General features: G+C 66.0%; 53 protein-coding genes and 1 pseudogene (2 of these 54 only partly in view). 24 read left to right on the top strand and 30 right to left on the bottom strand.

Features of this window, described 5'->3' with window-relative positions:
* The 3 genes from cysM to ASD94_RS05230 all read left to right on the top strand — a co-directional run.
* Positions 1-817, top strand: the 3' portion of a protein-coding gene (gene cysM / locus ASD94_RS05240; protein WP_056639524.1) for a cysteine synthase CysM. It extends 86 nt beyond the left edge of the window; only the last 817 of its 903 coding nucleotides appear in the window; its start codon lies beyond the left edge, outside the window; it ends in the stop codon at positions 815-817.
* Between the two features lie 124 nt (positions 818-941).
* Positions 942-1526, top strand: coding sequence for an NUDIX domain-containing protein (locus ASD94_RS05235; protein WP_056639522.1), 585 nt, complete (start codon positions 942-944; stop codon positions 1524-1526).
* A gap of 5 nt (positions 1527-1531) precedes the next feature.
* On the top strand, positions 1532-1759 hold the full coding sequence (locus ASD94_RS05230) for a sulfurtransferase TusA family protein (RefSeq protein ID WP_056639714.1): 228 nt from the start codon (positions 1532-1534) through the stop codon (positions 1757-1759).
* An 85-nt stretch (positions 1760-1844) separates the two neighbouring features.
* Here ASD94_RS05230 and galU read toward each other — a convergent pair whose 3' ends face one another.
* Both galU and ASD94_RS05220 read right to left on the bottom strand, forming a co-directional pair.
* Entirely contained in the window at positions 1845-2732 is an 888-nt protein-coding gene (galU, locus tag ASD94_RS05225; RefSeq protein ID WP_056639520.1) for a UTP--glucose-1-phosphate uridylyltransferase GalU, read from the bottom strand.
* A 133-nt stretch (positions 2733-2865) separates the two neighbouring features.
* The gene (locus ASD94_RS05220; RefSeq protein ID WP_056639519.1) at positions 2866-5763 is read right to left on the bottom strand and encodes a valine--tRNA ligase; all 2898 of its coding nucleotides are present in this window, start codon (positions 5761-5763) and stop codon (positions 2866-2868) included.
* 466 nt (positions 5764-6229) lie between these two features.
* Here ASD94_RS05220 and ASD94_RS05215 point away from each other — a divergent pair, with 466 nt between their 5' ends.
* Positions 6230-8089, top strand: a complete 1860-nt coding sequence (locus ASD94_RS05215; RefSeq protein WP_056639518.1) for a M48 family metallopeptidase — start codon at positions 6230-6232, stop codon at positions 8087-8089.
* 223 nt (positions 8090-8312) lie between these two features.
* On the opposite strand, the gene ASD94_RS05210 is transcribed toward ASD94_RS05215, so the two are convergent.
* The 8 genes from ASD94_RS05210 to hemC all read right to left on the bottom strand — a co-directional run bounded on the left by ASD94_RS05210 (position 8313) and on the right by hemC (position 15597).
* Positions 8313-8936, bottom strand: a complete 624-nt coding sequence (locus ASD94_RS05210; protein ID WP_056639516.1) for a VOC family protein — start codon at positions 8934-8936, stop codon at positions 8313-8315.
* Positions 8937-9135: 199 nt separating this feature from the next.
* Positions 9136-9711: a YceI family protein gene (locus tag ASD94_RS05205; RefSeq protein ID WP_056639514.1), complete on the bottom strand. Its 576-nt coding sequence runs from the start codon at positions 9709-9711 to the stop codon at positions 9136-9138.
* Positions 9712-9833: 122 nt separating this feature from the next.
* Positions 9834-10409: a YceI family protein gene (locus tag ASD94_RS05200; protein WP_056639512.1), complete on the bottom strand. Its 576-nt coding sequence runs from the start codon at positions 10407-10409 to the stop codon at positions 9834-9836.
* 81 nt (positions 10410-10490) lie between these two features.
* Positions 10491-11063, bottom strand: a complete 573-nt coding sequence (locus tag ASD94_RS05195) for a cytochrome b (RefSeq protein WP_056639508.1) — start codon at positions 11061-11063, stop codon at positions 10491-10493.
* A gap of 360 nt (positions 11064-11423) precedes the next feature.
* A complete protein-coding gene (locus tag ASD94_RS05190; protein ID WP_056639506.1) occupies positions 11424-12701 on the bottom strand; it encodes a heme biosynthesis protein HemY in 1278 nt (425 codons plus the stop codon).
* A 4-nt stretch (positions 12702-12705) separates the two neighbouring features.
* A complete protein-coding gene (locus tag ASD94_RS05185; RefSeq protein WP_199226300.1) occupies positions 12706-13839 on the bottom strand; it encodes a uroporphyrinogen-III C-methyltransferase in 1134 nt (377 codons plus the stop codon).
* Positions 13836-14663, bottom strand: coding sequence for a uroporphyrinogen-III synthase (locus tag ASD94_RS05180; RefSeq protein ID WP_056639708.1), 828 nt, complete (start codon positions 14661-14663; stop codon positions 13836-13838). The genes ASD94_RS05185 and ASD94_RS05180 overlap by 4 nt, the downstream gene beginning before the upstream one ends.
* 1 nt (position 14664) lies before the next feature.
* On the bottom strand, positions 14665-15597 hold the full coding sequence (gene hemC, locus ASD94_RS05175) for a hydroxymethylbilane synthase (protein WP_056639504.1): 933 nt from the start codon (positions 15595-15597) through the stop codon (positions 14665-14667).
* Between the two features lie 128 nt (positions 15598-15725).
* Between hemC and ppc the strand changes: the two genes are divergently transcribed.
* Complete coding sequence (gene ppc, locus ASD94_RS05170) at positions 15726-18515, top strand: phosphoenolpyruvate carboxylase (protein ID WP_056639502.1); 2790 nt, start codon at positions 15726-15728, stop codon at positions 18513-18515.
* 195 nt (positions 18516-18710) lie between these two features.
* Here the strand turns inward: ppc and ASD94_RS05165 are convergent, their stop codons facing one another.
* Together ASD94_RS05165 and ASD94_RS05160 are read right to left on the bottom strand one after the other, a co-directional pair.
* On the bottom strand, positions 18711-19004 hold the full coding sequence (locus tag ASD94_RS05165; protein ID WP_056639501.1) for a hypothetical protein: 294 nt from the start codon (positions 19002-19004) through the stop codon (positions 18711-18713).
* A gap of 316 nt (positions 19005-19320) precedes the next feature.
* The gene (locus tag ASD94_RS05160) at positions 19321-20640 is read right to left on the bottom strand and encodes an AI-2E family transporter (protein WP_056639500.1); all 1320 of its coding nucleotides are present in this window, start codon (positions 20638-20640) and stop codon (positions 19321-19323) included.
* A 176-nt stretch (positions 20641-20816) separates the two neighbouring features.
* Between ASD94_RS05160 and ASD94_RS05155 the strand changes: the two genes are divergently transcribed.
* Positions 20817-21551, top strand: a complete 735-nt coding sequence (locus tag ASD94_RS05155; RefSeq protein ID WP_056639498.1) for a hypothetical protein — start codon at positions 20817-20819, stop codon at positions 21549-21551.
* Complete coding sequence (locus ASD94_RS05150; RefSeq protein ID WP_056639496.1) at positions 21548-22129, top strand: FlgO family outer membrane protein; 582 nt, start codon at positions 21548-21550, stop codon at positions 22127-22129. Before ASD94_RS05155 ends, ASD94_RS05150 begins: the two co-directional genes overlap by 4 nt.
* Positions 22130-22303: 174 nt before the next feature.
* Here the strand turns inward: ASD94_RS05150 and flhC are convergent, their stop codons facing one another.
* The 5 genes from flhC to ASD94_RS05125 all read right to left on the bottom strand — a co-directional run bounded on the left by flhC (position 22304) and on the right by ASD94_RS05125 (position 26777).
* On the bottom strand, positions 22304-22864 hold the full coding sequence (gene flhC / locus ASD94_RS05145) for a flagellar transcriptional regulator FlhC (RefSeq protein ID WP_056639495.1): 561 nt from the start codon (positions 22862-22864) through the stop codon (positions 22304-22306).
* A 45-nt stretch (positions 22865-22909) separates the two neighbouring features.
* Positions 22910-23236 (bottom strand): flagellar transcriptional regulator FlhD, encoded by a 327-nt coding sequence (gene flhD, locus ASD94_RS05140; protein ID WP_015015270.1) that lies wholly within the window; start codon positions 23234-23236, stop codon positions 22910-22912.
* Between the two features lie 327 nt (positions 23237-23563).
* On the bottom strand, positions 23564-24469 hold the full coding sequence (locus ASD94_RS05135) for a sulfurtransferase (protein WP_056639494.1): 906 nt from the start codon (positions 24467-24469) through the stop codon (positions 23564-23566).
* Between the two features lie 101 nt (positions 24470-24570).
* On the bottom strand, positions 24571-25482 hold the full coding sequence (locus ASD94_RS05130; protein WP_056639492.1) for a DMT family transporter: 912 nt from the start codon (positions 25480-25482) through the stop codon (positions 24571-24573).
* Positions 25483-25622: 140 nt separating this feature from the next.
* The gene (locus ASD94_RS05125) at positions 25623-26777 is read right to left on the bottom strand and encodes an aromatic ring-hydroxylating dioxygenase subunit alpha (RefSeq protein WP_056639488.1); all 1155 of its coding nucleotides are present in this window, start codon (positions 26775-26777) and stop codon (positions 25623-25625) included.
* Positions 26778-27052: 275 nt separating this feature from the next.
* Between ASD94_RS05125 and xseB the strand changes: the two genes are divergently transcribed.
* From xseB to ASD94_RS05105, 4 genes are all read left to right on the top strand, one after another.
* The gene (gene xseB, locus ASD94_RS05120; RefSeq protein WP_056639486.1) at positions 27053-27295 is read left to right on the top strand and encodes an exodeoxyribonuclease VII small subunit; all 243 of its coding nucleotides are present in this window, start codon (positions 27053-27055) and stop codon (positions 27293-27295) included.
* Positions 27292-28266 (top strand): polyprenyl synthetase family protein, encoded by a 975-nt coding sequence (locus ASD94_RS05115; RefSeq protein WP_056639484.1) that lies wholly within the window; start codon positions 27292-27294, stop codon positions 28264-28266. The genes xseB and ASD94_RS05115 overlap by 4 nt, the downstream gene beginning before the upstream one ends.
* Before the next feature lie 91 nt (positions 28267-28357).
* Positions 28358-30253, top strand: coding sequence for a 1-deoxy-D-xylulose-5-phosphate synthase (gene dxs, locus ASD94_RS05110; protein WP_056639481.1), 1896 nt, complete (start codon positions 28358-28360; stop codon positions 30251-30253).
* A gap of 247 nt (positions 30254-30500) precedes the next feature.
* Positions 30501-31583, top strand: coding sequence for a TRAP transporter substrate-binding protein (locus ASD94_RS05105; RefSeq protein WP_056639479.1), 1083 nt, complete (start codon positions 30501-30503; stop codon positions 31581-31583).
* Between the two features lie 564 nt (positions 31584-32147).
* On the opposite strand, the gene ASD94_RS05100 is transcribed toward ASD94_RS05105, so the two are convergent.
* The 3 genes from ASD94_RS05100 to ASD94_RS05090 form a co-directional block, all read right to left on the bottom strand.
* Positions 32148-33935, bottom strand: coding sequence for a TRAP transporter large permease subunit (locus tag ASD94_RS05100; RefSeq protein WP_056639477.1), 1788 nt, complete (start codon positions 33933-33935; stop codon positions 32148-32150).
* A 14-nt stretch (positions 33936-33949) separates the two neighbouring features.
* Positions 33950-34570: a TRAP transporter small permease subunit gene (locus tag ASD94_RS05095; protein ID WP_056639475.1), complete on the bottom strand. Its 621-nt coding sequence runs from the start codon at positions 34568-34570 to the stop codon at positions 33950-33952.
* Positions 34571-34752: 182 nt separating this feature from the next.
* Entirely contained in the window at positions 34753-35880 is a 1128-nt protein-coding gene (locus ASD94_RS05090) for a substrate-binding domain-containing protein (protein WP_056639473.1), read from the bottom strand.
* 63 nt (positions 35881-35943) lie between these two features.
* Between ASD94_RS05090 and ASD94_RS05085 the strand changes: the two genes are divergently transcribed.
* From ASD94_RS05085 to ASD94_RS05070, 4 genes are read left to right on the top strand one after another with little or no spacing between them, the layout of a single operon-like run.
* Positions 35944-36681 (top strand): ABC transporter permease, encoded by a 738-nt coding sequence (locus ASD94_RS05085; protein WP_056639471.1) that lies wholly within the window; start codon positions 35944-35946, stop codon positions 36679-36681.
* An 8-nt stretch (positions 36682-36689) separates the two neighbouring features.
* Positions 36690-37406, top strand: a complete 717-nt coding sequence (locus tag ASD94_RS05080; RefSeq protein ID WP_369818030.1) for a phosphate ABC transporter ATP-binding protein — start codon at positions 36690-36692, stop codon at positions 37404-37406.
* Positions 37403-38230, top strand: a complete 828-nt coding sequence (locus ASD94_RS05075; RefSeq protein WP_056639467.1) for a substrate-binding domain-containing protein — start codon at positions 37403-37405, stop codon at positions 38228-38230. Before ASD94_RS05080 ends, ASD94_RS05075 begins: the two co-directional genes overlap by 4 nt.
* Positions 38231-38239: 9 nt before the next feature.
* The gene (locus tag ASD94_RS05070; RefSeq protein ID WP_056639464.1) at positions 38240-39073 is read left to right on the top strand and encodes a molybdate ABC transporter substrate-binding protein; all 834 of its coding nucleotides are present in this window, start codon (positions 38240-38242) and stop codon (positions 39071-39073) included.
* 93 nt (positions 39074-39166) lie between these two features.
* On the opposite strand, the gene ASD94_RS05065 is transcribed toward ASD94_RS05070, so the two are convergent.
* From ASD94_RS05065 to ASD94_RS05040, 6 genes are all read right to left on the bottom strand, one after another.
* Complete coding sequence (locus ASD94_RS05065; protein ID WP_056639461.1) at positions 39167-40864, bottom strand: AarF/ABC1/UbiB kinase family protein; 1698 nt, start codon at positions 40862-40864, stop codon at positions 39167-39169.
* A 15-nt stretch (positions 40865-40879) separates the two neighbouring features.
* Positions 40880-41374, bottom strand: a complete 495-nt coding sequence (locus ASD94_RS05060) for a DUF2269 domain-containing protein (protein ID WP_056639459.1) — start codon at positions 41372-41374, stop codon at positions 40880-40882.
* Between the two features lie 20 nt (positions 41375-41394).
* Positions 41395-41769: a DoxX-like family protein gene (locus tag ASD94_RS05055; protein ID WP_056639456.1), complete on the bottom strand. Its 375-nt coding sequence runs from the start codon at positions 41767-41769 to the stop codon at positions 41395-41397.
* A gap of 113 nt (positions 41770-41882) precedes the next feature.
* Complete coding sequence (locus ASD94_RS05050) at positions 41883-42290, bottom strand: hypothetical protein (RefSeq protein ID WP_056639454.1); 408 nt, start codon at positions 42288-42290, stop codon at positions 41883-41885.
* Between the two features lie 4 nt (positions 42291-42294).
* Complete coding sequence (locus ASD94_RS05045) at positions 42295-43419, bottom strand: saccharopine dehydrogenase family protein (protein ID WP_082576770.1); 1125 nt, start codon at positions 43417-43419, stop codon at positions 42295-42297.
* A gap of 5 nt (positions 43420-43424) precedes the next feature.
* On the bottom strand, positions 43425-45122 hold the full coding sequence (locus tag ASD94_RS05040; RefSeq protein ID WP_056639450.1) for an EAL domain-containing protein: 1698 nt from the start codon (positions 45120-45122) through the stop codon (positions 43425-43427).
* Positions 45123-45312: 190 nt separating this feature from the next.
* Between ASD94_RS05040 and ASD94_RS05035 the strand changes: the two genes are divergently transcribed.
* Genes ASD94_RS05035 through arsB form a run of 4 tightly spaced genes read left to right on the top strand, consistent with a single transcriptional unit; the run spans position 45313 to position 47759 of the window.
* Entirely contained in the window at positions 45313-45639 is a 327-nt protein-coding gene (locus tag ASD94_RS05035; RefSeq protein ID WP_015015249.1) for a helix-turn-helix transcriptional regulator, read from the top strand.
* 42 nt (positions 45640-45681) lie between these two features.
* A complete protein-coding gene (locus tag ASD94_RS05030) occupies positions 45682-46182 on the top strand; it encodes an ArsI/CadI family heavy metal resistance metalloenzyme (RefSeq protein WP_056639448.1) in 501 nt (166 codons plus the stop codon).
* A 9-nt stretch (positions 46183-46191) separates the two neighbouring features.
* Positions 46192-46698: an arsenate reductase ArsC gene (locus ASD94_RS05025; RefSeq protein ID WP_056639446.1), complete on the top strand. Its 507-nt coding sequence runs from the start codon at positions 46192-46194 to the stop codon at positions 46696-46698.
* Positions 46695-47759, top strand: a complete 1065-nt coding sequence (gene arsB, locus ASD94_RS05020) for an ACR3 family arsenite efflux transporter (protein WP_056639444.1) — start codon at positions 46695-46697, stop codon at positions 47757-47759. Before ASD94_RS05025 ends, arsB begins: the two co-directional genes overlap by 4 nt.
* A 27-nt stretch (positions 47760-47786) precedes the next feature.
* Here the strand turns inward: arsB and ASD94_RS05015 are convergent, their stop codons facing one another.
* The 3 genes and pseudogenes from ASD94_RS05015 to ASD94_RS05005 all read right to left on the bottom strand — a co-directional run bounded on the left by ASD94_RS05015 (position 47787) and on the right by ASD94_RS05005 (position 49132).
* Complete coding sequence (locus ASD94_RS05015; RefSeq protein ID WP_056639442.1) at positions 47787-48014, bottom strand: DUF2798 domain-containing protein; 228 nt, start codon at positions 48012-48014, stop codon at positions 47787-47789.
* Positions 48011-48637: pseudogene (locus tag ASD94_RS05010) on the bottom strand (flavodoxin family protein); the annotation flags it as partial. The pseudogene ASD94_RS05010 and the gene ASD94_RS05015, both read right to left, overlap by 4 nt.
* 30 nt (positions 48638-48667) lie before the next feature.
* Positions 48668-49132 carry a DUF2938 domain-containing protein gene (locus tag ASD94_RS05005; protein WP_082565140.1) on the bottom strand — a complete coding sequence of 155 codons (465 nt, stop codon included), beginning with the start codon at positions 49130-49132 and terminating at the stop codon, positions 48668-48670.
* 116 nt (positions 49133-49248) lie between these two features.
* Between ASD94_RS05005 and ASD94_RS05000 the strand changes: the two genes are divergently transcribed.
* Positions 49249-49695, top strand: a complete 447-nt coding sequence (locus ASD94_RS05000; RefSeq protein WP_015015242.1) for a helix-turn-helix domain-containing protein — start codon at positions 49249-49251, stop codon at positions 49693-49695.
* Between the two features lie 149 nt (positions 49696-49844).
* On the opposite strand, the gene ASD94_RS04995 is transcribed toward ASD94_RS05000, so the two are convergent.
* Entirely contained in the window at positions 49845-50993 is a 1149-nt protein-coding gene (locus tag ASD94_RS04995) for a helix-turn-helix domain-containing protein (RefSeq protein ID WP_056639437.1), read from the bottom strand.
* A 489-nt stretch (positions 50994-51482) separates the two neighbouring features.
* On the opposite strand from ASD94_RS04995, the gene ASD94_RS04990 reads away from it, so the two are divergent.
* From ASD94_RS04990 to ASD94_RS04975, 4 genes are all read left to right on the top strand, one after another.
* Entirely contained in the window at positions 51483-51953 is a 471-nt protein-coding gene (locus tag ASD94_RS04990; protein WP_056639435.1) for a (2Fe-2S)-binding protein, read from the top strand.
* Between the two features lie 46 nt (positions 51954-51999).
* Positions 52000-54387 (top strand): xanthine dehydrogenase family protein molybdopterin-binding subunit, encoded by a 2388-nt coding sequence (locus ASD94_RS04985; protein WP_056639432.1) that lies wholly within the window; start codon positions 52000-52002, stop codon positions 54385-54387.
* A gap of 11 nt (positions 54388-54398) precedes the next feature.
* Positions 54399-55190 carry a xanthine dehydrogenase family protein subunit M gene (locus ASD94_RS04980; protein WP_056639430.1) on the top strand — a complete coding sequence of 264 codons (792 nt, stop codon included), beginning with the start codon at positions 54399-54401 and terminating at the stop codon, positions 55188-55190.
* Between the two features lie 109 nt (positions 55191-55299).
* A protein-coding gene (locus ASD94_RS04975; protein ID WP_056639429.1) for a MoxR family ATPase crosses the window boundary here: on the top strand, positions 55300-55500 show its 5' portion. 726 nt of this gene lie beyond the right edge of the window; the window shows 201 of its 927 coding nt (coding positions 1-201); the start codon lies at positions 55300-55302; its stop codon lies beyond the right edge, outside the window.

Below are 55500 nucleotides of genomic sequence, written 5' to 3'. Positions count from 1 at the left end.
TGGCAATGTGGTGCTGGGCAAGCTGGAAGGCAACAACCCCGCAGGCTCCGTCAAGGACCGGCCTGCACTGTCGATGATCCGCCGCGCTGAAGAGCGGGGCGACATCCGCCCCGGCGACACGCTGATCGAGGCCACCTCGGGCAATACCGGCATTGCGCTGGCCATGGCGGCCGCCATCAAGGGCTACCGCATGGTGCTGGTGATGCCGGAAGACCTGTCCATCGAGCGCGCGCAGACCATGAAGGCCTTTGGCGCCGAGTTGGTACTCACCCCCAAGAGCGGCGGCATGGAGCATGCGCGTGACTTGGCAGAGGCCATGCAAAAGCGCGGCGAAGGCACGGTACTGGACCAGTTTGGCAACCCCGACAACCCGCGCATCCACTACGAAACCACGGGCCCCGAGATCTGGGAGCAGACGGGCGGGCGGATCACGCACTTTGTGAGCGCCATGGGCACCACGGGCACCATCACCGGCGTGTCTCGGTTCCTCAAGGAGAAAAATCCCGCCATTCGGATCATCGGCGCGCAGCCTGAAGAAGGCTCGCGCATCCCGGGCATCCGCAAGTGGCCGCAGGAGTATCTGCCCAAGATCTACGACGCCAGCACGGTGGACGAGCTGGTGTCGGTGAGCCAGGACAATGCCGAAGACATGTGCCGCCGCCTGGCGCGCGAGGAGGGCATTTTTGCGGGCATCTCGGCCGCCGGCGCATGCTGGGTGGCGCAGCAGATCGCCGCGCGCGACAGCAATGCCACCATCGTCTTCATCGTATGCGACCGGGGCGACCGGTATTTGTCGACCGGGGTGTTTCCTGCATGACCGGTGGTGCGGGGTGCAGGATGGGCTCCTCGGGCGTCGCCAGGTGCCTTTGCACAGGTTTTTGAATCAAAATGGCTGCTAGCGCTATTTGAATATGCCTCAGTAGCTACATAAAAGATAGCATATGCACTACGAAGTCCGTTTTTGCCCCCACTGCGCGACCGAGCTGCAGCCCATCACACTGGCCGAAGATGGCGGCGACAAGGAGCGCCTGCGCTGCCCCGCCTGTGGCTGGACACACTGGAACAACCCCACGCCCGTGCTGGCCGCCATCGTGGAGATCGACGGCAAGGTGCTGCTGGCGCGCAATGCGGCCTGGCCGGGCAAGATGTTTGCACTGATCACCGGCTTCATGGAGGCAGGCGAGTCGCCCCAGGAAGGCATTGCGCGCGAGGTCAAGGAGGAGACCAACCTCGATGTGCAGTCCACCACCCTGGTGGGGGCCTACGAGTTCTTGCGCATGAACCAGATCATCATTGCCTACCATGTGGTGGCCACGGGGCAGGTGCAACTATCGCCCGAGCTGGTGGACTACCGGCTGTACGATCTGCCTGACCTCAAATGCTGGCCCGCGGGCACGGGCTACGCGCTGGCCGACTGGCTGCGCACACGGGGCCACGAGCCCGTGTTTTTCACGGCCGAAGAAAATGCAGAGCGCCGCCGGGGTCTGGACGAACAAGCCCCGGCTGCGACGCCGCCTAAGGATTGATGACCATGGACATTCACAAAGAAATCGACACCCGGGGCCTGAACTGCCCCTTGCCCATCCTCAAGGCCAAGAAGGCGCTGTCGGACATGGCCAGCGGCCAGCTGCTCAAGGTGGTGGCCACCGACAACGGATCGCTGCGCGATTTTCAGGCGTTTGCCAAGCAGACCGGCAACGAGTTGGTGGAGCAGCGGACAGTGGGCGAAGAGTACATCCACGTTCTGCGTCGCCGTTGAAAGTAAAAAAGCTGCCAGTGCCTGTCAAACAAGCGCTGGCAGCTATTGATTTTGTAGTTTGGCAGGGGCTTGGGCGGGCTGTGGATTACAGCGCCAGGCCCTTCAGGTAGTCCCGGAACTGCGCCCCTACCTGCGGGTGTTGCAAAGCCAGTTCCACCGTCGCTTCCAGGAAACCCTCCTTGCTGCCGCAGTCGTAGCGCTTGCCTTCGTACTGAAACGCATACACCGCCTCGCTGTGCATCAGGCGGGCGATGCCGTCGGTGAGCTGGATCTCGCCGCCCACGCCGCGTGGCTGGTTGCGGATCTCGTCAAACACGCCGGGCGTGAGGATATAGCGGCCTGCCACGCCCATGCGCGAGGGGGCATCGGCCGCCTTGGGCTTCTCCACAATGCGCTGGATGCGAATCAGCGGGCCTCCGGCGGGCTCGCCGGCCACGATGCCGTATCTGTGCACCTGGTCCTCGGGCACCTCTTGCACCGCGATCACCGAGCGGCCCTGCTGGCGGAAGGCGGAGGCCATCTGTGCCAGCACGGGCTCGCCGCCCTGGGGGCCCACCATCAGGTCGTCGGCCAGCAGTACGGCGAAAGGCTCCTTGCCCACCAGCGGCTCGGCGCACAACACGGCGTGGCCCAGGCCCAGCGAGCGGGGCTGCCGCACAAAGGCGCAGTCCATGTCGTCAGGCTGGATGGAGCGCACCAGCTCCAGCAGTTCCTTCTTGCCGGCCGCTTCCAGCTCGGCTTCCAGTTCGTAGGCGGTGTCGAAGTGGTCTTCAATCGCGCGCTTGCTGCGGCCGGTCACAAAAATCATGTGGCGGATGCCGGCCGCGTAGGCCTCTTCGACCGCGTACTGGATCAGTGGCTTGTCCACCACGGGCAGCATCTCTTTGGGGCTGGCTTTGGTGGCGGGCAGAAAGCGTGTGCCCAGTCCGGCAACGGGGAAAACGGCTTTGCGAACGGTGGTGGCAACGGTCATGGGGCTCCTCTGTACGGATGGGTGCCGGTGCGCCCAGGCCGCACCGCAGCCCGCAACCCACACCGGCAGAACATGAAAACGAGGCAGGCGGCCCGTGCGAAACGGGCTGCCATGGCGCAGTATGGCCCTGGTTTTAGCCCAGCCGTGTCAGCTGATCGCGCAATCTGCCCAGCGTGGTGCCGAAGTCGGCAATGCGCTTTTTCTCCTGCTCGATCACCGCCGCAGGGGCCTTGGCCACGAAGGCTTCGTTGGACAACTTGTTGTTGGCCTTGGTGATCTCGCCGTCGATGCGGGCGATTTCCTTGGACAGGCGGGCCTTCTCGGCCGCCACGTCGATCTCCATGTACAGGCACATGCGGGCGTCGCCCACCACGGCCACAGGCGCGGCCTGTGCGGCGGCAGCCCAGGCGGCCTCGTCGTCAAACACCTTGACCTCGCTGAGCTTGGCCAGCGCCTGCAGCACCGGGCCTACGCCGCGCATGAACTCGGTGTCGCCCACCACGTACAGGGGCAGGCGGGTGGAGGGGGACACGTTCATCTCGCCGCGCAGGGCGCGGCACGCGTCCACCAGGCCCTTCACGCGGCCCATGCGGGCGATGGCGGCCTCGTCGATCTTGGCCGGTTGGGCTTCGGGATAGCGCGCGATGCTGACCGACTCGCCGGGGATGCCGGCGACGGGCGCCACCACCTGCCACAGGGCTTCGGTGATGAACGGGATGATGGGGTGGGCCAGGCGCAGGATGGCTTCGAGCGTGCGAATCAGCGTGCGACGCGTGGCACGCTGCTGCGCTTCGGTGCCGTTCTGGATCTGCACCTTGGCGATTTCCAGGTACCAGTCGCAGTACTCGTTCCAGACAAAGTCATAGATCGTGTTGGCCACGTTGTCGAGGCGGTACTCCTCAAAGCCCTTGGCGACTTCAGCCTCGGTCTTTTGCAGCAGCGAGCTGATCCAGCGATCCGCCTGGCTGAACTCCATGTAGCCATGCATCGCGCCGCCGGGCTGGCACTCTTCCTTGGTGTGTTCCTTCAGGCCGCAGTCCTGGCCTTCGCAGTTCATCAGCACAAAGCGGCTGGCGTTCCAGAGCTTGTTGCAGAAGTTGCGGTAGCCCTCGCAGCGCTTGCTGTCGAAGTTGATGCTGCGGCCCAGCGATGCCAGCGCGGCAAACGTGAAGCGCAGTGCATCGGCGCCATAGGCCGGGATGCCTTCGGGGAATTCCTTTTGCGTGTTCTTGCGCACGGTGGGTGCGGTCTCGGGCTTGCGCAGGCCGGTGGTGCGCTTGTCGAGCAGCGGCTCCAGCGCAATGCCGTCGATCAGGTCCACGGGGTCGAGCACATTGCCCTCGGACTTGGACATCTTCTTGCCCTGCGCATCGCGCACCAGGCCGTGGATGTACACATGCTTGAACGGCACGCGGCCGGTGAAGTGCGTGGTCATCATGATCATCCGGGCGACCCAGAAGAAGATGATGTCGTAGCCCGTGACCAGCACGGTGCTGGGGAGGTACAGGTTGAAGTCGTCGGTGGGTGCGTCGCCTTGTTCAGGCCAGCCCATGGTGCTGAAGGGCACGAGCGCGGACGAGTACCAGGTGTCGAGCACGTCCTCGTCGCGGCGCAGCTGCTTGCCCGGGGCCTTGGCCTGCGCTTCGGCTTCGGTGCGGGCCACGATCACGTTGCCGTCTTCGTCGTACCAGGCCGGGATCTGGTGGCCCCACCACAGCTGGCGGCTGATGCACCAATCCTGGATGTTGTTCATCCACTGGTTGTAGGTGTTCACCCAGTTCTCGGGCACAAAGGTCACCTCGCCGCTGGCCACGGCGTCGATGGCCTTTTGCGCAATGCTCTTGCCGGTGGGGTCCTGGTCGCTGACCTTGCTCATGGCCACGAACCACTGGTCGGTCAGCATGGGCTCGATGACTTGGCCGGTGCGGGTGCAGATCGGCACCATGAGCTTGTGCTTCTTCACCTCGACCAGCGCGCCGATGGCTTCGAGATCAGCCACCACGGCCTTGCGGGCCACGAAGCGGTCCATGCCCTGGTACTTGGCGGGCGCGTTCTCGTTGATGGTGGCTTGCAGCGTCAGCACCACGATCATCGGCAGCTTGTGGCGCTGGCCCACGGCGTAGTCGTTCTGATCGTGCGCAGGCGTGACCTTGACCACGCCCGTGCCGAATTCCTTGTCCACGTACTCGTCGGCGATCACCGGGATCTGGCGGTCGCACAGCGGCAGGTTGACCATCTTGCCGATGAGGTGCGTGTAGCGCGCGTCCTCGGGGTGCACCATCAGCGCCACGTCGCCCAGCATGGTCTCAGGCCGGGTCGTGGCCACCGTCAGGCTGCCCGAGCCATCGGCCAGCGGGTAGGCGATGTGCCACAGCGAGCCGTCTTTTTCTTCGCTCTCGACTTCCAGGTCAGACACGGCGGACTGCAGCTTCGGGTCCCAGTTCACCAGGCGCTTGCCGCGGTAGATCAGGCCCTGCTCGTACAGCTTCACGAAGGTATCGGTGACGACTGCGCTCAGCTTGTCGTCCATGGTGAAGTATTCGCGGCCCCAGTCCACGCTATCGCCCATGCGGCGCATCTGGGTGGTGATGGTGTTGCCGGACTTTTCCTTCCACTCCCACACCTTGCTCACGAAGTTTTTGCGCGCCTCGGGCGGGGTGGGGCCCATGTCGTAGCGGCTGATGCCTTGCTCTTGCAGCTGGCGCTCCACCACGATCTGTGTGGCGATGCCTGCGTGGTCGGTGCCCGGGACCCACACGGTGTTGAAGCCACGCATGCGGTGGTAGCGCGTGAGGCTGTCCATGATCGTCTGGTTAAACGCATGGCCCATGTGCAGCGTGCCCGTTACGTTGGGCGGCGGCAGCTGGATGGAAAAGGCGGGCTCGCCCGCCTGGGGCTGACCCGTGCCACGGTGGCCTGCGGTGCCATAGCCGCGCTTTTCCCATTCGGGGCCCCAGTGGGCTTCCAGTGCAGCAGGTTCAAACGACTTGGACAGGCTTTCGAGGCCGGGTTGTGGTTGGGGCGTGCTCATGGGGTGTCGCAGTGGAGGCAGTGGGGCGGAGCAGCCGCAGGGAGCGCTCCGACGAACAAGAGGGTGAACCGCACATTTTAAGGGACCGCCACCCCGGCGCTGGCCCTGCAGGGCCTTCGCCCGTTCGGGGGCGGCGCACCGTCTGTCGGCCGATTCTTTCCAATGGTTACCTTGTGACTGGGTGCGCGGGTGAATGCGTCCTGATAATTCCGCCCCACAGAGCGAGGAGGGCGCGGCAACGCGGACCAGGCTCTGAGAGCGGCTAACAAAACTCCCCTGGCGTCGTTGTCTCGCCTTGTCGTAGTACTTGTACTGCCTGCGGCGAAACGCCTAGCCAGGGCCGCTTCGCTGAGTTTTGTTAGCCGCTCTAAGGATCACGATTTAGAACAAGGACTGGTGCGGTGGCCTGCGGGGGTGTTCAGCCCTCCGGCGCCACGGAGCCAGGCCGTCACAACCATCCGAACCTATGACGTTTCAATCTGCCTGGCGCCTGGGCCTGGTCAAGGTCTTTGCCTATGCGCTGCTTGCGCTGTTTCTGGTGCCTGCGGTGACCTACGTGTTCACCCGCCATGCCCAGACCGACCAGGACGCCCGTTTTGTGGCCGGCATCAGCCAGCGCATCGATGCCGAAAAGGGCCTGCCCGCCGACGAGAAGCAGGCGCGCAAGGACTATTACCGCAGCAACCCGCCGTCCACCATTTGCAGCAATGCAGACCCCGACGCCCGCGAATACCGCGAGGCGCTCTGCGACACCTTCTCCGATGTCTGGCAGTTTCACATCGCGCGCAAGCTGTCGCTGTGGACGCTGGTGGCCAGCGCGGCGCTGCTATTGGCGGTGCTTGGGCTGGGGGCGCTGGCGTTTGCCGACCGCAAGCTGCAGTACGCGAGCTTTGTGGCGGGCTGGCGGCTGACGTCCTGGGCCAGCGCCACGGCGCTGGTGGTGCAAGGGACGATGGCGGTGTGGCTGTCGTTCTGGGTCACCGCGTTTTTCTTCCACAAGTACTCGCCCAAGCTGGTGCTGTTTGTAGGCTTTGCCGTGGGGGCCGGGGTGCTGGTGGCGGTGGCGGGCATCTTCAAGCGGGTGCAGTCCAGCAACCAGGTGGTGGGCGAGCTGGTGGCCGAGGCCGATGCGCCGCTGCTGTGGCAGCGCATTCGCCACCTGGCGCAGCGCCTGAAGACCGAGCCACCCCGGCACATCGTGGCTGGCATCGATGCCAACTTCTTTGTGACCGAGGCCCCGATCACCGTGGGCCAGCAAACCCTTACGGGCCGCACGCTGTTTGTGAGCCTGCCGCTGCTGCGCATCCTGGACCAGACCGAGGCCGACGCCGTGCTGGGCCATGAACTGGCCCACCTGCGCGGGGGCGACACGCGGCGCAGCGCGCAGCTGGGGCCCAAGCTGGTGCAGTTTGACCACTACCGCCATGCCATCCGCACCGGCGGGCTGTCGGCCATGGCGTCGCCGCTGCTGGACCTGTACCGCACCATCTTCGAGATCGCCCTGGCCAGCGACAGCCGCGAGCGCGAGTTCAAGGCCGACCGCTTGGCGGCCAAGCTGGTGAGCCCGGCGGCAATCGCACAGTCGCTGGTCAAGATTGCCGCCTACGCTCAGTACCGCTACCGCATCGAGGACGAACTGTTCGGCCGCAACGAGCGGCACGACAACAGCACGCTGGGCATTGCCAGCTTCGTGGCCCAGGGCCTGGCGCCGTACGCGGCGTCGCCCGACTTTGTGGATGCGATGAAGACGGCCAATGTGCCGCACCCCTTCGACTCACACCCCGCCATGCCCGAGCGCCTGCGCAACGTGGGCATGGCCCTGAAAGAGCGCGACTACGGCGCGATTGCCGTGCGTGCGCCTGCCACCACCTGGGTGCAGGAGATATTGACCGCCGACGCGATTGAGCAGCGGCTGTGGAGCGCCTACGAACAGCAGTTTGCGCAAGACCACGAACGCAGCCTGGCCTATCGCTACGAGCCCGCCAACGACCAGGAGCGGGCCCTGGTGCTGCAGTACTTTCCGCCTGTGGTGTTTGCCCTCAAGGGCGATGCGACGGTGGAGGTGAGCATTGAAGGCATCCGCACTTCGGCGGATGAGACCACGGTGTTCTGGGATGCCGTCAAGGGTCTGGAATTCAAGGAAAGCAGCTTTGGCAACGCGCTCATCGTGACCCACCCCGAGAAGAACGCCCTGGGCCTGGGCGCCAAGACCAGCAAGATCAAGCTGCCCGGCCTCAAGAAGGACAAGGACCAGTTCAACGCTGTGGTCAGCCACTACTGGCAGCGCCACCAGATCATGCGGGCGCAGCAACAGGCAGCGGGATAATTGCTATATTTTGTATAGCTGCAGAGGTAATAGGATGTAGCGCTTCAGCGCTGTAGGGCCAAAAAATTCCATGCAAGGCGGTCGGATGGCCGTGTGACGGGGCCGCGCGCCCCATCCAGCGCAGCCAACCCCGTGGACCGTGGGGTGCTGCACCGCCAGAGGCTTGGCAAGCACCCCAGGCCCCCACAACCCCTGGCCAGTTGGGCGTCTGGGTCAGATCGGCTTACTTGCGCACAAACTCCGGCCGGTCGTTCTGCTGGGGTTTGAGCGGCGCTGCCACCTTGCCTTCGGCGCGTTCCTTGCGCCATTGCTCCTTGCGCGCCGTCCACTCACGCAGACGGGTGTGGGCCACGGTGCTGTCTTTTTCCATTTGCTCGTCGTTGGCCAGCTGGGCCGACAGCTCCAGGCGGATGCCGTTGGGGTCGAAGAAATAGATGCTCTTGAAGATGTGGTGGTCCGTCACGCCCAGCACTTCCACGCCGTGCGCTTCCAGGCGGCGCTTGGTGTTCTCCAGCTCCTGCACGGTGTTCACGCGGAACGCGATGTGGTTGACCCACAGGGGGGTGTTGGGCGAGGGCTCGGCCTTCACGTCGTCGCCCAGGTCGAAAAAGGCGATGAAAGAGCCGTCCTGCAGGCGAAAGAAGAAGTGGGTGTAGGGGCAGTACTCGCCGGTGCTGGGCACGTAGTCGCTCTGGATGATGTGGTACAGCGGCAGGCCCAGGACGTCTTCATAGAACTGGCGCGTTTCCTCGGCATCGCGGGCCTTGTAGGCGTAGTGGTGCAACTGCTGGATGGCGGCGGGTGCGGGCAGGCTGGCCAGGTCGGTCGGGTTCAGAACGGCGTTCATGCAGAGTCTCCTCAAATCGGTGATTGCAATTCTACTATTCGTAATTGATTTACGTTAAGTTAATTTTAATTGCCCGGTAAAGTGACGGAAACACGCAGGGCCAAAGAAAAAGCCACCCGGCGCATGGCGCACGGGTGGCTGGTCGCAAAGAGCGGGTGGCAGGGCGGCGCAAGGCGGCGCCGCTGCCCCGTGGCCTGCTTTACTGCTTCACGGCTTCGATCTGCACCACCAGGCGCACGTTCTTGGGGAAGCCCCATTCCACGCCATAGTTCATGCCCCATTGGGTGCGGTCGATGGTGGCTTCAAAGTCGCCGCCGCACACTTCGCGCTTGAGCATGGGGCTTTCGTAGCAGTTGAACTGGTTGGCCTTCAGGGTCAGGGGGCCGGTCTTGCCCAGCAGCGTGAGCTGGCCTTCCACGCTGGCCACCTTGTCGCCGTTGAACACGAACTTGCTGGACACGAACTTCATCGTGGGGTGCTTGGATGCGTCGAACAGGTCGGCGCTTTGCAGGTGCTTGTCAAACGCGGGGGTGCCCGTGTTCACCGAGGTCACGTCGAACGTGATCTCGGCCTTGCCCGACTTGCCGGCCTTGTCGAGCTGAACGGTACCTTCCTTCTTGTCGAAGCGGCCACGGTTCACGGCTGCCCCAAAGTGGCTGATCTCGAACGCAGCAAAGGTGTGCGTCGGATCGATGGCGTAGTTGGCCGATTGGGCCTGGGCGGCGCCAGCGAACAGGGTGGCGGCGGCAGCCAGGGCGAAGAGGGACTTGCGCATGGGAACTCCTGAAGGATCAAAAAGGAAAGGACAAGGGAAAAGGGGGGCGCGGCACCGGGAGTCACGCCCGCGTGCCGCGAAAGCTGGTCGAGGGCTCCGGGTGGGATGCGGTCCAGCGGGGCTCAGAGCTTGCCGACGCCGGTCAGCGCGAGCTTGAACTTGACCTGCACGTCGTCGGCCACCATCGAGGTGTCAGCCCACTCGTTTTCGCCGATCTTGAAGGCCAGCCGCTTGATGGGCAGTGCACCCGTGGCCGTGGTGGTGGGGCCGGCCTGGGTGAGCGTCACGGGCACCACGACGTTCTGGCTGTTGCCCTTGATGGTGAGCGCGCCCGCCACTTCAAACTTGCCGCCGCCCAGCGCCTTGATGCTGGACGACACGAACTGGGCCTGCGGGAACTTGGGCACGTTGAACCATGCGGGCTTGGGCAGCTCGGCATCCGTCTCGCGCGAGCCCAGCGTGGCACTGCCGGTGTCCACCGTGAAAGCGATCTTGCTGGTGGCCAGCTTGGCCGGGTCAAACGCCACCTGGGCGCTGAACTTCTTGAAGTGGCCTTCCAGCGGCACGCCCATCTGGCGGGCGGTGAACTGCACCTCGCTCTGGGCGGGCACCAACTGCTGCTGGGCCAGTGCGGCCTGCGCGCCCATCGCAAGGGCGGCGCCCAGCACGATGTGGGAGAAGGTAGAAGACACGTTCATGCAGAAACTCCGTTCAAACTCAGAAGGTAAAGGCTGTAGCAGCGGTTCGGATGAACGCGTCGCAGGCGACAAGGACGCGTTTTATTTCCAGGGCAGCATGCGCGAGAGCAGGCCGTCGCGGTCTATCCACTGGTGCTTGAGTGCTGCTGCGATGTGCAGCACCGCCAGCGCTGCCAGCGCAAATGCCGTGTACTGGTGCCAGGGCTTGATGGCTTCGGCCAGGTCCTTGCTGACGGGCACGAAGTCGGGCAGTTGCCACAGGCCCAGGAACACGATGGGGAACCCCGCCGCCGAGCTGTAGGCCCAGCCAATCAGTGGCACGGCAAAGAACAACCCATACAGCAGATGGTGGGTGCCGTGGTGCGCCAGCTTTTGCCAGGCAGGCATGGACTTCTCGACCGCGCCCGGCAGCGCCGGGGGGCGGTGTGTAGCGCGCCACAACAGGCGCAGCGCCGAGAGCACCAGGATCGTCACGCCGGCCCATTTGTGCCAGTTGTAGAGCTTCAGGCGTTGGGGCGAAAAGGGCAAGTCGGCCATGTACACGCCGACGCCAAACAGAGCGATCAGCGCCAGGCCCAGCACCCAGTGCAACAGCATGGCGGTGCGCGTGTAGCGGCGTGGGGCGGCGAGGGTCGTGGTGGCAGTGGCTGTCATCAGCGAATCTGGAGGTCAGTGCAAAAAAGGAAGGTGATCAAAGGCTGCAACGGCCGCCGGACTCGGCGGCACAACGGCGGGGTCATGGGGCAGTGTAGAAAGCGCTGCCCACGGTCTGCTTCAGGCAGATTGATGCCTCAATTCAAATTTATTGAATCGATAGGTCTTGAGCGCTCAAAGTTCCCCAATGCTGTGCAATTTCTGCCGCGCCGGTGGGTCCGGGCACTGGCAAGGCACGGCTGGGTGCATCGATGCCCCCCCGTGGCAAAAAGGGATATGACTGCATGACATGCCGTGATCGCCATGCAGCATGGGCGGTGCCGTGGGCACCGGCGCCACCGCGCCCTCGCCCAGCCCGGGTTAGCGGGCCTGTGCGGCCTGTTTCCAGGCACTGGCGGCGGCGCTGTCGTCGCCCCGCTGCTCGGCCAGTTCAGCCAGATGGCGCCAGGCGCTGGCGCGCAGCTGGGGATCGGTCAGCTGCTGGGCGGCCTGGGTCAGCAACTGCTGGGCCTTGCCCCACAGCTGGCGTTTGAGGCAGGCCATGCCGGCCAGGTACTGCAGGCGGGCGTCGCGCGGATTGGCTTGCTGGGCCGACTCGATGCGGGCCAGCCAGGGGCCGTCGAGCGCGTCCAGCCCCGCCTCCAGCGCACGCACCAGCTTGAGGGCGTGTTGCTCGGCCAGGGCGTCGGGCAGGTCCACCATGCGTTCCCACACGGGCAGCAGCCACGCACGCACCTGGGTGGCATCGCCGCCCAGCCTGGCCAGCCGCTCGGCGGCGTGGATGGCCAGCTCGGGCATGTTGCGCTCGCTGGCTTCCAGCAACAGCCAGGTCTGCTGCAACTGGGCGGTGTCGTGGGCGCTGTTGATGAGTTCGGTGGCCAGGCCGCGCACGATGCTCTGCGCCGCATTGGGCGAGAACGCGCGGTGCTTGCCCAGCAGGCGCGCGGTGTCCAGCGCCTCTTGCGTCTGGCGGGCCAGCCGGGTGGCCTTGAGCTTGATGCGCAGCGCCAACGTACGGCGCGCCGCGCCCTGGGGCAGCGCCGCCAACCGGTCGAGGGCGGCGCTGGCGTCACGGTCGTCCAGCGACCAGCGGGCAGCGCGCATCTGGGCGCCTTCGTGCATTTCCTGCTCGTTGATGGAGCCGCGCATGGGGGCTTCCTGCAGCGCGTCCTGCAGGTGGCTTTCGCGCGTGGCGCGGTCCTGCAGGGCGTGCGAGGCCTCCGCGGCAATCATGTGGGCCAGGGCCCGCAGCTGCTTGCCGTGGGGCACTGCTTCGCCGCTGGCCTCCAGGGCGTGTTCTTGTGACAGGGCTGCCACGGCGGACTTGCGCGAGCGGATGAACCGGCCGCCCAGCATATGGGTCAACGCATCGAGCAGCGCGCCGTGCATGGCACGCTCTTTTTGCTGCACACGCCAGCGGCGGGCCTGGTGCGGCAGCTCCAGCAAAGCGGCCAGCGCGCGCAGCGCCGCATAAACGGTGACAAAGCCACCCACCAGCAGCAGCACCACCATGTTGAGCGACAGGTCGATGCGGTACGGCGGCCAGTACAGGGTGACGGTGCCCTGATTGTTGCCCGCAAACAGTGCGGCAGCCACAGCCACACCAAACAGCGCCAAAAGCCAAAGTGCAGCACGCATATCGTCAACGCCCGGCGGCTGCAGTGGCCAGTGCAGCCAGGGTTTCGTCCAGGCGCGGCAGCTCGGCCGCCTTCATGCTGGCCTGTGCCTGCTGCAGGATGGAGGCCACGTTCTGCGTGCGGCGCGAAGCGGGGTCGAAATACTTGTTGAGCGCGGCGGTGGCTGCTGCCAAATCGGCGCGGGCCGACTCGAACTGGCGGGCCAGGATGCCCAGGCGCGCATTGAGTAGCTTGAACTTGAGGTTCTCACGCAGGAAGAAGGTCTGCTCGGGGGCCAGCAAGATGGCCTCGGGCTGGTCGATGCGGCTCACGCGCACCAGGCTGCGGGCTTCGTCGCGCACCACCTCCCAACTGCGCTGCAGGGCCGCCTGCCACCAGGCCAGGCCGTCGGTGGGGGCGGGGGCACTGCCAGGCGCTGCGGGGCCGGTGGACAAGCGCTTGGTCGAGGCGGCCTGGGCCACGGCATTGAGCACGGGCAGGTCGTCCACCTGGCGCACCAGGTCGTCCAGGCGGGCCAGCAGGCCAGCGGTGTCCGTCACGGTGGCACGGGTCAGGCGGTCCAGGTCGCGGCCGATGGCACGCTGCACCGGGGCCAAGCGGGGTTGGGCGGAGCGCTCGATGCGCTGGTTGGCGCTCTTGAGCGCGGCCACCAGGGGCTCCAGGCTGCCTGTGAGCTGGGCCTGCTGTTGCGCCAGCCGGATGGCCGATTCAATGTCCACCACCAGGTTTTCGTCGCGCGAGCGCGACAGGCTTTGCATGAGTTCTTCGAGCTGGCTGCGCTGCAAGGCCACCTCGCTCACGCGAGCTTCGGCCACCGACAGGCGAGCGGCCGTGTCGCGCACCTGCTCTTCGGCCTGGCGGGCCATGGTGCGGGCCTCGATGGCCAAGGCCCCTGAGTCGGCCGATTGCCGGGCCAGCTGCTCCTGGATGGCGCTGAGCTTTTGCCACAGCAGGCCGCTGCTGACCAGCGCGGCCACCGCCACGGCACCCACCAGCAAGGTCGTGGCGCCACCTCTGCCAGTGGCGGCAGCGGGCGCGGCAGGAGAGGGGGCGGGGCTCACGGCTGGCGCGCTCACGGCGGCGGCCACAGGGGCTGCTGGGGGTGTGGGCGGTAGATCGTGAGGGGACGCAGAACTCATGCGCCCGATTCTATCGAGGCCACCACGTCTTCTAGCGCTGGACGGCATTCCCTCACCGTCCCAAAGCCCGCTGCACGGGCCGCTTCGGCGATGCGCGGGTGGGTGGCCAGAGCCTGCGCAGCGCCCCAGTGCTGGCCCGGCAGGGTCTGGGCCAGGTGGGCTACCGCCTCGGAGCTGCTCAGCAGCCAGATGGAGCCGTCTTGCGTCGCCTGTTGCGCCAACGCCACCTCGTGCGCCGCAAAGTGGGGCGCGCCACGTTGGTAGGCCACCACAAACTCCACCTGGCCACCCCGTGCCTCGATCTGTTGGGCCAGCCAGTCACGGCCATTGCCCTGGGGGGATTCGTGCGCACCTTGCGGCGTGGCCGAGCGCCCCCGCACGATCAGCACGCAGTCGCCGGGCCGCACCTGGGGGGCCACCTGTTGCCACAGGGCTTCGGAGTCGAACTGCGGGGCATCTGGCGCGGGCCCATCGATGGCGCTGCGCGGAACGCCCACCTGCTCCAGCGCGCGGGCCGTGCCGGGGCCGGGTGCCCATGCTCTTGTTTTTGTAGCTACAAAGGCATGAAAATCCGGCGCATCAGGGCGATTTTGATCAAAAAAGTGCACCACGGCGTTGCCACTGACAAACATCAGGGCGCGGTAGGCACTGGGGTTGGCGCGGGCGGCGTCCAGGGCCCGCAACGCGGCAGCGTCGGTGCAGGGGCCTATCGCAATCAGGGGCAGCGCCACCGCCTGAATGCCGTGGGCGCCCAGCTGCTCCACCCAGTGGGCGGCTTCGCGGTCGGGCCGCGTGACGATCACCCGGGGGGCTGCTGCGGCCATGTCAGGCCGGTGCCACGCCTCGGGCACCGCCTGCGCGCAGGCGCTGGGCAATTGCGTCGCCCAGTGCTTCGGCTTGCGCCAGCGTGGTGACAGGCGCGCTGGCCTGTGCGCGCACCAAGGGGGTCTTGTCTTCGGGCTCGCCCCAGGCGGCGTCCAGCTGCAGCACGTCCTGGGTGAACGTGCCGTGTGCGGCCAGCGGCATCGAGCAGCTGCCGCCCATGGCGCGGCTCACGGCCCGTTCGGCGGCCACGGTGAGCCAGGTGGCTTGGTGGGCCAACGGCGCCAGCGCGTCGATCAGATCCTGCCGGTCACTGCGCACCTCGATGCCCAATGCGCCCTGGCCTGCGGCAGGCAGCATGGCGCTGGGGGCAAACGTGGCGCGGATGCGGGCCTCAAGCCCCAGGCGCTTGAGGCCTGCGGCGGCCAGCACGATGGCGTCGTACTGGCCTTCGTCCAGCTTGCGCAGGCGGGTGTCGAGGTTGCCCCGCAAGGGTTCAATCTTCAGGTCGGGCCGCAGCGCTTGCAGCAGCACCTGCCGGCGCAGGCTCGATGTGCCCACCACGGCGCCCTGCGGCAGGGCGTCCAGGCTCTCGTAGTGGGGCGAGACAAAAGCGTCGCGCGGGTCTTCGCGCTCCATGACGCAGGCCAGGGCAAAGCCCTCGGGCAGCTCCATGGGAACGTCCTTGAGCGAATGCACGGCGATGTGGGCACGGCCTTCTTCGAGTGCCACTTCCAGCTCTTTCACAAACAGGCCCTTGCCGCCGACCTTGCTGAGGGACTTGTCCAGGATCTGGTCGCCCTTGGTGGTCATGCCCAGCAGTTGCACGCTGTGGCCACGGGCTTCGAGCAGTGCTTTCACGTGTTCGGCCTGCCACAGCGCCAGGCGGCTTTCGCGGGTGGCGATGACGATAGTGGGCGTTTGGGAGGGGCTCAAGTTCGTAACCTGTTTGTAATTATTCAGGGGCCCAGGATGCTAGCATGCGCCCGCACTGGGGCTGGTGCGGCCTGCGGCCCTGCGGGCTTTCGGCGCCAGGCCATCCCACCCATCCCGGAGACTCCTGCATGAAACGATCCGACAAGGACCAGCCCCTGATTGACGATATCCGCCTGCTGGGCCGCATTTTGGGCGATGTGATCCGTGAACAGGAGGGCGTGGACGCCTACGAGCTGGTGGAGCAGGTGCGCAAGCTCTCGGTGGCCTTCCGCCGCGACGCCGACCAAGAGGCCGACCGCGCGCTCAAGAAGCTGCTCAAGTCCCTGTCGGGTGACCAGACGGTGAGCGTGATCCGCGCCTTCACCTATTTCAGCCACCTGGCCAACCTGGCCGAAGACCGCCACCACATCCGCCGCCGCGCCGTGCACGAGCGTGCGGGCGACACGCAAGAGGGCAGCATCGAAGTCGCCCTGTCGCGCCTGCGCTGGGCCGGCATCGCGCCCAAGACCATATCGCAGACGCTGGCGGGCAGCTACGTGGCCCCCGTGCTCACCGCCCACCCCACCGAAGTGCAGCGCAAGAGCATTCTGGACGCCGAGCGCGACATCGCCCAGCTGCTGGCCACGCGCGACGACATACAAGTGCGCGCCCAGCTCTACAACAGCGCCAAGGACGCGCTGACCCCGCGCGAACTGGCGGCCAACGAAGCCCTGCTGCGCGCCCGCGTGGCCCAGCTGTGGCAAACGCGCTTGCTGCGCTACAGCAAGCTCACCGTGGCCGATGAGATCGAGAACGCGCTCTCTTATTACGAAGCCACCTTCCTGCGCGAGATCCCCAAGATCTATGCCGACCTGGAGAACGAACTGGGCCAGTACCCCGTGCACAGCTTCTTGCGCATGGGCCAATGGATTGGCGGCGACCGCGACGGCAACCCCAACGTCACCGCACAGACCCTGCAATACGCCCTGGGCCGCCAGGCCGAGGTGGCCCTGCGCCACTACCTGACCGAGGTGCACTACCTGGGGGGCGAGTTGTCGCTGTCGGCGCGCCTGGTGCAGGTGTCGGCCGAGATGGAAGCCCTGGCCCTGCGCTCGCCCGACACCAATGAACACCGGGTGGACGAACCCTACCGCCGCGCGCTCACGGGTATCTATGCGCGCTTGGCTGCCTCGCTGAAGGATCTGACCGGAGGCGAGGCCGCGCGCCACGCCGTGGTGCCCCAAAACGCCTACGCCAGCGCCGAAGAGTTCCTGGCCGACCTGCGCGTGATCGAGGCTTCGCTCCAGTCGCACCATGGCCAGGCCCTGGCCGCCGAGCGCCTGCACCCGCTGATCCGCGCCGTGCAGGTGTTTGGCTTTCACCTGGCGACGGTGGATTTGCGCCAGAGCTCCGACAAACACGAAGAAGTGGTGGCCGAGCTGCTGGCCAAGGCGCGCATCGAACCCAACTACGCCAGCCTGCAAGAAGCCGCCAAGCGCGCCCTGCTTGTCAAGTTGCTGAACGACGCGCGTCCGCTGCGTGTGGTGGGTGCCGAGTATTCCGCCCACGCCCTGGGCGAGCTGGCCATCTTTGAAACCGCCCGCGTGATGCGCGAGCGCTTCGGTCACGAGGCCATCCGCCACTACATCATCAGCCACACCGAAACGGTGAGCGACCTGCTGGAAGTGCTGCTGCTGCAGAAGGAAGTGGGCCTGATGAACGGCACGCTCGATGCCGAATCGAAGAACCACCTCATCGTGGTGCCGCTGTTCGAGACCATCGAAGACCTGCGCAACGCTGCGCCCATCATGCGCGAGTTCTACAGCCTGCCCGGCGTGGCCGCGCTGGTGCAGCGCAGCGGGGGCGAGCAGGACATCATGCTCGGCTACAGCGACAGCAACAAGGACGGCGGCATCTTCACCAGCAACTGGGAGCTGTACCGCGCCGAGATCGCTCTCGTCGAACTCTTCGACGAACTCGCCACCAGCCACGGCATCCAGCTGCGCATGTTCCACGGCCGGGGCGGCACCGTGGGCCGGGGCGGTGGCCCGAGCTACCAGGCCATCCTGGCCCAGCCCCCCGGTACCGTGCGTGGGCAGATCCGCCTGACGGAGCAGGGCGAGGTCATTGCCTCGAAATACGCCAACCCTGAAATCGGCCGGCGCAACCTGGAGACGTTGGTCGCCGCCACGCTCGAAGCCACCCTGCTGCAGCCCACCAAGCCTGCGACCAAGGCCTTCCTGGACGCCGCCGCGCAGCTCTCGCTGGCCAGCATGGGCAGCTACCGTGCGCTGGTGTACGAGACGCCTGGCTTCACCGACTACTTCTTCAACTCCACGCCCATCCGCGAGATCGCAGAACTCAACATCGGCTCGCGCCCTGCTTCGCGCAAGGCCAGCCAGAAGATCGAAGACCTGCGTGCCATTCCCTGGGGCTTCAGCTGGGGCCAATGCCGTCTCACGCTGCCCGGCTGGTTCGGCTTTGGCTCGGCGGTGGAAGCCTTCATCAACACCGAAGGCAAGGACCCCAAGGCCCAACTGGCGCTGCTGCAGAAGATGTACCGCCAGTGGCCGTTCTTCCGCACCCTGCTGTCCAACATGGACATGGTGCTGGCCAAGAGCGACCTGGCCCTGGCCTCGCGCTACAGCGAACTCGTCACCGACGCCCGCCTGCGCAAAAAGGTGTTCACCAGCATCGAGGCCGAGTGGCACCGCACGGCCGATGCGCTCACCCGCATCACGGGCGACAAGCAGCGCCTGACGCACAACACGGCGCTGGCGCGGTCCATCAAGCACCGTTTCCCCTACATCGATCCGCTGCACCACTTGCAGGTCGAGCTGGTGCGCCGCTGGCGCGCAGGGCAGGGCGACGATCGGGTGCAGACCGGGATTCACATCTCCATCAACGGGATTGCGGCGGGGCTGCGCAATACGGGCTGATCGGACCGCAAAGCAGTTCGATCCTTCGCACCCTGACCGCTGCCTGAGCGACGCGCACCCATAACAAAAAGGGCTCCCAATGGGAGCCCCGTTTGTTTGGCCAGTGCGGGAGCGTGTGTCTAAAACACCTCCCATGGCAGCAGCACCCGCAAATGCAAAGTGCCGCCACCATGGGAAGTCCCGCAACTGCGTCAATTACATGGCGCTGAATTCACCCGAAGGGATCTGGCCGGTGCGCACAGCTTCGGCAGCCTGGGCACGCACGGCAGCGCGGTCAGCGGTGGACTTGTAGGTCACCACGCGCGAGCCTGCGGGTTCCATGTTGTGGGTGCGGGCTTCGACAACAGCTTCTGCAGCCACTTCAGCGCGGGTGCGGTTCGTGTCGAACTTCAGGGCAAATTGCGAGCCATCGGCTTCATCAGCATGGGCGCCAAAGGCTGCGAAAGCGGCAACAGCGGCGACGGAGAGGAAACGAGCGGTCTTGTTCATGATGAAAATCCTTAAAAGCTAAAAAAGCGTCTCAAAAAAGCCGGGTCAAAAACCATTCCTGAACCGGGTTCGGTGAGTCGCCTTGCGGGTTCGGCTCATCGATGGGATGAACTGTACGCCGATGGTGTTCAGGGAAAAACCACACAGTCGCAAACTAACTGTTCCAGTATTGAGAACAATAGATGAGTCGACCTGGGTCACGACAGAGCGCCTTGATGTGGGGCTGACACGGTACTGGGCGGGGACGAGAACTGATCGCCCGGCGGCGTGGCGACGCGTTCCTCAGGCCGCGTTGGCGGCCTTGCTGCGTCGTCTCTCAATCCCCCAGCAACTCGCCCACCGCCTTGAGATCCTCCACCCGGTCGCACACGGCCTTCACGGCCATCATCACCGGGATGCCCAGCAGCAGTCCCCACAGGCCCCACAGCCAGCCCCATGCCAACACGCTGACGAACACGGCCACGGGGCTCATGCTGCTGGTGCGGCTGGTGAGCCATGGCGTGAGCAGGTTGCCGACCAGGGTGTGGATGACCAGCGACGCGCCACCGATGGCCATGGCCATGTCCAGCGTGCCGAACTGCAGGAACGCCACCAGGACCGATGCGCCCGTGACCAGCGCCGAGCCGATGTAGGGTGCGAGGTTCAGCACGGCGGCCACCACGCCCCACACGGCTGCGTTCTCCAGGCCCAAGGCCCAATAGGCCACGCCAGTGGCCAGGCCGACCAGCACGCTGGTGAACACCTGCAGCAGCAGATAACGCTGTATCTGCTGCGTGATGTCCTGCAGCACGTGGATGGTGACCTTGCGCCGCTCCAGGCTGGTGCCTGCAATGCGCAGCAGCTTGTCGCGAAACAGGTTGCCTGAGGCGAGGGCAAAGTAGGTCAGAAACACCACCACCATCAGCTGCCCCAGGGCCGACATCAGGCCCATGGTGCCGCTCCACAGGTAGTCGCGGATGTTGAAAGGTGGGCGCTCCACGATCACCCGCTGCACGCCCCGGCGGGGCGCTGTGCTGGCGGCGCTGTTTTCGTTGGCGGCCTGCTCGATCTGAGTGGCCGCCTTCTGCACGGTGTCCAGCGGGCTGCTGCCGCCCGCGCGCGCCTTGAGGTTGTCACGCACCTTTTTGGCGGCGACGGGCACCGAGTCCACCAGTTGCGCGGCCCCGTCACTGAGCGACCAGGCCGTGCTGGCCAGCGCGGCAACGATGGCCACCAGCAATACTCCCGCCCCCAGCGCCCGCGGCACATGCCACCGGGCCATCATCTCCACGGCAGGCCGCAGCGCAATGGTCAGCAGCAGGCTCAGCATGATCGGGATGAAAACTGCACTGGCCCAGTGCAGCAGCGCGACGCTGGCGAACAATGCCAATAGGGCGAGCGAGAGGTTGCGCACGTCCACGGGCATGTGGAGCATGAGGGGGGCCGCCATGGCCGGTTGGTGCGGCGCTGCGATGGGGGCGGTCGCCGTATCCACGTCGATCAATGGGGGCATGGCAGCGGCTCCGTCGGCACGTGGCGTGCCCGTCGCTTCTTGCGCAGCCGTGCTGCTCAACGATTCATCGGAGGCTTGGGGAGCGTCGCCAGCCGTTGCCGATGGAGGCTGGGGTGTGTGGATGTCGGCAGAGGGCGCGGTCATGGGCGGATTGTGCGGCAGCCCAGTGGCTGGCTTTGTAGGTGGCCATCCCATCGCCGGCGGCGTTGGCAAAGTGCGACGGAAAACGGGCTTTGTTCCCGCGATGGTGCTTTGCCGAGGCCATTAGGATGATGCGATGCAATTGGACGGCATCACAACATGACAAGGGGCGTGTGCGCATGAATCCTCAACACTCCCTCCGTGGGCGCATGTTCGCGACGGCAGCACTGGCGGTGTTGCTGGGCGGATGCTCGTCGCTGGATGTCCCGCGAGCCGACAACTATCCGGCCACCGACCAGAAGAAAGCGCGCGCCGTGCACCACTGGGATGTGCTGGCCGACGACGTAGCGGGCCGCATTGCCGGCAAGATCAGTGCCTGGCCAGCCGGCGAGTACCCCATCTATCTCGCTCCGAGCCCCGGCGACACCAGCTTCAACAACGGCTTTCGCAAGCTGCTGATCACGCGCCTGCTGGATCGCGGGGTGGTGCTGTCCACGCAACCCACGGCGGTCACTCTCGCTTTTGAAACCCAGGTAGTCCAGCACAATGCCCGTGTGCACAGCCTGGGGCCGATGCCTTGGACGCGTCTGGCACTGGGCGTGGGCGTGGCGCGGGACTGGTATCTGTTTCACCAGGGCGTCGGGTCCATGCTGGCGGGGGTTGCCACTCTTGGCGCTGTGACGGACCTCACGCAATACGCCATCGACGGATCTGCCGCAGGCGGGCCGACGCGCACAGAGGTGCTCATCACAACCTCCCTCGAAAGCGGCGACCGCTATCTGGCGAGCACAGCAGACGTTTACTACGTCGAACCCGATGATTCGCCGTTGTACAAGACGCAGCTGCCACCACCTCCGTCACCACCGCCTCCTCCACCCACCCCGGTCAAAACCTGGCGGGTGGTTGCACCATGATGCGCCGTTTCCAACCCGGCAAGCTCAGGTCTGTGTGGTGCCTGGGCATGATCGCGATGTCGGCCCTGGCATTGCAGGGCTGCTCAACCAATCCAGTCCACAGCTACTACTACGGTGATCGTGCGGGCGGCATATCGCGCACCGACCTGATCGAGGTGAACGAACGGGCGACGGATGCCCTGCTGCTCAGCGCGCCGTTGGATGCGAGCCAGCCGTTGCTGGTGGCCACCTTGGTGAATGTGGACCGGCTCAATGAATCGTCGCGGCTGGGGCGCATCTTTTCGGAACAGATCGCGGGGCGCATGGTGCAGCGCGGGCTGCGCGTGACGGAGGTGAAGCTGCGTGACAACCTGGTGCTGCATCGCGAGCAGGGCGAGTTGCTGCTCTCGCGTGAGGTGCGGGAGGTCAGCCAGGCCCAGAACGCGCAGGCCGTGGTGGTGGGCACGTACGCGGTGTCGGCCTCGGTGGTGTACATCAGCCTCAAGCTGGTGAACCCGGTGGGCAACCAGGTGATTGCGGCACACAACTACGCGGTGCCTGCGGACGAGAATGTACGGACCTTGCTGGCCGGGCGTTGATGGGACCCGGTTCGGTGTTCTGCCTTGCATCCCATTCCATCGGCAGACAGCAGAAAGCGGAAAGCAAAAAGACCCCGATGGGGTCTTTTTTGTTCGCTATCTAATTGATAGCTATCTCGGCAATACGCACTAGCGCATTGAGCGCTTTTTGGCTCAAAAGATCACGCCAAGGCATCAATGCAGCATCAGCGCGCCGGCGGTCTTGCTCTTGCCTGCGCGGGCGGGTGGGTTGCACAGGCCGCAGGTGAAATGGCGGTTTTCGTACAGCTCGGTCACGAACTGGCCGCTGCACTGGCTGCACTTGGTGCGGGTCAGCATGCCGGCGTCCACAAATTTCACCAGGCGCCAGGCGCGGGTGAAGGACAGCAGGGGCTCGATTTCGGCTGTGGCGACTTGTTCGTTGTACAGGCGGTAGGCCTTGGTCAGCAGCTCCACCGAGTCCAGGTCCACACCCTTGGACAGGTATTCGTAGATGTTCAAAAACAGCGAGCTGTGGATGTTCTCTTGCCAGGTCAGAAACCAGTCGGTGGAGAAGGGCAACTGGCCTTTGGAGGGCGACTTGCCAGCGATCTCCTTGTACAGGCGGATCAGGCGTTCATACGACAGCGTGGTCTCGGACTCCAGCACCTGCATGCGGGCGCCCATCTGGATCAGCATGGCTGCGCGTTCGATCTGCTTGGATTCGTTCAGAACGCTTTTGACGGGGGCTTTGGCGGCAGTGGTCGTGGAGGACATGGCGGGCTTTCGGTGAAAACTGGAACGAGGCGGCAGACGAATGCTTCAGAGCACTTCCGACACGCGGCTGGCCATCAGGATGTTGGCGTGCAGGGTGTTGGTGGCGTCGTTGCCCACCTTCTTGGCCGAGTGGTTGGTCAGCAAGCTCCACACCAGGTTGTCGTCCACGCGGAAGCTGCAAAGTAGCGTGTTGCGGGAGGCCAGTTTCATCACTTGCGCTGCCGACAGCGAAGCGAGAATATCGGCAGACTCTTCGTTCATGCCCAGACGGAAAACCGCTTCGGCCTTGTCCTGGCGGATCAGGGTTTGGGCCAGCATCAGGTAGGTGAGGTTGGCTTCGCGGATTTCAGCGAGGATTTGTTCGTTGGTCATGGCGGCTTCCTTTTTTCCAGTACCGGGTCTTGCGTTGCCTGCTGACTGCAGGTTTTGCGTGATCCGTTGAAATGGATTGTGAAACCGCCCCAATCAGAAATTAAGTCGGGGTTTGGCTGTGCCGCGCGTCTGGTTTTGCGGTGGGCTGTGTAGGAATTTGCCCTACACGCAGATCAGGCGTTGGCTGGCTTTTCAGGGGGCCGCGTCTGCTGCATTGGCAGGCACTGGCCCCTGAATTCTGCTCATGGTTTTGATAGCGCCTGCAAAACCATCTTTTTTGCGCTTTTGCAACTCGCGGCGTCCGTTACGCCCCGCGGTCAGCGCTGTTCAACCCTTTTCGACCGGGCGCGCGGGGTCTGAACACCATTCGCTCCAGCTGCCTGCAAACAGGGCGGTGTGCCCCAGCCCCGCAATCTCCATGGCCAGCAGATTGGGCACGGCACTCACGCCGCTGCCGCACTGGTGGACCACGGTCGCGGGGTCACGACCCGCCAGCAAGGCGTCGAACTCTGCGCGCAGCACGGTGGCAGGCTTGAAACGACCGTCGGCGCCGATGTTCTCGGCAAAGGGGCGGTTGAGCGCGCCGGGAATGTGGCCGGCCACCGGGTCCAGCGGCTCCACCTCCCCCCGGTAGCGGGCACCTGCGCGGGCGTCGATCACGGTCTGGTCTGCGGGGCGCTGCAGGCGGGCCAGCACATCACCGGCCGTGGCCAGCTGGCGCAAGGGTTCGTTCAGTGCAAAGTGGGACTGGAAGTGCGAGGGTTCTTCGCCGCTGTGGACCGCACCGCCGGCGGCCTGCCAGGCCTGCAGCCCACCGTCGAGCACGGTCACCGCGTCGTGGCCCGCCCACTTGAGCATCCACCACAGGCGGCCGCAGTAGTTGGCGCCTTGGCGGTCGTACACCACGGCCTGCATGTTGTTGGCAAAACCCACGCTGGACAGCCACATGGCAAAACGCTCGCGGCTGGGCAGCGGGTGGCGGCCGCCCGATGCGGGTTGATCGGCCTCTTGGGCCGTCAAGGTGCCGGCGGCTCCGGGCGCGCCATGTTTGGCGCTCAGGTCGTTGTCGAGGTTGGCGTACACCGCACCGGGGATGTGGGCCTGCGCGTATTGCTGCGCGCCGGCCGTCGGTTGCATGAGTTCGAAGCTGCAGTCGAACACCATCAGCGGTGCACCGCTGGCGATGAGGGCTTGCAGGTCGGGGGCGGAGATGAGCGTGGTGTAGGTGGTCATCGGCAGATCAGGTGCAAAGCAACTGGCAGGACGGAGAGGCCCCCATTGTGGCTATCCCGATGGCGTATGTCCTGGCCAGTGCGCATGGGTTTTTGTATCGGTCAGTGTTCTTCGGCGGGGGCCCCCGGCGCAGCCCGCGCGCGCAGGATGGTGGCCACAATGCCGCTGCCCACGATGAGGGCCATGCCGATCCAGCCGATGGGTGGAATCTTGTCGCCAAACAGGGCCACGCTGTAGATGCCGGCAAACACGATGCCTGAATACTGCAGGTTGGCCACCACCAGCGTGCCGCGCTGGGTCTTGGCGCTGGCGTAGGCGCGCGTCATGCACAGCTGGCCGCCAGCCGCCAGCACTCCAATGGGCAACAGCCATAGCGCTTGCCAGCCCGGCCAGTCTGACATGCCGGTGAACAGCATGGCCACGCCACCCGCCACTGCGGAGCCCACTGCAAAGTAGAAGACGGTGCGCGACTCGGGCTCACCCAGGCGCGACAGCGCTACCACCTGCATGTAGGCAAAGGCGGCCGACAGGCCGGACATGAGTCCGATCATCCCGGCGAAGGCCTGGTTTTGGTCCAGGCTGGGGCGCAGCATCAGCACTACGCCCACAAACCCGGCGAGCACGGTGAGCACCAGCGGCCCCTGCAGGGCCGGCCGGGGCGTGGCCGCGGAGGGCCGCCAGGCCAGCAGCGTGCCGCCCACCAGAAAGGCGGCAATCCACACACTGCTCATGTAGTTGAGGGTCATGGCGGTGGCCAGCGGCAGGTGTGCAATGGCATAAAACCAGGCGCCCAGCGACGCCACCCCCACCAGGCTGCGCCATGCGTGCATGCCTGGGTATTGCGTAGCCAGCGTCACCTTCTGCGAGCGTGCCAGCAGCCACAGGATGAACATGCCGATCAGTCCCCGGTAGCACACCAACTCGGCCGAATTGAAAAAGTCCGAGGCGATCTTGACGCACACCCCCATGCTGGCAAACAGGAACGCGGCCAACACCATCCAAAGGGCTTGCATCGGGTTGTGATCTTTATGGTTTGCACCAGCGGTGCAGAAATGAAAATAGCTGCCAGCGCTTATTTTTTAAGCACTGGCAGCTATTGTAATGAGAGCAGGCCATGGTGGGCCTGCAGATTGGCGGGGTTTTGCCGCCGTATTCAGCGTTTTGCTGCGGCAGGGTCGAGGGTGCCGCTGCCCATGGTCTGCCGGTACCACTCGTGGAAGTGCTGCATGCCGTCTTCCATGGGGCTCTGGTAGGGCCCCACCTCGTTGTCGCCGCGTGCCAGCAGGGCCTTGCGGCCGGCGTCCATGCGCTCGCCGATTTCATCGTCCTCGATGCAGGTCTCCATGTAGGCGGCCTTCTGTGCTTCGACGAACTCGCGCTCGAACGCGGCGATTTCTTCGGGGTAGAAGAACTCCACCATGTTCAGCGTCTTGGTCGGGCTGATGGGGTGCAGCGTGGACACCGTGAGCACATGCGGGTACCACTCGATCATGATGTGCGGGTACAGCGTGAGCCAGATGGCGCCATGCTTGGGCGGCTTGCCCTCGCGGTAGGCCAGCAGGGCTTCGTGCCAGCGCTCGTACACGGGGCTGCCCGCCTTGCCCAGGCGGTTGGCCACGCCTACGGTCTGCACGGAGTAGTTCGTTCCGAACTCCCAGCGCAGGTCGTCGCAGGTGACGAAGCTGCCCAGGCCTGGGTGGAAGGGGCCGACGTGGTAGTCCTCCAGATAGACCTCGATGAAGGTCTTCCAGTTGTAGTTGCACTCGTGCAGCTCCACGTGGTCGAGCACGTAGCCGTCAAAGTCCAGGTCGGCGCGCGGGCCCATCTGGGCCAGGTCGGCGGCCACGTCGTAGCCGTTGTCTTCAAACAGCAGGCCGTTCCACTCGCGCAGCTTGTAGTTGTTCAGGTTCAGGCACGGGTCGTGCGCGAAATGGGGGGCACCCAGCAGTTCACCCTTGGGGCTGTATGTCCAGCGGTGCAGCGGGCACACGATGTTGCCGCCCGCGCTGCCCTTTTGCTGGGTGTTCAGCGAACCTTTGCCCTTGAGCATGACCGCCTGCCGGTGGCGGCACACGTTGGACACCAGCTCGATGGCTCCCTCGGCGTTGCGCACCAAGGCGCGGCCCTCGCCCTCCTGGGGCAGTGCGTAAAAGTCGCCCGCGTTGGGCACAGCCAATTGATGCCCCACATAACGGGGCCCGCGCTGGAAGATGGTCTCCAGCTCGCGCTGGAACAGCGCATCGTCAAAGTAGCTCGAAACTGGTAGTTGGCTTGCGGCCTGCTGCAGTTGAAGACTTAAATCAGACATGGGTGACCTGACCTAAAGACTCCCCACAGAGAGAGTGCGGGAGGTGCGCCCGGGAAGACGCATCGGGAAAAAGAAAACCGGCTAGGGTGGTAGCCGGCTCGACGGGAATGGGATTATAGGCGGTGGGGTTATTCCCGCACCCCCGCTACGTGAATACAAAACACTGGTTCCATCAAAAATAGAGGCCCCCCACGGATCGGCCCCTGTCTGACACGGGGGCCACAGCGCTGCGCCTAAAATCATCGGTTTTTCATCCGCGCACTGCCGCCCCCTCCATGCCCAAGGCCCCTGCAACACCCGCTCTTCCCGCCGAACCTGCCAGCTACGAGGCAGCCCTGGAGGAGCTGGAGCAACTTGTGGCCCGCATCGAATCGGGCCAGCTGCCGCTGGACCAGATGCTGGCAGGCTACCAGCGCGGCGCCACCTTGTTGGCGTTTTGCCGCCACCGGCTCGATGCCGTGCAGGACCAGATCAAGGTGCTGGACGACGGCCAGCTGCAACCATGGAACCAGGAATGAGCGCGTTGCCAATGACCCCATCGACGGTGGCGAGTCAGCCCCTGGATACGAATCTCTGGAGTCAGAACCACCTGGCCCGCGTGGAGCAGGCCCTGTCCCGGTGGGTGGGCGATGGCGCCCCGGCGGGGCTGGGCGACGCCATGCGCTATGCCGTGCTGGATGGCGGCAAGCGCCTGCGGCCCCTGCTGGTGTTGGCTGCGTACGAGGCGGCACGCAGCGGCCCCTCGGATTCCGCTGCACCTGAGGGCGCGGCGGTGCATGCAGCCCTGGACGAAGCTGCCCTGCGGGCCGCGTGCGCGGTGGAGCTGATCCACGCCTATTCGCTGGTCCACGACGACATGCCCTGCATGGACAACGACGTGCTGCGCCGTGGCAAGCCCACCGTGCATGTGCAGTTTGGCGAAGCCCAGGCCCTGCTGGCGGGTGATGCCCTGCAGGCCTTCGCATTTGAACTGCTGACCCCCGACAACACCCTGATCCCCGCCGCCACGCAGGCGGCCCTGTGCCGACTGCTGGCGCGGGCTGCGGGCTCGGCCGGCATGGCGGGCGGGCAGGCCATTGACCTCGCCAGTGTGGGCGTGGCGCTGACCGAGGCGCAGCTGCGCCAGATGCACCGCCTCAAGACCGGCGCGCTGCTCCAAGGCAGCGTGCTCATGGGGGCCCTGTGTGGCCACGCAGCGCCCACGGCCTACCAGGCACTGTCCGACTACGGCGCTGCCATGGGGCTGGCGTTCCAGGTGGTGGACGACATTCTGGATGTGGTGGCCGACTCTGCCACCCTGGGGAAAACGGCGGGCAAGGATGCTGCTGCAGACAAACCCACCTACGTGTCGTTGCTCGGTCTGGAGCGTGCGCAGGCTTACGCGCAGGAGCTGCTGGCCGAGGCGCATGCGGCCCTGGGTCGCAGTGATTTACCGGACACCCGTGCGCTGGCAGCCCTGGCGGACATGGTCGTGCGCCGCTCGCACTGAGCACCGTCCTGGTCCCTGGCGACTCAATCAATGTCCAAATGCCTGCTAGTGCTTGAATCTATTGCGCTGGTAGCTATCAAAAGAATAGTCAATGTCCACGACACCCTTTCCCCTGCTGCAGACCATCAATGACCCGGCGGACCTGCGTCGGCTCTCGCGCGCGGACCTCAAGGTGCTGGCGACCGAGCTGCGTGAGTTCGTGCTGCAGAGCGTCTCCCAGACCGGCGGCCACCTCAGCTCCAACCTGGGCACGGTAGAGCTGACCTTGGCCCTGCACCATGTCTTCAACACCCCGGAAGACCGCCTGGTATGGGATGTGGGTCACCAGACCTACCCGCACAAGATCCTGACCGGTCGCCGCGACCGCATGCACACCTTGCGCCAGCTGGGCGGCATCTCGGGCTTTCCGCAGCGCGCCGAGAGCATCTACGACACCTTTGGCACGGCGCATTCCAGCACCAGCATCTCGGCCGCGCTGGGCATGGCGCTGGCTGCCAAGCGCAAGGGCGACAACCGCCACGCGGTGGCCATCATCGGCGACGGCGCGATGAGCGCTGGCATGGCGTTCGAGGCACTCAACAACGCGGGCGTGGCCGACTGCAACCTGCTGGTGGTGCTCAACGACAACGACATGAGCATCAGCCCGCCCGTGGGCGCGCTCAACCGCTATCTCGCCCAGCTGATGAGCGGGCAGTTCTATGCGGCCGCCAAGAACGTGGGCAAAACCGTGCTGCGCCCCGTACCGCCCCTGCTCGAATTGGCCAAGCGTTTCGAGCAGCAGGCCAAGGGCATGGTGGTGCCCGCCACGCTGTTCGAGAAGTTCGGCTTCAACTACATCGGCCCCATCGACGGGCACGACCTCGACTCGCTGATCCCCACGCTGGAGAACATCAAGAGCTTGAAGGGCCCGCAGTTCCTGCACGTGGTCACCAAGAAGGGCCAGGGCTACAAGCTGGCCGAGGCCGACCCTGTGGCCTACCACGGCCCCGGCAAGTTCGACCCCAGCGTGGGCCTGACCAAGCCGGCCACGCCCCCCAAGCTGACCTTCACCCAGGTGTTCGGCCAGTGGCTGTGCGACATGGCGGCGCAGGACACGCGCCTGGTGGGCATCACCCCGGCCATGCGCGAGGGCTCGGGCATGGTGGAGTTTGAAAAGCGCTTTCCCGACCGCTACTACGACGTGGGCATTGCCGAGCAGCACGCTGTCACGTTCGCGGCCGGCATGGCCTGCGAGGGTGTGAAGCCCGTGGTGGCCATCTACTCCACCTTCTTGCAGCGCGGCTACGACCAGTTGATCCACGACGTGGCCTTGCAAAACCTGCCCGTGGTGTTTGCCCTGGACCGTGCTGGCCTGGTGGGCGCTGACGGTGCCACGCACGCAGGCGCCTACGACATTCCGTTCGTGCGCTGCATTCCCAACATGAGCATGGCCTGCCCCGCTGACGAGCGCGAATGCCGCCAGCTGCTCAGCAGCGCGTTTGAACAGGACCACCCCGTGGCCGTGCGCTACCCGCGCGGCAGCGGCGCGGGCGTGGCGCCGCTCGCAGCGCTCGATGGCCTGCCCTTCGGCAAAGGCGAGATTCGCCGTGAGCGCAAGGGCGAGCCGGACGGCAAGGCGCCCCGCATTGCCATCCTGGCCTTTGGCACCTTGCTGTATCCCGCGCTGGAAGTGGGCGAGGCGATCGATGCCACCGTGGTCAACATGCGCTGGGCCAAGCCCATCGACGAGGCCTTGCTGCGCGAGGTGGCCGAGCGCCACGACGCCCTCGTCACGGTGGAAGAGGGCGCCATCATGGGCGGGGCGGGCAGTGCAGTGACCGAGGCGCTCAACGCCATGGGCCTCGTGCGCCCCGTGCTGCAGCTCGGCCTGACCGATGTGTTTATCGAGCACGGTGACCCGGCCAAGTTGCTGGCGCAGCAAGGGCTCGATGCGACCGGTATCCGCGCATCGATTGCCGCGCGGTTTTTGTCCAGCAGCGCGGACTGAGTCCACAGGGCAGCAGGCGCAGCATCTCGCCTGTCTGGTTCGCTCCGCCGGGGCGGCTCCGCACCACTGTCGCGCAGATGCTTGCAGAACCCTGAAGGTCGGCAATGGCAGGGGATTTTCGCGGGAAAACCCGCAAAAGTCCGCCGGGTCATGTTCCTACAATGGTCGCGGCTGAAACATGTCCTTGGCCGGCCGTGCACAACGCGTGCGGGCCAAGTTTTGCAATCAATATATCGGAGAGAACCTCATGGATCGTCGTTCAATCATCAAGCACGCCGGCATTGCCGGTGTGCTGGCTGCAGGCGCTGCGCCCGCCGTCCACGCCCAGGCTGCCATTCGTTGGCGTCTGGCCTCCAGCTTCCCCAAGTCGCTGGACACCATCTATGGCGGCGCTGATGTGTTCTCCAAGGCCGTCAAGGCCATGTCGGGCGGCAAGTTTGAAATCTCCGTGCACGCTGGTGGCGAGCTGATGCCTCCCTTCGGCGTGGTGGACGGCGTGCAACAAGGCACCGTGGAAATGGCACACACGGTGCCTTACTATTTCTACGGCAAGAACCCCGCTTTTGCGCTGGGCTCGGCAGTGCCCTTTGGCTTCAATGCCCGCCAGATGAATGCCTGGATGCTGCATGGCAACGGCCGCAAGCTCATGAACGAGTTCTACGGCGGCTACAACATGATCAGCTTCGCAGGTGGTAACACCGGCACGCAGATGGGTGGCTGGTATCGCAAGGAAATCAAGTCGCCTGCCGACTTCAAGGGCATGAAGATGCGCCTGGGTGGCGGCCTGATCGGTGAAGTGATGCAGAAGCTGGGCGCTGTGCCCCAGAGCATCCCTGGCGGCGAAATCTACCAGGCCCTCGAAAAGGGCACGCTGGACGCCGCCGAATGGGTGGGTCCGTACGACGACCAGAAGCTGGGCTTCAACAAGGTCGCTCCGTTCTACTACTACCCCGGCTGGTGGGAAGGCGGTCCTGAAGTGGACTTCTTCGTCAACCAGAAGGCGTTTGACGGCCTGTCGGCTGAGAACAAGGCCATCATCGAAGCAGCCACCAACGTGGCCCACGTGGACATGCTGGCCAAGTACGACGCACTGAACCCCACGGCCCTGAAGCAACTCGTGGCTGCCAAGACCAAGGTGCTGCCTTTCTCGCAAGCCGTGATGGACGCTTCGTTCAAGGCTTCGATGGAAGTGTTCGCCGAGAACGACGCCAAGAGCCCCGAGTGGAAGAAGATCTACGCCGACATGCGTGCGTTCCAGCGCGACCAAATTCTGTGGTTCCGCTTTGCTGAAGCCCGCTACGACACCTTCATGTCCGCCCAGAAGATCTGATTGCCTGGCTGCGGCGCAAGCCGCAGGGCATACCGATCAGAAAACCCGCCTGGTTCGCCTGGCGGGTTTTTTTGCGTCTGGTGGTATGGGGCTGGGTGCTCGGTCCCGAGGTGCTTCGGGGCAGAAGACGCTGCGGGGCCGCACGGCGATGTTCGGTCGGCTGGGGCTCAAGGTGTTGCCTCTGTTGCTGTGATCGGCGCGTCCGCACGATCATCCATCGGGGCGAGGTCCGACGTGGCGCCATGAGTGGTTGAGGCCATCGTTTCCCGCTGTCTGCCGTGATGTCTGGCGCCGTTGGTGGACTCTTGCCCGTGGGTTAAGCGGTGTGCAGAGCGCCCCACCTCAGTGCGCGGCGGCCTGCGTACTGTGGGATCAGGTCGATCACGATGGTTGGGTTCCTCAGGTTTGCAGGGCGGCGCAGAGCCGCCTGTTAGCAGCTTTAGCAGCTCTGCACTCGGGCACGCGCTGCGCGAGACAAGCCCATGAAAGAAGCCCCGGCAGACGATATCTGCCGGGGCTTCTTTTGCGTCACGGGCTGGTCAACAGCCCTGTGGGTTTATCCAATCACTTTTTCTCGTTGGCCATCGAGTCCTGCAGGGCCTTGAGCGGGTCGTCTGCGGCGGGCGCTGCTGCGTCCCCGGGGGCCGAGCTGGCGCCTTCCATGCCTGCGGTGGGGTCGGTGGCCTCTGGGGCTCCGGCTGCGTCGGGCATGGTGGCTTCCATCTCCATGCGGACCTTGTCCAGGTCATAGACCTGTTCCTTGTCCAGACCGCTGGAGACGATGCCGGGGAAGACGATGATCAGGCCCACCATCATCAGCTGGATGATTAGGAAGGGGATGGCCCCCCAGTAGATCTGGGGCGTGGTCACGGGCGCGATCATCTTCTTGGTGATCTTGTCCATGTACTCCTTCGCGGGGGCCACGCTGCGCAGGTAGAACAGCGCAAAGCCGAACGGAGGGTGCATGAACGAGGTCTGCATGTTCACGGCCAGCAGCACGCCGAACCAGATCAGGTCAATGCCCAGCTTGTTGGCCACGGGGGCCAGCAGAGGCACGACGATGAAAGACAGTTCGAAGAAGTCCAGGAAGAACGCCAGGAAGAACACCATGATGTTCACGACGATCAGGAAGCCCAGCTGGCCACCCGGCAGGCCGGTCAGTAGGTGCTCCACCCACAGCGGGCCGTCCACGCCTTGGAAGGTCAGGCCGAACATGGTGGCGCCCACCAGGATGAACACCACAAAGCACGACAGTTTGGTGGTGGTGGTCACGGCCTGCTTGAGCAGCGACATGCTCAACCGGCCACGGATGATGGCCATGATGCCCGCGCCCAAAGCGCCCATGGCGCCGCCTTCGGTGGGGGTTGCGACGCCCAGGAAAATGGTGCCCAGCACCAGGAAGATCAGCAGCAGTGGGGGAATCAGCACGAACGTCACGCGTTCCGCAGCCTTGGACAGCAGGCCCAGGCGGGTGATCTTGTTGATGCTGGCGACCACGAAGGCCAGGGCCACACCAAAGCACATGGCCACCACAATGGTTTCGTCGAGGGCCACGCGCTCCACCGTCTCGCCCGACCACCAAGTGTGCAGGGCGGGCATGTTCTTGGCCACATAGACCGAGGCTGCCACGCAAATGCCGGTCAGCACCAGCAAGGAGGTCACACCGCTCTTGCCGTTCTCGTCGCGCAGCGTGCGGGCTTCGGGGGGGATGGCGGGCACCCATTGGGGCTTGAAGATCGCCAGCAGAATGACGTAGCCTGCATAGAAACCGGTGAGCATCAGGCCGGGCACGAAGGCGCCCTTGTACATATCGCCCACGCTGCGGCCCATCTGGTCGGCAATGATGATGAGCACCAGCGATGGGGGAATGATCTGCGCCAGCGTGCCGGAGGCCGCAATCACGCCCGCAGCCAGTCGGCGGTCATAGCCATAACGCAGCATGATGGGCAGCGAGATCAGGCCCATCGAGATCACCGACGCGGCGACCACGCCGGTGGTGGCTGCCAGCAGCGCGCCCACAAAGATCACGGCCAGCGCCAGGCCGCCACGGATAGGGCCGAACAGCTGACCGATGGTGTCCAGCAGGTCTTCCGCCATCCCGCTTCGCTCCAATATGAGCCCCATGAGCGTGAAGAATGGAATGGCCAGCAGGGTGTCGTTCTGCATGATGCCGAAGATGCGCAGCGGCACGGCTTGCAGCAGGGCCTCGGGCAATACGCCCAGTTCGATGCCGATGAAGGCGAAGAAAAGCCCGCAGGCGCCCAGGCTGAAGGCGACCGGGAAGCCCACCAGCAAGAAGCAGATGAGCCCCGCGAACATGATGGGGGCGAGATTGTGGGTGAGAAATTCCATGGTGTGTGCTCCGCTCAGACGGCCTCGGTCTTGTTCTTGCCGTTGCCCTTGGCGGCTTCGGCCAGGTTGCGGATGGATTCAGCCAGTTCTTCCTCGGCCGTCTTTTCGACTTTCTTGACCGTGGGGTCTTCGATCAGGCCTTGCAGGAAGCCCAGACGCTTGATGAGTTCGGAGATGCCTTGCAGCCACAGCAGCGCGAAGCCCAGCGGCATCATCAGGTACACAGGCCAGCGGATCAGGCCGCCGGCGTTGTTGGACATTTCACCCGAGGCCAGGGCACGCGTGAAGAAGGGAAGGCCGTACCAGAGCACCGCCAGGCACATCGGCGTCAGGAAGACGATGTAGCCAAACACGTCGATCCAGATCTGCGTGCGCTTGGAAAAGCGGCTGGAGATCACATCGACCTTGACGTGCTCGCCCTGCAGCAGCGTGTAGCCAGCGGCCAGCAGAAACGATGCGGCAAACAGGTACCACTGCACTTCCAGGAACGCGTTGGAGCTGATGTTCAACGCCTTGCGCACCACGGCGTTCACGCCGCTGATGACGGTGGAGGCCAGGATCAGCCAGACCACGTACTTGCCGACCTGGGTGTTGAGCCAGTCGATCCCTCTTGATAGCTTCAATAGAGCCTGCATGGTGTCTCCAATAAAAAGGCTGTGTGTGCGAGATGCCTGGCCCCCGCGCGGGTAGGCGCTTGGGCTGGGCATACTTTGACGACGGCGCGATTCTACGGAGCACTGTAGGCGGAGTCTGACAGCTGCGTGACGGTGTTATCCCTCAGCAAATGCTCATTCTTCAGCTATCAAAAGTGGAGCAATTAGGGTTTCTTCCTAGGCGTAGAAGTGCGTTTTTTCCGCGCGAATTGCCACCAGGGCAGCACGGTGCTCATGGCCAGCACCTCGCCGCAGTGCCAGGCCGTGTAGCCTGGCAGTGTGGCCATGTGGGCCAGCCACTCGGGCGTCTGCAGCAGGGTGCGCAGTGCCAATGTGGCAGGCTGGTCCAGGCTGTCTTTCAGGCACGCCAGGTGGTAGCGCTCGTGCACCAGGGGCACAAAGTCCAGCCCGCGCGCGCGCGCCGCCAGCTCGATGCCCATGCCCACGTCGGCCGCCCCTGCGGCCACGGCCTGGGCGATGGCGGTGTGGGAGGGTTCATTGAGGGCGTAGCCCACGATGCTCTCTGGGTCCATGCCGGCCTGGGCCAGCAGGTCGTCCAGCAGCACCCGTGTGCCCGAGCCCAGCGGGCGGTTGATGAAGCGGGCGCCCGTGCGGGCGACATCGGCCAGGCTGTGCAGGCCCAGTGGGTTGCCGGGCGCCACCATGAGCCCCTGCGTGCGCTGTGCAAAGCCGATGATCTTGTGCAGCCCGGGCTGCAGCAGCGGTTGGTAGGTGCGCGCCGTGAGTGACTGCGCGGCCGCGTCGGCCACGGTGTGAAAGCCCGCCAGGGTGCAACGTCCCTCGTTCAGCGCACGGATCGCGTCCACGCTGCCCGTAAAGCGGATGTCGAGGTGCAGCGCGCCCGCATCCGTCTGCGTGGCGGCATGGGCACGCAGTGCCGCCAGCGCATCGTCATGGCTGGCGTAGAGGGTGAGCACGTGGGCGTTGGGGTCGAAGGCCACGGCGAACGCGCGCTCCAGGTCGGCGTGCAACGCGGCAATCTGCGGCGCCAGGCGCGCCTGGGCCTGGCGCTCGGCCCACAGCAGCTTGCTGCCGAACTCGCTCAGTTGTGCCGACTGGCCTTTGCCCCAGATGATCAATTCGCCGCCCAGCTGATCTTCCCAGCGCTTGAGGGCACCCCAGACATGGCGGTAGGACAGGTCCAGCGCGCGCGCGGCGCCCGAGATGGAGCCGCGTTCTGCCACGGCCTGCAGCAGCTCGGGCAGCGGGTTGCGGATGAGTGCATTGCCCGCGTCGCGGCTGAGTGTGTAGTGAAGTTGGACCCTATGCACGGGAGTTCATATCGCTGGATATTGGATGGGTGCCTACGATAGCCCAAACCGATCCCCTGGCGCATGTCTACCCTTACTGAAAGCGCGAGCACAGCGCTTGAACTCACCCTCTCGTCCGACCCCGTCCTCTGGACCATCGTGGGCCGCTCCTTGTCTGTCAGCGCCACCGCCTGTGTGATGGCTTGTGGGGTGGGTCTGGTGCTGGGCGCGTGGCTGGGCGTCGCCCGCTTCGCAGGCCGTGGCGCCGTGCTGGCCGTGCTCAACACCTTGCTGGCCGTGCCTTCGGTGGTGGTGGGGCTGGTGGTGTACCTGGTGCTGTCGCGCAGCGGGCCGCTGGGCTATCTGGGCTGGCTGTTCAGCTTCAAGGCCATGGTGCTGGCGCAGGCTATCTTGGTGCTGCCGGTGGTCACCGCGCTCACGCGCCAGACGGTGGAAGACGCCGAGCGCGCGCATGGCGAGCAGTTGCGCTCCATGGGCGCGGGCCCGCTGCTGCGCAGCCTGCTGCTGGCCTGGGACGAGCGCTATGCGCTGCTCACCGTGCTGCTGGCATCGTTTGGCCGCGCAATCTCCGAGGTGGGCGCGGTGATGATCGTGGGCGGCAACATCGATGGCTTCACGCGGGTGATGACCACCGCCATCGCGCTGGAGACCAGCAAGGGCGACCTGCCGCTGGCGCTGGCGCTGGGCATGATCCTGCTGGCCGTGGTGCTGGCGCTCAATGTGCTGATTGCGTTGCTGAGGCGCTGGCGCGAGCGGGTGGATGGCTCGGCCTCCAGCACGCCGGTGGGAGTGGCCGCATGAGCGGGCCTGTGCCAACCCCCTGGGTGGATCTGCGCCAGGTGACCGTGCGCTACGGCCGCGTGCAGGCGCTGGACCAGGTCACGCTGCGCATCGCGCCCGGCGAGCGCGTGGCGCTGGTGGGCGCCAACGGCAGTGGCAAGAGCACCCTGCTGCGTGTTCTGCATGGCCTGGCCGATACGCATGGGGGCGGCCTGCAATGCGATGCATCGCTGCGCCAGGCCATGCTGTTCCAGCGCCCGCACATGCTGCGCACCAGCGCCCAGAACAACGTGGCGCTGGCCCTGTGGCTGCGTGGCACCCGCTGGCGCGATGCGCGCCCCCTGGCCCTGACGGCCTTGCAGCGGGTGGGCCTGCAGGGCATCGCTGCGCAGAACGCGCGCACCCTGTCGGGCGGCCAGCAGCAGCGGGTGGCGCTGGCCCGCGCGTGGGCCCTGCGGCCCGACGTGCTGCTGCTGGATGAGCCCACCGCCAGCCTCGACCCCCACGCCAAGCGCGAGGTCGAGGCCCTGATGGCCGACTTTGCGGCCAGCCATGGTGCTGCCGGTCCGGCGCACCCCGTGACCATGGTGTTCAGCAGCCACAACCTGGGGCAGGTCAAGCGCCTGGCCAGCCGCGTGATCTACATGGAGCACGGCCGCCTGGTGGCGGACTTGCCAGTGCACGATTTTTTCAACGGCCCCTTGCCGGAGGCCGCCCGTTTGTTTGTCAAAGGAGAGCTGGTATGACGAGTTTTAGGTCTTTTCGCGCAGTAGCGCTAGTGTCCAAAGCGGTGGCAGCTATCGTTTTGGTAGCGTCTGGTTCTGCATTCGCGCAGAGCATCACCATGGCTTCCACCACCTCCACCGAGCAGTCGGGCCTGTTTGGCTACCTGCTGCCCGAGTTCAAGAAGTCCAGCGGCCTCGACATCAAGGTGGTGGCGCTGGGCACCGGCCAGGCGCTCGACATGGCACGCCGGGGTGACGCCGACGTGCTGTTTGTGCACGACCAGGTGGCCGAAGAAAAGTTTGTGGCCGATGGCTGGGGCGTGAAGCGCTACCCCGTGATGTACAACGACTTCATCCTCATCGGCCCCAAGAACGACCCGGCCGGCACCAAAGGCAAGGACATCGTGCAGGCGCTGCAGAAGCTGGCCGCCACCAACGGCAACTTCATCTCGCGCGGCGACAAGAGCGGCACCCACGCGGCCGAGCTGCGCTACTGGAAGCTGGCCGGTGCCGAGGCCGCCAAGGGCAGCGGCTACAAGGAATGCGGCTGCGGCATGGGGCCCGCGCTGAACATCGCAGCTTCGAGCGGCGCCTACGTGCTGGCCGACCGTGGCACCTGGCTCAATTTCAAGAACCGCGCGGACCTGGCCATTCTGGTCGAGGGCGACACCAAGCTCTTCAACCAGTACGGCGTGATGGTCGTGAACCCCGCCAAGCACCCGCATGTGAAGGTGCAGGACGCGCAGAAGTTTGTGGACTGGGTGGTGTCGCCCGTTGGCCAGCAAGCCATTGCGGGCTACAAGATCGGCGGCGAGCAGCTGTTCTTCCCCAACGCCACGCAGTGAGCGGTCTCCATGGCAACACGTTCACAGGCGGCACTCGCCGCTGCAGCCGCTGGTCTGACCTGGGCCCTGGCCGGTTGTTCCGCCGGCCCTGCCAAGGTGCCCATGGTTGATGCGGCCCCTGTGCAGGTGTATGCCGCTGGCAGCCTGCGCGAGGCGTTCATCGAGATCGCGCGCGACCACGAGGCCCGCACGGGCCAGAAGGTAGCGCTGACCTTCGGCGCCTCGGGCCTGCTGCGCGAGCGCATCGAAAAGGGCGAGCCTGCACAGGTCTTTGCCTCCGCCGATACGGACCACCCGCAGCGCCTGGCCGCCCGGGGTGGCTGGCAGGCGCCCGTGGTGTTCACGCGCAATGCGCTGTGTGCGCTGACCAGCGAGCAGATCAGTGCCACCCCAGACACCCTGCTGGCCACGTTGCTGCGCAGCGATGTGCGCGTGGGCACGTCCACGCCCAAGGCCGACCCGTCGGGCGACTACGCCTGGGCGCTGTTCCGCCAGGCCGACAAGGTTCAGCCCGGTGCCTACGCCCAGCTGGACGCCAAGGCCCTGAAGCTCACGGGCGGTGCGGATTCGCCCAAGCCGCCTGCGGGCCGGGGCACCTACGCCTGGGTGATGGACCAGCGCCAGGCCGATGTGTTTCTGACCTACTGTACCAACGCCGTGGCCGCCCAGGCCGAGGTACCGCGCTTGCGCGTGGTGCAACTGCCTGCCGCATTGCAGGTGGGCGCTGCCTATGGGCTGACCGTGCGTGCCGACGCGCCTGCTGCGGCGGAGGCGTTTGCCAGTGCGCTGCGCCAACCGGCCGCCCAGGTGGTGTTGCGACGGTTGGGGTTTGGGCAGCCCTGAACACGGACTGCCATCTGGCTGTGAGTGTGTGCACACGCCGCGTCTGTCTGCCTGGTGGGGCGGCGCGGCGTGTGTCGTTTAGACCTGCTGCGCTCAGTCGTCATCACGGTGATGGCTGCTGCGCCAGATGGCGCGCACCAGCCACAGGCCACACACCACCGCGCCGAAGAACCCCAGGAAGCCAAACGCGGGCAGACCGAACAGCGTAGGCCCGCCCTTCACGGTCATCACGATGGACGAGCCGATGATCAGCGCCGCTATCACCAGCGCCATCGCCAACCGGTTGGCTGACCGGTCGATCTGGTCGCCCACACGCTTAAGGTGCGCCAGCTCGATGCCCACCTGCAGGTGCCCGCGCCGCGCGTTGCGCAGCAGCCGCCCGATGTCGTCCGGCAACTGCTCCACCGTGGCCAACGCGCGCCGCAAGGTGCTCCAGGCGCGCCCGGCCAGCACCTTGGGCTCGTAGCGCGCGCGCACCACCTGCTTGAGCAGCGGCAGGGCTTCGGTCGCCATGTGAAAGTCTGGGTCGAGGTTGCGGCCCATGCCTTCAAGCGAAATGAAGGCCTTGATCAGCAGCGCGAGGTCGGATGGCAGGCCTAGGTGGTGTTCACGCAGGATGGCCGTCACATCCGCCAGCATCTGCCCCAGGCTCAGCTGCGCCAAGGGCACGCCGTGGTACTGGTCCACAAAGGCCTCGATCTCGGTCTCCAGCTGGCCCAGGTTCAACCCCTGCGCGTCGCCCGTCCAGTCCAGCAGCACGTCGGCAACGGCCTGGGGCTGGTGCTCGACCAGGCCCAACAGCAGCTGCAGCAGCTCGTCGCGCCGGCGCTGCGACAGGCGGCCCACCATGCCAAAGTCAATGAAGGCAATGCGGTTGCCGGGCAGGTAAAACACATTGCCCGGGTGCGGGTCGGCGTGGAAGACGCCGTCTTTGACGATCATCTGCAGCACCGCCTGCGCGCCGCGCTGCGCCAGCACCGTGCGGTCAAAGCCTGCCTCAGGCGTCAGCGCGGCCAGGGCGCCGCCGGGCGTGCCGTCGATGAAGTCCTGCACGTTGATGCGCTCGCGGGTGTAGGCCCAGTGCACGCGCGGGATCACGATGTGGGGCAGCACGGCCATGTTGGTGGCAATGCGCTCGGCCTGGCGGCATTCGCCCGCCAGATCCAGCTCGCGGCGCAGCGAGCGGGCGAACTCGCGCACCAGTTGCTGGGGCCGGTAGGGCTTGAGCGCAGGCAGCTCGGCCTCGGCCAGCGCGGCCAGGCGCTGCAGCAGGCGCAGGTCGGCCTGGATGGTGTCGGCAATGCCGGGGCGGCGGATCTTGACGATGACCTCGCTGCCGTCCTGCAGCCGGGCGCGGTGCACTTGCGCAATCGATGCGGCGGCCAGCGGCGTGGTGTCGAACCAGGCAAACACGGCTTCGGGCTCGGCGCCCAGGTCTTCGCGCAGTTGCGGGCGCAAGGCGTCGATGGGCAGAGCGGGCACGTTGCTGTGCAGCTTCTCGAACTCGGCAATCCATTCCGGGCCGAACAGGTCAGCCCGGCCCGCGAGGATCTGGCCAAACTTGACGAACGCGGGGCCCAATTCTTCAAGCGCCAGGCGCACCTGCACGGGCGGCTCCACACGGGCCAGATCGGCGGCGTGGGTCCAGTTCAGTGCCTGGCCCGCACGCTCCAGGCGGTCGGTCAGGCCCAGGCGGCGCACGGTGTCGCCAAACCCGTGGCGCACCATCACGCCCAGGATTTCCTTCAGGCGCCCCAGGTCGCGGGCGGTGTCCAGGGTCTCGATCAGCATGGGGCGATCATAGGTTCAGAAGGTCAGGGCGGGTTTGTTCACCATCAGGTAGAACACCACGGCCATGGCCACAAAGGCCGGGTAGCCCAGCGCCTCCCACCAGCGGGCGTAGCGCCAGTACAGGGGCGGCAGCACGCCATCACCGTGCGCGGTCTGCGCTGCCTCTGCAGTCTCTGTCGCCATATCGCGCATGCGCAGCTGCAGCCACACCACAGGCAGCCAGCAGGCACCGGCCACCAGGTACAGCGCCATCGACACCGCGAGCCACGGCGTGCTCCAGGGCAGGCCCGCCATGGCTGCCATGGCCAGCCCCGTGGCCGGCTGGATGAACACCGTGGGCGTGGTGAACCACCAGTCCGCCCGCACCACCAGGCGTGTGACCACTGCCTGCGCCTGCACATTGCCGCTGCGGTTGGTAAAGAACATGTAGAACGCCGAGCCCAGCCCGGTGCCCACCAGCAGCACGCTGGAGATGATGTGCAGCCATTTGAGGGTGAGGTACAGGCTCATGGCTTTTGCGGAGAAGTGGCCTAGTCTTGCAGCAGCACCCACAGGATGGCGGCAATCGGCAGGTTTTTGGTCAGCGGCCCGAAGGGGTGCAGCCACCAAGCGGGTTGTATGGCTGTGGCCAGCAGTGTCATGGCCAGCATCATCAGCAGAGCAGCGCCATACGCCTTGCGGCCGGGGCGGAGTGCCAGCCACAGCCCCAGCACCGCATCGGCAGCCGCACCGGCCAGGATGATGGCAGTGGGCAGCCACGGGGCATGGCCCCCGGCCCACGCGGTGGGCAGCCCTGCCAGCAACTCGCGGCTTTGGCCGTGCAGCTCCCACACGCTGACCACGGCCGTGGCCAGCCAGACGACCACGAGGCTGGCGCGCAACAACTGGGCCGACCCGCGGTTCATGGGCGTGCCTTCTGCGCTGCGGATTTCGCGACGCCCTGCGCTTGTTGCCAATCTGCAATATCGGCAGCACGGACCGCCAGGAACTGCGCCAGGCGCTGGAACCGCTGGCGCGTCTAGCGGACAAAGACCCAGTCCACCAAAGGTTCCATGACCGCCCGTAAGGATGCCGGGCCGACTTGAAAGGTGTAGGTGTAGATCAGCAGGGACTGGTGGGGGCCCTGCTCCTGGTGGCGCATGGAGGCGGCCCACTGGGTGAAGGGAAACGACCGGCCAACCATGGCCGCAGCCGCGACCACAGGGCGGTCATAGCTGACGAACTGCGTGCGCATGGACAGCGCCCGCAATGCACCGGCGCCCAGGTTCTCGGTGGTGGCGCCCACACTGGGGCAGGGCGCACTGCTTTCCACGCTGGTGCGACGCACCAGCGAATCCCACTGGCACCGCCACTCGTGGTAGTGGAAGGCATCGAACACAACATCGGCCCGCGCTGGCATGGGGAAGGTCAATTTCCGGTGGGCCATGGGCTCATTCCTCCACCACATCGGTCACCATGCCCCACTTCGCAAACTCGGGGGCAAAGGCCTCCAGGGGCAGCAGGCTGGTGCTGGTGTGCGCCCCGGTGGGCAGCGGCCGACCGGCTGCGAGCTGGCGGGCCAGCAGGATGGCGGCCATGCAGGGGATCTCGGGGCCATGGTCGTTATCGGCCGCAATGTGCCAGGCGCGGCGCCGGGGCTGGCCTTGTGCATCGGCGCCCGCCACACGCACCACCATGCCGCCCAGCGGCGTGCCCAGAAAGTCCAGCGCGCCGCCCGCGTGGTGCATCAGCCAGGCCAGCTTTTCGGGGTGGGGCAGCACGCCCCAACGGCGCAGCGCGGCCAGGGTGGCGAAGGCTCTCTGCGCCAGCCCGACCTCCAGGGCCGCGCGGAAGGTGACGCGGTCGCGGGCCTGGTAGTGGGCGGGAAAGATCTCGAGGTCCGGGATGTCGCAGACCGCCCCCAGGCGAGGGTGCAGCCGCTGGAACTGAACGGGTCTGGGCCGCGCCCAGCCGCTGTGCGGCCGCCACCGGCCACCGTCCCACACGTCGATGGGCAGGCCGCAGTAGCTCAGCACCGCCGCCAGCGTGGCCTGGCCCCGGGGCGCCCGTTGCGCAGGGGCAATGCAGATGTCGATGCTGTCGATGTGCTGCCAGCCCGCGCACAGGTGGTCGATAACTGCCGAGGACAGCGCTGGCACCGTGCTGGCGCCAGCAACGGCCGTGCGCCCGGCGGCAGTGAATGCAGCCTGCATGGCGGTGGGAAAGTCGCACACAAACCGGCGGCCGTCGGCCAGGTCGATGTAGTGCGCGCCAGCCTCGGCCGCCGCCTGGGCCACGTTGTAGGCCTGTGCCTGAAAAGGGCCTGCCGTATGGATGACCAGACCCACACCCCACTCGCGCAAGGTGGCAGCCAGGCCGGGCGCCTGGTGGTCCAGCGCCACGCCCTGGGCACCGTGGCCCAACGTCGTGGCCAGGGCCTTCGCTTGCGAGGCATCCCGGCCCGCCACCAGCAGGGCGATGTGGTGGCGTGTGGCCTCGTCGCTCACCAGGGCGCGGCAGATGCGCGCCCCAAAGTTGCCGTAGCCGCCCAGGACCAGGGTTTTGAATGCAGCCATGGCGGTCATGCGCCCGAGGCCCAGTGCATGCTGGGCTGCGTGGGCACAAAGGAGGTATCGCTGCCCCTGCCACTGCCCGGCGTGTGCAGCAGGGCCTGAAGGGCGGCACGCTGCGACTGCAGTTGCGTGCGGTGCCAGGTGGGTACGTCAGGCGCTGCAATGGGGCGGCTGAACAGGTAGCCCTGGATGTGGTGCAGTCCGGCGGCGGCCAGGGCCCGCAGCTCCTCCGGCGTCTCTACCCCCTCGACCACCACCGACAGGCCCAGGTCACGGGCCAGGGCGCTGATGTGCCGCAGCAGCTTCTGGCGTCGGCGGTCTTGCGGCAGTTGGCGCACGAACAGGCGGTCGCACTTGATGCCCGCAATGGGGAGCTCCGCCAGCATGCCCAGCGACGAATAACCGGCGCCAAAGTCGTCCATTAGTACGGCCACGCCCAGGGCGCTCAGCGCGCTGATGGCCGCCACCATCTGGGGGCCCAGCGCAATCACGGCATGCTCGGTCATCTCGAGCTTGAGGGTGCGCGGGGGCAGGGCGCGCTGGGCCAGCTGCAGGCCCAGCCACGGCGCAAAGCTCTCGTGCATCAGCGTGACCGGTGCCACATTGACGCTGATGGTCACGGCATCCAGCCCCTGCGCCCGCCAGTCGCACAGATGGTCGAGCGCGTTGCACACAATCATGCGGTCCACCTCCGCCGTCTTGCCCTGCAACTCGCACACCAGCAAGAAGGTTTCGGGGTTGATGCGGCCCAGGGTGGTGTCGGTCAGGCGCAGCAGCGCCTCCAGCTGCACCCCGCTGCGCTGGGTATGGATGATGGGCTGGAAATGCAGGGCCAGGTTCTCGGGGTGCAGCAGGCGGTCCAGGTGGTCGGCAATCAGCGACTGCTGAATGTCGCTGTGGGCGTTGTGGGCCAGCGCCGAGGTGCGCATCATCGACAACCCGCGCCGCAGCAGCTGCTGGCGTCCTGCGTCCGAGCGCAGGTTGCTCAGATGCTCCATGGCCACCGCCGTCGCAAACACCAGCATGACGAAGAGCAGTGCCGCGCCATCGGACGCAGCCTCGGGGTCGCTCAGGCGCATGGCAAAAGTGTTGACCAACAGCCAGTGCAGCACCAGGATCGCACCGCCACACAGCAACTTGTCAGTCCAGGTCTGAGAGCGGTAGCGGGGTGTGAGCACGCTGAGCTTGGCGGCGCGATGGCGGATCGCGCAGTAGCAAGAAATACCGATGGCGATGCCCAGCGACAGCAGGGTGGCCAGCATGTTCAGTTGCCCAAAACTCTGCACATGGCTGCTCGTGATGGTGAAGTGCCCCGCCAGCGTGCCCAGCGCCAGCCAAGCGCTGGCCAGTGCGATGCGGCGTTTGCTGGCGCTGGTACTGAGGGCCGGAATGGTGAGCCGCGCACTCACCACCATGATGACCAGCCCGCTGAGCGCGGGCACCAGCTCCAGCACACGGTGCGACAGCTCGTTGTACATGAACAGGCCCACCACATCCAGCGCCCACACGATGGAGCCAATGCACAGGGCTGCGTGCGATGCGCTGATGCGGCGGCTGGACGGGTCCACCGAATACGCGGTGTGCTCCACCAGCTGCTGGCACACGTGCACGACCAGTGCCGCAAACACCCAGAACAGCAGGCTTTGCAGCAGTGGCGGAAACCCCACCACAAACACCTGCATGGCGCCCTGCCAGATTGAAACCATATCGTCCACGTGCTCCCGCCCTTTTTTGTACGCGGGTCATCATACGACTGTGGGGTGGGGCCAAAGCGTAACGGCCTGTGGCGGGAATGCTTTCCGGGGTGGTTGACCGCCATCTCGGGCGGGCGTGGATTTTGGGCACATCTTTTCGATGTTGTTTTCAATAATTCAATAATCGTTGTATTATAGATTCATGCAAGAAACCGATGTTGTCCGAGCCCTCGCCGCCTTGGCCCAGGAAGTCCGCCTGAGGGTCTTCCGTGCGCTGGTGGTGGCGGGCCCTGCAGGGTTGACCCCCGGCGATCTGGCCGCTCAGCTGGAGGTGGCGCCCAACACCTTGTCTTTTCACCTCAAGGAGCTGTCACATGCCGGGCTCATCAGCCAGGAGCGACAGGGCCGCAACCTGATCTACCGCGCCGCGTTCGACACCATGAATGCGCTGCTGGCCTACCTTACCGAGAACTGCTGCGAAGGCCAGGGCTGCGCGCCTGCCGACGCGGCTGCGTCCTGCCATTGCTAACCGTTGCTGACCGTCTCTGTCCACCCCCCCGAGGAGAACCCCATGAAACGCTTCCACGCCCATGTGCATGTCGATGACCTGGCCCAGAGCATCGCGTTCTATTCCAAGCTGTTTGCTGCGGCGCCCACGCGGGTGGAGGCTGACTACGCCAAGTGGATGCTGGAGGACCCGCGCGTCAACTTCGCCATCTCCACGCGGGGCGCCACGCCAGGCCTGGACCACTTTGGCATGCAGACCGACGACGCTGCGGAGCTGGCCGAACTCAAGGCGCGTGCCGAGGCCGCCGACATGGCCTTGCTCGACGAGGGCAACACCACCTGCTGCTACGCCCGCAGCGAAAAGCACTGGGTGACCGACCCGCAGGGCATTGCGTGGGAGCACTTTCACACCCTGGGGGACATCCCTGTTTTCAACGAGGCGGCTCTGTCCTCGGCAGCGGGTGCCTGCTGCACGCCTTCGGCGGCAGCCCCTGCGCCTGCGGCGCCTCGGGCGGCGTGCTGCGGCCCGGCCACGGCCACAAACTCCAAAACCAGCTGCTGCTGAGAGCGCCGCATGACCGCCTTGAACGTTCTCTTCCTCTGCACCCACAACTCGGCCCGCAGCATCCTGGCTGAGGCCTTGCTCAACGACATGGCACCGGGCCGGTTCCACGCGTATTCGGCGGGCAGCAGTCCGCGCGACAACCAGCAACCCCACCCTCTGGGCCTGGAGGTGCTGCGCGCCGCCGGTATCTCGACCGAAGGCCTGCGCAGCAAAAGCTGGGACGAGTTTGCCGTCCCGGGCGCGCCGGTGATGGATCTCATCATCACCGTCTGCGACAACGCGGCGGGCGAGGTCTGCCCCATCTGGCCCGGCCACCCGGCCACTGCGCACTGGGGCTACGCCGACCCGTCTGAGGGGAATGGCTCGGACGATGAAAAGCGCGAGGCTTTCCGCAAGACCTTGCATGCCATCCACCAGCGGCTGGAGCTGCTCATCAACCTGCCCGCCGACAAGCTCGAAAAGACCCTGTTGCAGCACACCGCGCGCGAGCTGTCGCGTGCCGCTGCCACGCCATGACGGCGCGGTGCGAACCGGCCGGCGCGCCCGCCCCGGCCCCCATGAGCGTGTTCGAGCGCTACCTCACGGTGTGGGTGTTGCTGTGCATCGTGGTGGGCATTGCGCTGGGACAGTTCTTGCCGTCGATGTTCCAGGCCGTGGGCCGCATGGAGATCGCCAAGGTCAACCTGCCCGTGGGCCTGCTGATCTGGGTGATGGTCATCCCCATGCTGGTGAAGGTGGACTTCAGCGCATTGGGCGAAGTGCGCAAGCACGCCCGGGGCATCGGTGTGACGCTGGTGGTGAACTGGCTGGTCAAGCCGTTTTCGATGGCGCTGCTGGGCTGGCTGTTCATCCGCCACTGGTTTGCGCCCTACCTGCCTGCCGACCAGCTGGACAGCTACATCGCAGGCCTCATCCTGCTGGCGGCCGCGCCCTGCACGGCCATGGTGTTCGTTTGGAGCCGACTCACTGGCGGCGACCCGCTGTTCACGCTGTCGCAGGTGGCACTGAACGACAGCATCATGGTGGTCGCGTTTGCGCCGCTGGTGGCGTTCTTGCTGGGCATCTCGGCCATCACCGTGCCGTGGGACACTTTGCTGACCTCGGTGGTGCTCTACATCGTGATCCCGGTGGTGCTGGCCCAGTGGCTACGCCGGTCGCTGCTGGCCCAGGGGCAGGCGGTGTTCGATGCCGTCATGGCGCGCATGGGGCCCTGGTCCATTGCGGCGCTGCTGGCCACGCTGGTGCTGCTGTTTGCGTTCCAGGGCCAGGCCATCCTGCAGCAGCCGCTGGTGATTGCGCTGCTGGCGGTGCCCATCCTGATCCAGGTGTTCTTCAACGCGGGGCTGGCCTACTGGCTCAATCGCGCGGTGGGGGAGAAGCACAGCGTGGCCTGCCCATCGGCACTGATCGGCGCCTCCAACTTCTTCGAGCTGGCGGTGGCAGCTGCCATCAGCCTGTTCGGCTTTCATTCGGGCGCCGCGCTGGCCACCGTGGTGGGCGTGCTGATCGAGGTGCCGGTGATGCTGCTGGTGGTGCACATCGTCAACCGCAGCAAGGGCTGGTACGAGCGGGCGTGAGTGGCGCGGCGCACCACGCCCGTGTGCTCAGCCCCTGGTCGTGAGCAACGCCACCGCCTTGCGGGCCAGCGGCGCTGCCAGCATTACCGCCGGAAAGGCGAACAGCCACCCGGTCAGCCACGCGCCCGCCCAGAGGCTCACAAAGTCCTGCTGCGGCTGCAGTGCGCGAAAGGTGGAGATGCCCGACACCAGCAGCGACATCACGCCCGACAACATCAGGCTGAACAGCACCGGGCCATAGCGGGCGGGGATCATGCCGCCACCTCTTCGCCAGGCTGGCGTGCAGCCACACCGCCCACATCGCCCAGGCGCTGCAGTGTCTCGGCAAAGTGCTGGCCGAACATGCGGGCGGTCTTGGTGTCGCCGGGCACAAACGCATCGGCGGCCGCCCCATGGCCTGCCTGCGCCATCAGGCCCGACCAGGAGCCGAGGCGGTTGGCCGCCTCGTCGTACGGCACCCCGGCGTGCTGCTCGGGCAGGATGGGGTTGCCCACCCACACCATGCCGTGTTGCATGGCAAACACCCACATCGACATCAGCGTGGACTGCTTGTCGCCCGCGGGCAGTGACGACACGGTAAAGCCCGCCGCCAGCTTGTTCTTGAGCTGATGCGTCTTCCACAGGCGGCCCGTGGAATCCATGAAGGTCTTGAACGGCCCGGAGACCCCGCCCAGGTAGGTGGGCGAGCCCAGGATGACGCCGTCGTAGCGCAGCAGGCGGTCGGGCGCCTGCGCCAGGTCTTCGGCGCGGACCAGTTCGGCGAGCACGCCCGGCACGGCGCGGGCGCCGTCCAGCACGTGGTGGGCGATGTGCGCGGTGTGGCCGTGGGCGCTGTGATAAACGGTGGCAATGTGTTGCATGGTGTGGGTTCCTTGGGAGTGATTTCGGGGGAGAAGGCGCGGGACAGGTCAGCGTGAAATCAGTGCGATGACCAGCGCGGAGAGATACAGGCCCAGGCCAAACACGGTGTGGTTGGCCAAACTGCGCAGGCAGTTCTTGAGCGGGGTCGGTGTGCGCGATGCCGCAAAGCCCGAGCCCATGGCGGGCTGCATCACCAAAAGCGGCGCCGCCACGGTGCCCATGCCCACGGCCAGCGCGGGCCACAGGGTGGGGCTGTGGACCCAGGCAGCGCCCTGCAGGGACAGCAGCACCCCGGCAAAGGCCACGCCCACGGCGTAGTGCGTGAGCCAGCCCCAGGCCAGTTCGCCGCGCACCGGGGCTGCCTTGGCGATGGCTGCGTGGGCGACTTGCCCGCGCACCAGGTGGCCTACCCAGCGGCCGATGAAAGCGAAGTTGAGCGTGGGCACCCCCAGCCTTTTGAGCAGCAACAGCCAGGCATCCATGACGGCGGTGGCGCCGATGCCCAGGAGCATGGCGAGGGGAATGTCTTGCAGTGAGAGAGTCATCAAAACACCTCGGAAAGTTGACGGGAGAAGGTTTTGAACGGAATATAGAAGTTCAAGTCAACTTGAGGTCAAGAGGTTTTTTCATGGACATTGCCGAAGTCGCCAAACGCTCCGGGCTGCGGGCGTCCACGCTGCGGTATTACGAAGAGAAGGGCTTGATCCAGTCGGTGGGGCAACCGGGGGAGCGCCGCCGGTTTGCGCCCGGCGTGATGGACCAGCTGGCGCTGATTGCGCTGGGGCAATCGGCCGGTTTCTCGCTGGACGACATCCGGTCCATGTTCTTGCCCAGTGGCGAGCCGAACATCGACCGGCAGCTGCTGTCAAGCAAGGCCGACGAACTCGACACTATGGTCAAGCGCCTCAAGGCCATGAGCAATGGGCTGCGGCACGCGGCCGCCTGCCCGGCCGAGAGCCACGCCCAGTGCCCGTCCTTCCAGCGGCTGCTGAAAGCCGCCGCTGACGGAGCGCTGGAGCGTCAGCAGCGGCGCAGCGCGCAGCCGGTGGTGGGGCTGCGCCGGCCGCGTGCCTGAGCTGCCCAACGCGCCCTGGTTTGTGGGTGACTTGATTGCTATCTATTTGATAGCTATTCAGGCATATTGCACTAGCGCTATCGGCCAATAGGGCTTGACATGGAGTCGCCGGGCGCCTGCACGACGGTGTGGGCAGCGGCGCGGGCCCGTCACCCGCCTTTGGGGGCGCCGAGCTTGCGGTACACCGTGGCGCGGCTGATGCCCAGCGCGCGCGCCGCCTCGGCCACGTTGCCGCGCGCTTCCTGCACCGCGCGGCGGATCATGGCCACTTCGGCCTCGCGCAGCGGGGCGGGCGCGGATGCAATGCCTGGCACCGCCGCTGTGTGGGTGTCGCCCACGGTGCGGGCGTGCGCAGGCAGCTGCGCCAGCGCGTGCAGCCGCAGGCCCGACCACAGCGGCAAATCCAGCGGTTCCCGGCGCTGCTGGCGGGCCGCGTCGAACAGCATGGTCCAGGGCATGGCCAGCAGGTCGCCGCAGTGGGTCCGGGCGCCGGGCAGGCCGGGGGTGCGCAGGGGCTGCGGCACCAGCTGGCGGGCCATGCTGTTGGCACCCACCACGCAGCCGTCGGCGTCCAGCGTCAGCAGGCCGTCGCCTTCACCGCCCAGCGGGCAGCCCGGCCAGTTCACGCGCAGCAGCAGGGCATGGGGCAGTTGCAGCAGCAGTGCGTCTTCCATGGCGCGGGCCGACCGGGCCACCAGGTGGCGCAGCTCGGGCCGTTCGGGCACATCCACACCCGTCAGGTCCAGCATGCCCATGCAGCGGCCCTGGGGGTCGAACAGCGGCGCTCCGGCGCAGCTGTAGCTGGCGTTGTCGTCAAAAAAATGCTCGCCCCGGTGCAGCCACACGGGCTGCAGCTCTTCCAGCGCGGCGCCAATGGCGGTGGTGCCCACGGCGGCTTCCGACAGGTCTATGCCCACGCGGCCAATGGCGCTGGCGCGCGGGTCGCTCCGGTCGCAATGGCCCTGCACATCGACCACGATGCCGCGTGCGTCGGTGAGCATGGCGAAGTAGCGCATGCCCGCAATGGCCCGGGTCAACTGCTCCAGCACCGGCCGGGCCGCGCGCAGCAGGTGGTGGTTCTGCTCCTGGCTGTGCCGCAGCGCCGTCGCGCTGACAGCGTCAAAGGCGAGGTGCCGCGTGGGCTCCAGGCCCCGCGCCAGGCAGCGTTGCCAGGAGCGTGCAATCCACGGCTCCACCTCGGCGCGCACGGGCGCTGCACCGTCGGACAGCAGGCTCTGGCGCGCCTGCGCAATCAGCGCGTGGCGGTCGGCAGAGGGGTGGGGCGCGGAGATCAGCATGTGAATGGGCTCCTGGAGGCTCGCATGATGCGGTAGTCCACTGAATCCGGGAAATCGGGGGTGCGTGAGGGTCTGGCAAGGCCGCAATCTAGGCGCCGGGCGTAGCCGTGTTGTACACCCGGCGAGCGCGGCAACAACGAGTGCGGCCTTGCCAGACCCTCACCCTGCGGGCCAGGGCTGCGGCGGGTACCCGGCGGTGTTGCCTGACTTGCCAAGGCAGCCAGCCTTGGCTGCGCCAGGCGCCTTGCCGTGCATCCCGTCGCAGCCCTGGCGCACCCCCGATTTCCCGGATTCAGTGGACTAGTGTGCATTGCAGCATGTTTCATTTTGAGAATATCCGGCGAGACGTCCTGGAAATCTAGGGTTGTCCCTAGGGATGGTCGTTGGGGCGCGGCAGAAGATGCGCGAGCGATGAGCGTGATCCTGATCCCCTCCGCGAGATCGTGAGCGCGCGCCTATCCAGCCAAAACCACTCCAGGAGACAGCCAGATGCAAGTCCAGTTCACGGTCAACGGGCGCGCTGCCAGTTTTGACGTCCCTCCCAATACCCTGCTTGTCCATGCGCTGCGAGAGCACCTGATGCTCACCGGCACCCATGTGGGTTGCGACACCAGCCAGTGCGGGGCGTGTACGGTGCATGTGAACGGCCGGGCCGTCAAATCCTGCGCCATGCTGGCGGTGCAGGCCGAGGGGGCCGATGTGACCACCATCGAAGGCATGGCGACTGCTGACGGCACCATGCACCCCATGCAGGCGGCGTTCAAGGAGTGCCATGGTCTGCAGTGCGGCTTCTGCACCCCCGGCATGGTGATGAGCGCGGTGGACCTGTGCAAGAACCACCCCAACGCCAGCGAAGGCGAAATCCGCGAACTGCTCGAAGGCAACATCTGCCGCTGCACCGGCTACCAGAACATCGTGCGCGCAGTGCAGGTCGGCCAGAAGGCCATGGCTGGCGCCTGAGCGCGCCCGCCGTCCCCACGCCAGAACAATCCAAGGAGACAAGACCATGGGTGCATCCGACTTTTCCAAGCTGCCGCACATCGGCGAATCGCTCAAGCGCAAGGAAGACTACCGCTTCCTGACCGGCGCGGGCCAGTACACCGACGACGTGGTGCTGGCCGCGCAGAGCCATGCGGTGTTCGTGCGCTCACCGCACGCCCACGCCAAGATCAACAGCATCCACATCGACGCCGCCAAGGCCGCGCCGGGCGTGCTGGGCGTGTTCACCGGCGCCGATGTGGCCGCCGACAACATCAACGGCCTGCCCTGCGGCTGGCTCATCACCAGCACCAACGGCGAGCCCATGAAGGAGCCGCCGCACCCCATCCTGGCCCAGGGCAAGGTGCGCTATGTGGGCGACCACGTCGCCATGGTGGTGGCGCTGACCCAGCAGCAGGCGCGCGATGCGGCCGAGCTGGTAGAGGTGGACTACGACGTGCTGCCTGCCGTGGTGAACGTGGCCGACGCCGCATCGGGCGCCGTGGCAGGTGCTGCGCTGCACGACATCGCGCCCGACAACCACTGCTTCAAGTGGGCCATCGGCGACAAGGGCGCCGTGGATGCCGCATTTGCCAACGCCGCCCACGTCACCCAGCTCGACCTGATCAACAACCGGCTGATCCCCAACGCCATGGAGCCGCGTGCGGCCATCGGCAGCTACAACCGCGCGAGCGACGAATACACGCTGTACGTCAGCAACCAGAACCCGCACGTCGAGCGCCTGCTGATGACGGCCTTTGTGATGGGCCTGCCCGAGCACAAGGTGCGTGTGATTGCGCCCGATGTGGGTGGTGGCTTCGGCTCCAAGATCTATCTGTACGCTGAAGACGTGTGCCTGACCTGGGCCGCCAAGAAGCTCAACCGCAACATCAAGTGGGTGGCGGATCGCAGCGAGGCGTTCCTCTCCGACGCGCATGGCCGCGACCATGTGAGCCACGCCGAGATGGCGATGGATAAGGACGGCAAGTTCCTGGCCATGCGGGTACACACCCACGCCAACCTGGGCGCGTATCTGAGCACCTTTGCCAGCGCCGTGCCCACCATCCTGTACGCCACGCTGCTGGCGGGCCAGTACACCACGCCGCAGGTGTATGTGGAGGTGGATTCGTGGTTCACCAACACCGCGCCCGTGGATGCCTACCGGGGCGCGGGCCGGCCCGAGGCCACGTACCTGTTGGAGCGGCTGGTGACCCGCTGCGGTTGGGAAATGGGCCTCTCGCAGGACGAAATCCGCAAGCGCAACTTCATCACCAGCTGGCCCTACCAGACACCGGTGGCGCTGCAGTACGACGTGGGTGACTACCACGCGTGCATGACGCAGGCGCAGCAACTGGCAGACGTGGCGGGCTTTGCCGCGCGCAAGGCCGCCAGCGAGGCCAAGGGTCTCAAGCGCGGCATTGGCTACAGCAGCTATATCGAGGCCTGCGGCATTGCGCCGTCCAACATCGCCGGTGCGCTGGGCGCACGGGCAGGACTGTTTGAATGCGGCGAGGTTCGCGTGCACCCCACGGGCAGCGTGACGGTGTTCACCGGATCGCACAGCCACGGCCAGGGGCATGAGACCACCTTTGCGCAGGTGGTGGCCGCGCGCCTGGGTATTCCGGTGGAGAACGTGGACATCGTGCACGGCGACACGGGCCGCGTGCCGTTCGGTATGGGCACCTACGGCTCGCGCTCCATCAGCGTGGGCGGCGCAGCCATCATGAAGGCGCTGGACAAGATCGAGGCCAAGGCCAAGAAGATTGCCGCGCACCTGATGGAAGCGAGCGACGCCGACATCGACTTTGCGGGCGGCGAATTCACCGTGCGGGGCACCGACAAGAAGATTCCGTTCGGCCAGGTATCGCTGGCAGCCTACGTGCCGCACAACTACCCGTTGGACGTGCTGGAGCCGGGCCTGAACGAAACAGCGTTCTACGACCCCACCAACTTCACCTTCCCCGCAGGCACCTACATCTGCGAGGTGGAAATCGACCCGCAGACCGGCGTGACGCGCGTGGACAAGTTCACCGCCGTGGACGACTTCGGCACCATCATCAACCCCATGATCGTGGAAGGCCAGGTGCACGGCGGTCTGGTGCAGGGCATCGGCCAGGCGCTGCTGGAGAACTGCGTGTACGACCGCGAAACCGGCCAGCTGCTCACCGGCAGCTTCATGGACTACGCCATGCCGCGCGCCGACGACTTCCCCGAGTTCAAGCTGGGCCATGTGTGCACGCCCTGCACCCACAACCCGCTGGGCACCAAGGGCTGCGGCGAGGCCGGGGCGATCGGCTCTCCACCGGCGGTGATCAACGCTGTGCTCGATGCGCTGCGCCCCTTGGGCGTGAAGGAGTTCGACATGCCCGCATCGCCCCACCGCGTGTGGGAAGCCATCCAAAGCGCCAAGGCATAAGGAGACCAACCATGTACGCATTCACCTTTGAGGCTCCTTCCTCCACCGCCGCTGCCGCGCAGCTCATCGCCCAGGGCGGCAAGCTGCTCGCGGGCGGGCAAAGCCTGCTGCCGTCCATGCGGCTGCGCCTGGCCAACCCTGAAAAGATCGTGGACCTGAACGGCATTGCCGAGCTGGCGGGTATCCGCCGTGAAGGCAACGCGCTGGTCATCGGTGCCATGACGCGCCACATGGACGTGGCGGCCAGCAGCGAGGTCAAGTCGGCCATCCCGGCACTGGCCGACCTGGCTGCCCACATCGGCGACCGTCAGGTGCGGGCACGCGGCACGCTGGGTGGCTCGGTGGCCAACAACGACCCCGCCGCCTGCTACCCCAGCGCGGTGCTGGGCCTGGGCGCCACGGTCATCACCAACCGCCGCGAGATCACGGCCGACGACTTCTTCGTGGGCATGTACACCACGGCGCTGGATGAGGGCGAGATCATCACCGCCATCCGCTTTCCCATCCCCCAACGCGCCGCGTACATGAAGTTCAAGCAGGCGGCATCGCGCTTCTCGCTGGTGGGGGTGTTTGTGGCGCAGACCGACAGCGGCGTGCGCGTGGCCGTCACCGGTGCGGCCAGCAGCGTGTTCCGCCACGCGGGGCTGGAGGCTGCGCTCAACCAGAGCTTCACGCCGGAGTCGGCGGCCAGCGTCAAGATCGACGCGAGCGACCTGAACGCCGACATCCACGCCAGCGCTGCCTACCGCGCCAACCTCATCAGCGTGCAAACCCAGCGCGCTGTGCAGCAGATGCTGGGATGAAATGAGGGCGACCCCGCTACCGTGGTGCGGCACCCGGTGGCGGGTTTTTGAGTGAAATGGGCCGCTAGCGCTATAAGAGCATGCGCTGGCAGCTATGAATTGGATAGCAATGAACTCGTTGAACGCCGCGCCGGTTCCGGCTTCCATCGATGCCCTGGTGCAGGCCCTGCAGAGCGTGGGCTATTTTGCCGACCGTCGTCTGGCCACGGCGGTGTTTCTGGCGCTCAAGCTGCAGCGGCCTTTGCTGCTGGAGGGCGAGCCCGGCGTGGGCAAGACGGCGCTGGCCAAGGCCCTCTCGGAAGTGCTGTCG

The sequence above is a fragment of the Acidovorax sp. Root70 genome, assembly GCF_001428225.1.
GTDB lineage: Bacteria > Pseudomonadota > Gammaproteobacteria > Burkholderiales > Burkholderiaceae_C > Acidovorax.
This window is presented reverse-complemented; position numbering and strand designations above follow the sequence as displayed.

Coding starts and splice junctions, on each gene's coding strand:
- ASD94_RS05235 (WP_056639522.1), top strand. CDS start 942: ATGCACTACGAAGTCCGTTTTTGCCCCCACTGCGCGACCGAGCTGCAG.
- ASD94_RS05230 (WP_056639714.1), top strand. CDS start 1,532: ATGGACATTCACAAAGAAATCGACACCCGGGGCCTGAACTGCCCCTTG.
- galU (WP_056639520.1), bottom strand. CDS start 2,732: ATGACCGTTGCCACCACCGTTCGCAAAGCCGTTTTCCCCGTTGCCGGA.
- ASD94_RS05220 (WP_056639519.1), bottom strand. CDS start 5,763: ATGAGCACGCCCCAACCACAACCCGGCCTCGAAAGCCTGTCCAAGTCG.
- ASD94_RS05215 (WP_056639518.1), top strand. CDS start 6,230: ATGACGTTTCAATCTGCCTGGCGCCTGGGCCTGGTCAAGGTCTTTGCC.
- ASD94_RS05210 (WP_056639516.1), bottom strand. CDS start 8,936: ATGAACGCCGTTCTGAACCCGACCGACCTGGCCAGCCTGCCCGCACCC.
- ASD94_RS05205 (WP_056639514.1), bottom strand. CDS start 9,711: ATGCGCAAGTCCCTCTTCGCCCTGGCTGCCGCCGCCACCCTGTTCGCT.
- ASD94_RS05200 (WP_056639512.1), bottom strand. CDS start 10,409: ATGAACGTGTCTTCTACCTTCTCCCACATCGTGCTGGGCGCCGCCCTT.
- ASD94_RS05195 (WP_056639508.1), bottom strand. CDS start 11,063: ATGACAGCCACTGCCACCACGACCCTCGCCGCCCCACGCCGCTACACG.
- ASD94_RS05190 (WP_056639506.1), bottom strand. CDS start 12,701: ATGCGTGCTGCACTTTGGCTTTTGGCGCTGTTTGGTGTGGCTGTGGCT.
- ASD94_RS05185 (WP_199226300.1), bottom strand. CDS start 13,839: ATGAGTTCTGCGTCCCCTCACGATCTACCGCCCACACCCCCAGCAGCC.
- ASD94_RS05180 (WP_056639708.1), bottom strand. CDS start 14,663: ATGGCCGCAGCAGCCCCCCGGGTGATCGTCACGCGGCCCGACCGCGAA.
- ppc (WP_056639502.1), top strand. CDS start 15,726: ATGAAACGATCCGACAAGGACCAGCCCCTGATTGACGATATCCGCCTG.
- ASD94_RS05165 (WP_056639501.1), bottom strand. CDS start 19,004: ATGAACAAGACCGCTCGTTTCCTCTCCGTCGCCGCTGTTGCCGCTTTC.
- ASD94_RS05160 (WP_056639500.1), bottom strand. CDS start 20,640: ATGACCGCGCCCTCTGCCGACATCCACACACCCCAGCCTCCATCGGCA.
- ASD94_RS05155 (WP_056639498.1), top strand. CDS start 20,817: ATGAATCCTCAACACTCCCTCCGTGGGCGCATGTTCGCGACGGCAGCA.
- ASD94_RS05150 (WP_056639496.1), top strand. CDS start 21,548: ATGATGCGCCGTTTCCAACCCGGCAAGCTCAGGTCTGTGTGGTGCCTG.
- flhC (WP_056639495.1), bottom strand. CDS start 22,864: ATGTCCTCCACGACCACTGCCGCCAAAGCCCCCGTCAAAAGCGTTCTG.
- flhD (WP_015015270.1), bottom strand. CDS start 23,236: ATGACCAACGAACAAATCCTCGCTGAAATCCGCGAAGCCAACCTCACC.
- ASD94_RS05135 (WP_056639494.1), bottom strand. CDS start 24,469: ATGACCACCTACACCACGCTCATCTCCGCCCCCGACCTGCAAGCCCTC.
- ASD94_RS05130 (WP_056639492.1), bottom strand. CDS start 25,482: ATGCAAGCCCTTTGGATGGTGTTGGCCGCGTTCCTGTTTGCCAGCATG.
- ASD94_RS05125 (WP_056639488.1), bottom strand. CDS start 26,777: ATGTCTGATTTAAGTCTTCAACTGCAGCAGGCCGCAAGCCAACTACCA.
- xseB (WP_056639486.1), top strand. CDS start 27,053: ATGCCCAAGGCCCCTGCAACACCCGCTCTTCCCGCCGAACCTGCCAGC.
- ASD94_RS05115 (WP_056639484.1), top strand. CDS start 27,292: ATGAGCGCGTTGCCAATGACCCCATCGACGGTGGCGAGTCAGCCCCTG.
- dxs (WP_056639481.1), top strand. CDS start 28,358: ATGTCCACGACACCCTTTCCCCTGCTGCAGACCATCAATGACCCGGCG.
- ASD94_RS05105 (WP_056639479.1), top strand. CDS start 30,501: ATGGATCGTCGTTCAATCATCAAGCACGCCGGCATTGCCGGTGTGCTG.
- ASD94_RS05100 (WP_056639477.1), bottom strand. CDS start 33,935: ATGGAATTTCTCACCCACAATCTCGCCCCCATCATGTTCGCGGGGCTC.
- ASD94_RS05095 (WP_056639475.1), bottom strand. CDS start 34,570: ATGCAGGCTCTATTGAAGCTATCAAGAGGGATCGACTGGCTCAACACC.
- ASD94_RS05085 (WP_056639471.1), top strand. CDS start 35,944: ATGTCTACCCTTACTGAAAGCGCGAGCACAGCGCTTGAACTCACCCTC.
- ASD94_RS05075 (WP_056639467.1), top strand. CDS start 37,403: ATGACGAGTTTTAGGTCTTTTCGCGCAGTAGCGCTAGTGTCCAAAGCG.
- ASD94_RS05070 (WP_056639464.1), top strand. CDS start 38,240: ATGGCAACACGTTCACAGGCGGCACTCGCCGCTGCAGCCGCTGGTCTG.
- ASD94_RS05065 (WP_056639461.1), bottom strand. CDS start 40,864: ATGCTGATCGAGACCCTGGACACCGCCCGCGACCTGGGGCGCCTGAAG.
- ASD94_RS05060 (WP_056639459.1), bottom strand. CDS start 41,374: ATGAGCCTGTACCTCACCCTCAAATGGCTGCACATCATCTCCAGCGTG.
- ASD94_RS05055 (WP_056639456.1), bottom strand. CDS start 41,769: ATGAACCGCGGGTCGGCCCAGTTGTTGCGCGCCAGCCTCGTGGTCGTC.
- ASD94_RS05050 (WP_056639454.1), bottom strand. CDS start 42,290: ATGGCCCACCGGAAATTGACCTTCCCCATGCCAGCGCGGGCCGATGTT.
- ASD94_RS05045 (WP_082576770.1), bottom strand. CDS start 43,419: ATGGCTGCATTCAAAACCCTGGTCCTGGGCGGCTACGGCAACTTTGGG.
- ASD94_RS05040 (WP_056639450.1), bottom strand. CDS start 45,122: ATGGTTTCAATCTGGCAGGGCGCCATGCAGGTGTTTGTGGTGGGGTTT.
- ASD94_RS05035 (WP_015015249.1), top strand. CDS start 45,313: ATGCAAGAAACCGATGTTGTCCGAGCCCTCGCCGCCTTGGCCCAGGAA.
- ASD94_RS05030 (WP_056639448.1), top strand. CDS start 45,682: ATGAAACGCTTCCACGCCCATGTGCATGTCGATGACCTGGCCCAGAGC.
- ASD94_RS05025 (WP_056639446.1), top strand. CDS start 46,192: ATGACCGCCTTGAACGTTCTCTTCCTCTGCACCCACAACTCGGCCCGC.
- arsB (WP_056639444.1), top strand. CDS start 46,695: ATGACGGCGCGGTGCGAACCGGCCGGCGCGCCCGCCCCGGCCCCCATG.
- ASD94_RS05015 (WP_056639442.1), bottom strand. CDS start 48,014: ATGATCCCCGCCCGCTATGGCCCGGTGCTGTTCAGCCTGATGTTGTCG.
- ASD94_RS05005 (WP_082565140.1), bottom strand. CDS start 49,132: ATGCTCCTGGGCATCGGCGCCACCGCCGTCATGGATGCCTGGCTGTTG.
- ASD94_RS05000 (WP_015015242.1), top strand. CDS start 49,249: ATGGACATTGCCGAAGTCGCCAAACGCTCCGGGCTGCGGGCGTCCACG.
- ASD94_RS04995 (WP_056639437.1), bottom strand. CDS start 50,993: ATGCTGATCTCCGCGCCCCACCCCTCTGCCGACCGCCACGCGCTGATT.
- ASD94_RS04990 (WP_056639435.1), top strand. CDS start 51,483: ATGCAAGTCCAGTTCACGGTCAACGGGCGCGCTGCCAGTTTTGACGTC.
- ASD94_RS04985 (WP_056639432.1), top strand. CDS start 52,000: ATGGGTGCATCCGACTTTTCCAAGCTGCCGCACATCGGCGAATCGCTC.
- ASD94_RS04980 (WP_056639430.1), top strand. CDS start 54,399: ATGTACGCATTCACCTTTGAGGCTCCTTCCTCCACCGCCGCTGCCGCG.